The following is a 42,729-nucleotide window of genomic DNA, read 5'->3' as shown; positions in this document are numbered from 1 at the left end:
AGTACACGGAGCTGAAGACCATCTGGATCAACGCTTCGTGACCTGAGCAAGACCGGTGCTGTTCTGACGGAGTTCGGCACCTGGCCGCCCTGTGTTGTCCGGGCTGGCCTCTTCGCGGGCACGCCCGCTCCCACAGGCCATGCATAGCCTCGAAGACTGTGGCTGGCTTGCCGACGGAGAGGCCGGGCCTGCTCAGAACTTCGACAAGATCCAGTCCCGCATGCGGCAACACGCGCTGTCGTCCTTCTTCTGCTCGTTGAAGGTCAGGAAGTGCTGGCTGTCCTTGTGCACCAACTCCTGCGCCACCGGCCGTACCAGCACCCCCTCCTCGATCAGCGGCTCGATCAGGTAATGCCAGCCCAAGGCGACCCCCTGGCCCTTGATCGCCAACTGAACCAGCGAGCCGTAATCGTTGGAATGCAGCAATTGCGCACCTGCCGCCACCCGCGCACTCAAGTCGACATTGTGGTACTCGAACCACATGTACCAGTCGATGTGCTCGGCAATCTGCGAACGGCCGTAAGGGCTGAGGTTCAGCAGTGAGCCCTGGCTGATACCGTCCAGCGTGGCCACTTCCGGGTGCTGTGCCAGGTAGCCCGGGCTGCAGATCGGGTAGATCACGTCATAGGCCAAAGGGTGGCTGCTGTAGCCTTCCCTGATCTTCGACAGCTTGTTGATGAACATGTCAGGCTGGACCCCAGGTTCCATGTTCACGAAATTCTGGGTGATGACCAGGTTCAGGTCGATGTCCGGGTTCGCTGCCAGAAACTCCGGCAACCGCGGCGTCAACCACAAGCCGGAAAACGCCGGTGTACAGCACAGTGTCACCACCCGCTTGCCCTTGTTCTGCCGACGTATGCGGCTCGATACCTGGGCGATGTTGCTGAGCGACAACTGTACGGCATCGAAAAAGATCGCGCCTTCGGGCGTAAGCGCCACCGCCCGCCCGTTGCGGATGAACAGCTCGGCGCCCATGAAACCTTCCAGTTCACGTATCTGTTTGCTGATGGCCGCCTGGGTGACGCACAGCGACTCTGCCGCGCGGGTGAAATTGAGGTACTTCGCCGCCGCGACGAACGCCTTTACGGCGCGCAGCGAAGGCATTTGTATAAGCGCCTGATCGGGCTCTGTGTGCTTGACCATTGACCTCTACCAGTTATCAGGAAACGGGGGGCAGTCGCCGCTGGCCCATCATACAAAAAAAGGGCCTCGATCGAGGCCCTTCGGTACTTCATCGACACGACTGGCGCGCGCTATTCATCGCCTGCACGCAGCTCCTTGAACTTCATGTTGGCCTTGGCGCCGATGGTCAGGAACGGCTGTGGCGGCAACGGCTTGGGCTTGTCATAGGCGCTGAGTATCTGCACCAGTTCACTGTCGATGCCCACTGCCAGGTCCGCCGCAGCGATGCCTGCCGCACTCGACTTGGAAGCACCCAGCCCGTTGCAACCACAGGCAGCGATCACTCCGGTATCGACTTCACCGAACGCTGGCACGCTGTTCCAGGTCAGTGCCATGGGGCCGCCCCAGCGGTACTCCATGCGCAACCCCTTGAGCGTGGGGAAACGCGTCGCGAACTTGCCGTCATGCACACGGCCGGCACTGTTCACCTGGCCATCGCCAATGGTCAGGCTCGGGTTGTAGCTGTAGCGCCAGCGCACCAGAATCCGGTCACTGTCACCATCGCTGATCCGCCGCACCGTGGTGCCCATGGGCAACGCCGGGGTGGCGGCCCAGGTACGCTGGCCCGGTAGAAGTCTGGGGTCGAAGCGCTCGGTCAACGAAGCGTAGGTGAACACATGCAGCAGCTTGCCCTTGAAGAAGCCGAAGCTCTGCGCATGGCCGTTGTTGGCAAGGATGATCTTGCCCGCGGAGACCATGCCGTTTGGCGTCTTGATCACCCACGCGCCACCCACCTGCTTGAAGGAAATGGCCGGCGTCTGTTCATACACCTGCACCGGGTCAGCCAGAGCATCGGCAAAACGCCTGACGTAGGCCGCCGGCTGGATCATCACCGTGCCCGGCATGAACATGCCCGAGGTGTAGGCCGGGCTGCCCGTTACCTCGCCAATCTGCCGGGTGTCCAGCAGCTCATACCGCTCACCCAGCGCGTCGAGTTGCTTGCCGTAGGACAGGATGTGCTCGTCCCCCTGGGTGCCCCGGGCCACGCTGAAGCGCCCACAGGGGTCGAAGACTTCCTTGCCCCAGCCATGCAGGTCGGCCAGCTCCCTGCCCAGGTCGATGGCCGTGCGGTACAGCTTGATGTCACGCCGGGCGCGCTCGAGCGAACCACCACCCAAGCCCTCGGCGGACACTTCATGCGGCAGGTCGATGATGAAGCCGGAGTTGCGCCCGGAGGCCCCCTCGCCGACCAGCCCGGCCTCGAGCACCACGACCTTCAGCGTCGGGTCACGCCGGACCAGTTGGCGGGCCGCCGACAAACCGGCAAAGCCACCCCCGATGATGGCGACATCCGCCGTGACCGCACGGTTGAGCACGGCCTTGGCCTGGCGGCGTGGCAGCATCTCCACCCAACCCGAGCTGCCATTGTTGCTGGGCAATTTCGAAGCAGTGTACATAGTGAGCGCCCCTGCGAAATCAGGAAGCCGATGCTTCGCGTTCGATCAACGGAGCCAGTGCCTCACGCAACGCACCCAGCTTGCTTTCGGCCAGGCGGGCCAACGGACGGCGCGGGTTGCCTGCGTCATACCCCATGATCTGCGCGCCGGCGTACACCGACTGCACATAGTCACCCTGCCAGATCAGCGACATCACCGGGGCCAGGCTCTTCCAGATCTGCTGCACCTGGGCCCAATTGCCTTCGCTGGCAGCATTGGCCACGGCAACGCAGGTCTTCGGCGCCATGTTCGCGCCACCCCAGATCAGCCCTGCCGCGCCGGCGAACAGCGCGTAGGGTACCAGCGGGTCCGCGCCGTTCATGGTCGGCAGGCCGGTGCGCGACAACGACGCCTGGGCTGCCAGATCGCCGCTGCTGTCCTTGACCGAGACAAAGTTGGGGATCTGGCTCAGTTGCTTGAACAGCGACGGTGTCACTTCGACACCGACGGCCTGTGGCACGTTGTAGCCGATGATCGGCAGGCCGGCCTCGGACACGCTCGAGTAGAAGTCGACAATGCCCTGGTCGTCGGTGGGGCCTTCGAAGAAGGGCGGCAGCACCATCACACCGTCGGCACCGCAGTCCTTGGCGTGGCGGGTGCGCTCGACCACTTCCTCGACCAGCAGCGCCGAAGTCTGCGCGATGACGCGGGCGCGGCCGTTGATGACCTTGGCACCAAAGGCCACCAGCTCCTTCGATTCATCCTTGCTCAGGTAAACGTGCATCCCGGTTCCGGAGCTGAGTACGAAACCATGCACACCTGCAGCGATGTAGCGCTCGATCAGGCTCTCGAAACGCGCGTAGTCGATCTTGCCCTGTGCATCGAACGGGGTGGTGATGGCCAGGTTTACGCCGGAAAACTTGAATGCGGACATTGGGGTAACTCCTTATTGTTTTCAGCTGGACGGTCCAGCCAAGGCATTGAGCGTGCTGCGGCTCCATGCAAAAGGCTAAAGTCTCATCCACTGTGCATACAGCGACATTTCGGGCGACGACTTGATGAGAAAAGGTTATGCCGCACACTGCACGAACCCCCGCAGGCCTGAGTGATCTGTATGGTTAGCGCCAGGCAAAAGCTGATTTTCGGAGACAAGCATGCTGCGTATTTTTGAACGATGGCTCGACCCCTTCCCCCCTGACGAGATACCACCGCCACCGGTTGGCCTGTTGCGCTTCATGTGGGCCTGCACCCGGGGCGCGCGCGGCTACATCCTGGCGCTTGCGCTGTTCAGTGCCGGGGTATCGATCTACGAAGCCTGGCTGTTCGCCTTCCTCGGCCAGGTCGTGGACCTGCTTTCGGCCTGGCAGGCCGGCGGTGCCGTCGGCCCCGAAGAAACCCGGGTGCTGTGGGGTATCGGCATCGTCCTGCTGGTCAGCATCGGGTTGGTGGCGCTGCGCACCATGCTTCAGCACCAGGTACTGGCGATCAACTTGCCGCTGCGCCTGCGTTGGGACTTTCACCGGCTGATGCTGCGCCAGAGCCTGTCGTTCTTTTCTGACGAGTTTTCCGGCCGGGTCACCACCAAGGTGATGCAGACGGCGCTGGCGGTACGCGATGTGTTGTTCACCCTCATCGAGATCCTGCCCGGGATCGGTGTGTACTTCATCGCGATCATTGCCCTGGCCGGTGGCTTTGCCCTGAAGCTGATGCTGCCATTCATTGCCTGGGTCGTGCTGTTCGGCCTGGCCATGCTGTATTTCGTGCCACGCCTGGGCAAGGTCGGCCAGGAGCAGGCCAACGCCCGATCATCGATGACCGGGCGGGTTTCTGACGCCTACACCAACATCACCACGGTGAAACTGTTCTCGCACGCCAACCGCGAAGCGCACTTCGCGCGCGCAGCCATGGAGGACTTCAAGCAGACCGGTTTTCGCCAGATGCGTCTGGTCAGCCAGTTCGAAATCGTCAACCAGGCGCTGGTGGTGGGCTTGATCATTGCTGCCGGTGGCTATGCGCTGTGGCTGTGGCACCAGGGCCAGGTCGGCACCGGGGCGGTGGCGGCGATCACCGCCATGGCCTTGCGTATCAACGGCATGTCGCACTGGATCATGTGGGAGATAACCTCGCTGTTCGAAAACATCGGCACCGTGCAGGACGGCATGGCCACCCTCTCCCGCGGCCCCAAGGTAACGGATGCGCCCGGCGCTGCCGAGCTGGTAACCAAGGGGGGCGCGGTGAGTTTCGACAAGGTCGGCTTCAACTACAACGGCGAGCGCCAGGTACTCGACGACCTGAGCCTGCACATCCGCCCGGGCGAAAAAGTCGGTTTGGTCGGCCGCTCCGGCGCTGGCAAGTCCACCTTGATCAACCTGCTGCTGCGCTTCTACGACGTGGACCGTGGGGAAATCCGCATCGACGGGCAGAACGTGGCCAAGGTCACCCAGGACAGCCTGCGCAGCGCCATCGGCATGGTCACCCAGGACACCTCGCTGCTGCACCGCTCGATTCGCGACAACATCGCCTATGGCCGCCCCGATGCGACCGAAGCGCAGATCCGCGCCGCTGCGGCCAATGCCCAGGCCGATGCTTTCATCAGCCAGCTCAGCGACCGCCAGGGCAACACCGGTTACGACACCTTGGTGGGAGAGCGCGGCATCAAGCTGTCTGGTGGCCAGCGCCAGCGCATCGCCATTGCCCGGGTGATGCTGAAGAACGCGCCGATCCTGCTGCTGGACGAAGCCACCAGTGCGCTGGACTCGGAAGTGGAAGTGGCCATTCAGGAAAGCCTGGATGAAATGATGAAAGGCAAGACCGTCATCGCCATCGCCCACCGGTTGTCGACGATTGCCGCCATGGACCGGCTGATCGTGATGGATGAAGGGCGCATCATCGAGCAAGGCACCCATGCGCAACTGCTGGCGAAGAATGGTACTTATGCGCGGTTGTGGCAGCACCAGAGCGGCGGGTTCCTGGGTGAGGACCAGGGCGTGGCCGAGGCGATGGAGTAGGCGCAAGGAGGGATCAGGCACCGCGTCGCCTGCTTCGCGGGCACGCCCGCTCCCACAGGGATCGCGCCAGGGCAGGGACTTCTGCACTCCTGCAGAATCAACTGCCCTGGCGCGATCCCTGTGGGAGCGGGTTTACCCGCGAAGACGGCAGCACGATTCCCGGACCATACCGCCTCAATCCAGCACCGGCCGCAACAACGCCTGGGCCTCGTACAGGGTCGGCAGATACCGCAAGCGTATTTCATCCACACTCAACCGCGAAGCATGGGTGGTGATGGTCAACGTCGCTTTCAGCCGGCCAGCCCGGTCCAGCAGTGGCACACCCAGCACGCGCATGCCGATTTCATACTCCTGGTCCACGATACAGAACCCCTGCTCCTTCACCCGCAGCAACTCCGCCTCCAGCTGCAACCGGTCCGTCTGCGTATAAGGCGTCAACCCCCGCAGCGGGTTACGCGCAAAGTAGGCATCCTGCTCCCCCTCATCCAGCCAGGCCAGCCAGACGCGCCCGCCGGCGGTGCAATACATCGGTACCCGCGAACCCGGCCGGATCGACAACGAAGACACATGGCTGTAGCGGCTGCGTACCAGATGGATGATCTCGTCACCATCACGGGTACCCACCGACACATGCTCCTGCGTCTGCCGCGCCACCTGCTCGACGATCGGCCGCAGCATGCGCGGCAGTTGCGCCGAGTCCACATACGCCTGGCCAAGGCGCAGCGCCTTGGGCGTAAGCCAGTACTCACGGCTGTCGGTTTCGGCAAACCCTTCGTGCACCAAGGTCAACAGAAACCGCCGCGCGGCACTGGGGGTAAGGCCGGACAACCTGGCCGCCTGGGGCACGCTAAGGCGCGGCTGCTCGGCGCTGAACAGCTGCATGAGCGCCAGGCCCTTCTGCAAGCCGGCGATCAGGTCACGGGGGTGGATAGCGGGGGTGTTCATCTATTCGACTCGCAAGCAGGGCAAATACAGCCGATTACCGCGATAACCGGATCAGTGATGCGATTATCGCATTAAACGCCCGATCAGCGCATTGTTGCCCACGCCCCCTTGCCTCACCCTTGGCCTGCATAACAACGCCAATAAGGAGGTCAGCATGATTCGTGGTTCCACTGAACTGGTCGCCATCGTCGGTTCGCCCATTGCCCAGGTGAAGTCCCCCGAAAACTTCAACACCTGGTTCGCCAACAACAACTGCGACCTCGCCATGCTGCCCATCGACCTGCATGAGGCCGCACTGGATACCTTCGCCGGCACCCTGCGCGGCTGGCAGAACCTGCGCGGTTGCGTGGTCACCGTGCCGTACAAGCAGGCCCTGGCCAGCCGCCTGGACGGCCTGAGCGAGCGCGCAGCCGCGCTGGGCTCGGTCAATGTAGTGCGCCGTGAGCAAGACGGTCGCCTGCTGGGCGACAACGTGGACGGCGCCGGCTTCCTCGGTGCTGCGCGCAAACATGGCTTCGAGCCGGCGGGCAAGCGTGCGTTGGTGATCGGTTGTGGCGGGGTCGGCAGTGCCATTGCCTATGCGCTGGGCGAGGCCGGCATCGCCAGCATCACCCTCAGCGACCCCAGCACCGCGCGCATGGGCGCTGTGTGCGAGTTGCTCGGCAATGCCTTCCCCGCGGTCGAACTCGCCACCCGGGTCGACGGGCTGGAAGGCTTCGACCTGCTGGTCAACGCCTCCCCTGTCGGCATGGGCGGCAGCGCGGAACTGCCGCTGCCTGCCGCCCTGCTCGCCACCTTGCAAGCCGAAACCCTGGTCGCCGACGTGGTCACCTCGCCCGAGATCACCCCGCTGCTGAAGCGGGCACGCCAGGTTGGCTGCGCGGTCCAGACCGGCCCGGAAATGGCCTTCGCCCAGCTCGGCCACCTGGGCGCCTTCATGGGCGTCACGCCGCTGGAGATCTGAAGCCATGCCGACGCATGAACACGCGCAACACAACTTTGACCTAGTCGTGCTGGGCAGCGGCGCCGGTGGCTTTACCGCTGCCGCCACGGCCGCGCGCCATGGGTTGAAAGTGCTGGTGGTGGAAAAGGCCGAACACTTTGGCGGCACCTCGGCGATTTCCGGCGGGGCGGTGTGGCTCTACGGTACCGATCAAGCCCGCGCCGCTGGTGCGGTGGACTCCCCCGAGGCCATTCGCACCTACCTCAGGCAGGTCATCGGCGACGGCTATGACCCCGCCCTGGTCGACGCCTTCATCGAGCATGGCCACCAGGCACTGCGCTGGCTGGAGCAGAACACCGAACTGCGCTACGCCCTGCGCCCGCATTCGCCGGACTACTACCCGGACGCCCCCGGTGCCACCCAGTTTGGCCGGGCGCTGGAGATGGTCGAGTACGACGGCAGGCAGCTCGGCCCGCACTTCAAGGACCTGCAGATGCCGCCGCCCGGCATGCTGCTGTTCGGCGGCATGATGGTCAACCGCGTGGATATCCAGCATTTTCTCAGTATCCGCCGCTCGCCCCGGTCGCTGTGGCATTGCCTCAAGCTGATGGCGCGTTATGCGCGGGACCGTCTGCATCACCCGCGCGGCACGCGGCTTACCACCGGCAACGCCTTGATCGCCCGCCTGGCCAGCAGCGCCTTCGCCCATGGCACGCAGCTGTGGTTACGCAGCGAAGCCCTGGAGCTGATCGTCGAACGCGGCGTGGTCACCGGCGTGGTGGTGCAACGCGAAGGGCGCCGTGAACGGGTGCTGGCCCGGGGCGGCGTGGTGTGCGCCATGGGCGGGTTCGCTGCAGGCGCGCTGGCCGACAGCTACCGGCCGGCCCGGCAAGCGCCGCACCTGACCATGTCACCGCCTACCAATGACGGCGCTGCCCTGCGCCTTGGCCAAGCCGTGGCCGCAGCCCAGGGTGAGGGCCTGGTGGCCAACTTCTTCTGGGCACCGGTTTCTGAACTGCGCCATGCCAGTGGCGAGTATGAGCGCTTCCCGCACCTGGTCACCGACCGCGCCAAACCGGGCGTGATCGCGGTGAACCCGGACGGGCGACGCTTCGTCAACGAATCCGATTCCTACCACCACTTCGTGCAGACCATGTTCGCCAAAGGCATTGCCAGCTGCTGGCTGGTCTGCGATGCCGAGGCGATGAACCGCTACGGCCTGGGCCTGGCGCGGCCAAAGCCGGTGGACAACCAGGCATTGATCGACGCCGGCTACCTGCACCGCGCCGCAACAGCGCAGGCCCTGGCCAAAGCCATTGGCGTCGACCCACAGGTGTTCATGCAGACCCTGGAGCAGTTCAACGCCGACGCCCGCAACGGCATCGACCGCGCGTTCGGCAAAGGCGGCAACAGCTACAACCGCTACATGGGTGACCCGCAACACACGCCCAACCCATGCCTGGCGCCACTGACCAGCGGCCCGTTCTACGCCATCCGCATCCACACCGGCGACCTCGGCTCGGCCCGCGGCCTGGTGACCGACGCCCAGGCCAACGTGCTGAACCGCGATGGCCAGCCGATTGCCGGGCTGTATGCAGTCGGCAACGACATGAACTCGCTGATGAAAGGCACCTACCCCGGCCCCGGTATCACCCTGGGCCCTGCCCTCACCTTCGGCTGGCTCGCTGCCAACCACATCACCGCGCGCCTGCAGGCGCCAACCCCCCACATGGAGACTCCAGCATGTACTACGAACTGAGAACCTACACCCTCGACCCACTGAAAATGGCCGACTGGCTGAGCCTGTACCAAAGCCACGCGCTGGAGGTGCAAAGCGAGCATCTCGGTAACCTGGTCGGCTTTTTCACCAGCGAGTTCGGCGAGGTCAACCAGGTGGTGCATATCTGGGGTTATGCCAGCCTCGACGAGCGCATGGCACGCCGTGCTGCCATGGCAGCGGACCCGCGTTGGGCCGAGTTCTCACGGCGCAACCGCGAGCTGGGCGCGGTACTGCACTTGCAGTCGCGAATGCTGCGGCCCACCGGTTTTTCGCCGCTGCAGTAAAACCTTCCTCCAACGCCTGAGCGGAACCCCACGATGCAACCCCTCGAATGTGACGTACTCGTCATCGGCTCCGGTGCCTCTGGCCTGGCTGCCGCCGTTACTGCCGCCCATCACGGCCTGCAGGTGATCGTCGCGGAAAAAGCCAGCCAACTGGGCGGCACCAGCGCCTGGTCGGGGGGCTGGCTGTGGATACCGCGCCACCCGCTGGCCATTGCCGAAGGCATCGTCGAGACCGACGATGCCCCGGAGCGCTACCTGCGCGCGCAAACCCATGTCAGCGAACTGAACCCGCGCCAGCGCGCCTTCCTGCACCATGGCCCGGAGATGGTGGCGTTCTTCCAGCAACACACTGCCGTACAGTTCCAGTGCGGCAGCCGCATGCCCGACATGCGCGAAGGCGACGGCAGCGCGCGCGGTGGGCGTTCGCTGTGCGCGCTGCCATACGACGGGCGCCTGCTCGGGCCCTGGCTGCACAAGCTGCGCCCACCGCTGGACATCGTCAGCCTGGCCGGCATGGGCATTGCCGGCGGCGCCGACATGGCCGCCTTCTTCAACGCCACGCGCTCGCCCACGGCAGCGCTGCATGTGGGCAAACGCCTGCTGCGCCATGGCCGCGACCTGCTGCTGCACCGGCGCGGCCTGCAACTGGTCAATGGCAACGCCCTGGTGGCACGGCTGCTGCGCAGCGCCCTGGACCTGGGCGTGACGCTACTGACCGACAAGCCGGCCAGTCGCCTGCTGGGCGAAGGCCGGGTCAGCGGCGCGCAGTTTGCCGACGGCCAGATGATCCATGCCCGCCGCGGTGTGGTTTTGGCCTGCGGTGGCTTTGCGCATGATCGCCAGCGCATCGCGCAACTGATGCCGCATGCGCCGGACGGTGACCAGCACTACTCCGCCGCGCCATGTGAAAACAGCGGCGACGGCCTGCGCCTGGGCGAACAGGCCGGTGGCCTGGTCCAGACGACTGCGACCCATGCGGGGGCCTGGGCACCTGTGTCGCGGGTGCCGCGCAGCGATGGCAGTTTCGGCCATTTCCCGCACTTGATCGATCGCGCCAAGCCCGGTTTCATCGCCGCGCGCCGCGATGGCCGGCGCTTCGTCAACGAGGCCGATTGCTACCACGACTTCATGAACGCGCTGTTCGCCGCCACGCCGCAGGGTGAAGCGCCGGAAGCCTGGTTGATCTGCGACCATGCCGCGCAACGCCGCTATGGCATCGGCTGGGCCAAGCCCTTCCCTTTCCCCACCCGCCACTATCAACGCTGCGGTTACCTGCACAGCGGTCGCACGCTGGCGCAACTGGCACAGCGCTGCGGGATCGACGCCGCGCAGTTGCAGCGCACGGTGCACGACTTCAACCGCCATGCAGCCCAGGGTGAAGATCCGCTTTTCCGGCGCGGTGCATCGGCCTACAACCGGGCGCAGGGCGAGCCGTTGCAAGCCCCCAATCCGTCGCTGCGGCCACTGCTGCAGGGGCCGTTCCATGCAGTGAAACTGTTGCCGGGCAGCCTGGGTACATTCGCCGGCCTGGGCACGGATGCCTCGGCCCGGGTACTGGACCGCGAGGCGCGGCCGATCCCCGGGTTGTATGCGGTGGGCAACGACATGGACAGTGTGATGGGCGGGTATTACCCGAGTGGTGGTATTACCTTGGGGCCGGGGATGACATTCGGTTATCTGGCTGGTAGAGCATTGAGTAGCTTGACCACCTGAAATCACGTTGCCCCTTGCCTTGCCCGCAGGCCCAACGCAACCGTTCGGTAACCGAACACTAGCCCTTCCCTTCAATTGACGCTGCCGCCTTCACTGCTCACCATGCACCGGCCTTGCGTGCCCCCCTGCCTGGGAACCGGTCACGTACTCGTAGCACCGCAGCTGAATACAATTTCAAGAATCGAGCAGTTTATGAACCACTCCAAGATCACCCCCGCCGCCCCCCGGATGCCCCAGGGTTCGATCGGCGACAAGCTTCGCGGCGCCTTCGGCGTCGGCAAGACCCGTTGGGGCATGCTCGCCCTGGTGTTCTTCGCCACCACCCTGAACTACATCGACCGTGCCGCGCTCGGCATCATGCAGCCCGTCCTGGCCAAGGAAATGAGCTGGACGGCGATGGACTACGCCAACATCAACTTCTGGTTCCAGGTCGGCTATGCGGTCGGCTTCCTGCTGCAGGGCCGGCTGATCGACAAGGTCGGGGTAAAACGCGCGTTCTTCTTCGCCGTGCTGCTGTGGAGCCTGGCCACCGGCGCTCACGGCCTGGCCACCTCGGCCGCCGGCTTCATGGTCTGCCGCTTCATCCTCGGCCTGACCGAGGCCGCCAACTACCCGGCCTGCGTGAAGACCGTGCGCCTGTGGTTCCCGGCTGGCGAACGGGCCATCGCCACCGGCCTGTTCAACGCCGGCACCAACGTCGGCGCCATGGTCACGCCGGCCCTGCTGCCGCTGATTCTGGCCGTGTGGGGCTGGCAGGCCGCGTTCATCGCCATGGGCAGCCTGGGCCTGGTGTGGGTGGTGCTGTGGGTGCTGAAGTACTACAACCCTGAAGATCACCCGCGCGTGCGCCAGAGCGAAGTGGAGTACATCCAGCAGGATGACGAGCCCGAGCCGACCCGCGTGCCGTTCAGCCGCATCCTGCGCCTGCGTGGCACCTGGGCCTTCGCGGTGGCCTACGCGATTACCGCACCGGTGTTCTGGTTCTACCTGTACTGGCTGCCACCGTTCCTCAACCAGCAATACAGCCTGGGCATCAACGTGACCCAGATGGGTATCCCGCTGATCATCATCTGGCTGACGGCAGACTTCGGCAGCATCGGCGGCGGCATCCTGTCTTCCTGGCTGATCGGCCGTGGCGTGCGCGCTACCACGGCGCGGCTGGTGTCGATGCTGATCTTCGCCTGCACCATGGTCAGCGTCACCTTTGCCGCCAACGCCAGTGGCCTATGGGTCGCGGTGGCGGCCATCTCGCTGGCGGTGGGTGCACACCAGGCGTGGACGGCGAATATCTGGAGCCTGGTGATGGACTACACGCCCAAGCACCTGGTGAGCACGGTGTTCGGTTTCGGCAGCATGTGCGCTGCGATCGGCGGGATGTTCATGACGCAGATCGTCGGTAGCGTGCTGACCGCTACCAATAACAACTATGCCGTGTTGTTCACCATGATCCCGGCGATGTACTTCCTGGCGCTGGTGTGGATGTACTTCATGGCGCCACGCAAGATCGAGAGCGCCTGAACGCGCTAGCCACTTACCTCTACGGGGCCCTTGCGGGCCCTTTTTTTATCAATCTGATGAACGCACTGTGTGGGGTCGCGCCTGAGTCAAGACATGCGCTGTACCTGTGGGAGCGGCTTCAGCCGCGAAGAATCCAACGCGGTGCCTGGCACCGGCTGCGCCGGTGTTCGCGGCTAAAGCCGCTCCCACAAGGGCTCCACAGGGCTCAAGCCATGCGCTGTACCTGTAGGAGCGGGCGTGCCCGCGAACACGGGCGATAGCCCGTGCCATGCGCCGCGTACTATCAATCAGACTCTGGCCAGTACTGCCATGGCCTTCTCCAGCGCCATGCGCGCACGCTGTTCGCCGCTTATGCCCTGTTCCAGCAACTGCCGCGTGGGGATCTCCAGGCTCAACGGCACACTTGGCGGCAAGCCGCGCAGCAGGCCGACCAGATCGGCATCGCCCTCGCCCGGGAAGCGCCGCTCGTTGCGTGCCTGGCGCAGGATCTCGTCCATGTCGGCCGGCACCGGGCCGGCAACGTCGCACAGCTGGGCATAACGCATGCGCTGCGGCGCCAGTTGTGCCAGATCCTCCAGCGAAGAGCCGGAGCGGTTGAAGTGGAAGGCATCCACCAGCACACAGCCATTGGCGCGGTCGGCGTTGGCCACCACCCGCATGGCCTGGCGCAGGTCACGTACGTCAGTCCAGGGCATGAACTCCAGATGCGGATGAATGCCATACCCCGCCGCCAGGTCACACAACGCAGCAAAGCGCTCGGTCAGCCGCGCTTCATCCGGGTCGTTGCCAGCTACCAGCAGCTCCGTGCCGCCCAGCTCGGCGCCCACCGCCAGGATCGGCTCGAAATCGGCTACACAGGTTTCCGGCTTCAGCCTCAGGATCTCGAGGTCGAGCACCTTGATGCCCGTGTCGCGCAGGCGCGCCTGGGTCTGCCGGCGCAGGCCGGCGTCGGCCACCAGCGGGAAATGCTGTTCCTGCTCGGTGGCGGGCACCAGGCGCAGGCCAACGTGGCTGTAACCGGCACGGGCTGCTGCCTCGACCATGTCCGGCGGGGACAGCTCGAGTACCGTCAGGGCCGCCAGGGAGAAAATTCGTTCAGTCATTATCGTCACCAGACAAATCAAGCAATGTGCTCGGGCGCACAGGCCCGGCCAGTTTCCGCTGCCTGGCGGATCGCCTCGATCAGCGCCAGGGTACGGCCACCATCGGCGGCATCGATCAGCGGCGCCTGTTCACCCCGGGCAACCCGCACGAAGTGTTGCAGCTGCAAGGTCAATGCCTCGCCGGCGGGGATGCTTTCCTCGCTCTGCAACAACGGCGTGTGCCAGCCCGACCCGACCTCGGCGTAGTGCCAGCGCTTGAGTTGCGGAATGCTCAGCGCCCCCTGGGTGCCGGCCAGCAGGTAGCACGGCTGGCCATCCTGGCGCGGGTAGACCGGGCTTTCGCCGGAGTCCAGCTCCCAGCTCCATGGCGCGGCCACCGCGTCGGAGCCAGTCAGGCTACCCAATGCACCATTGGCGAACTGCAGTAGCACCGCGGCGCTGTCTTCGTTGGCAAAACCGCGCACATCGTTGCGGGTGAATGCCTGCACCTGTACCACCTCGCCACACAGGTGGCGCAGCAGGTCGAGGTCATGGATCAGGTTGGTCAGCAAGAAGCCAGCGCCCGGCTCGCGGCGCCAGGGGGTTTCGAAATAGCTGTCGGGCTTTTGCAATTGCCACAGTGCGGTGACGTTGATCAGCCGGCCCAGCTTGCCGTCGGCAATCACCTGGTGAGCCTTGGCGATCAGCGGGTTGTGCCGGCGGTGATGGCCGACCAGCACCGGCACATTGTGGCGGCGCGAGGCTTCCACCAGCGAGCGGACTTCATCCAGGTGCACGCCCACCGGCTTTTCGACCAGCACCGGTACACCGGCCTCGACGCAGTCCAGGGCAGTGGCGACATGCAGGTTGTTCGGGTTGGCGACGATCACTGCCTCGGGGCGCGCGTGCTCCAGCATCTGGCGGTGATCGGCAAAACAGGGCACGCCGCATTCGGCGGCAAAGGCCACGGCCTGCGGGCCCGGGTCGGCCACAGCGCACAGCTGGGCCTGCGGCACATTTAGCAAATGCTGGTAATGTTGGCGGCCCATGCTGCCGGCGCCGATCAAGGCAATACGAAGGGGTGCGTTCAACAGCCTGTCCTCTTGTCATTGTTGTCATGCAGATTCCGGAATCTGATTCCACAATCCACATTCAACAATTTAGAACCAGGTTCAGCTTTTCAGAAGAAGCCGCAGAACAGAGTGTGCGGTAATCGACCGGAAATGCACCTTCAGGCGAACAACTCACTGGCCCGGCTGGCCGCCGACAGTTCCTCTGCCGCCGCCAGCAACAGCGGCGCCAGGTCTGCCAGGCGGCTTTGCGCCAGGCGCGCACTGGGCCCGGCAATGCTGAGCACACCGATCACCTCGTCACTTTGCGGGCGGCGCACCACCGCAGCCAGGGCCGAGGTGCCGATGGCCGAGGTTTCCTCGACCCAGGCATAACCGCGCTCGCGGGCGCGGCGCAGGTAGGCGAGCAACTCGTCGGTGGAGCGCGGCGCATTCGGGCCGAACTGCGCCGGGTCGGCAATGCCCTGGCGCAACACCATCTGCAGCGCCTGCTCATCGTCCAGGCTGGCCAGCCAGGCATGCCCGGACGCGGTATAGAACAGCGGTGCGTCGCGGCCCATGTCCGGGTCGTAGCGCAGCCCGGAGCGGGCGCCCTGGGACTTGGCGATCCAGGTCTGGCGGGCACCGTCGATCACGCCAAGGCGCACCAGTTCGCCGCTGTCCTGGGCCAGGCGGTCAAGAATCGGCTGAATGATGTCGGCACCGCTGCTGGCAAGGTAACGGAAGCCCAGCGCCACCAGCTTGGCCGACAGCTGGTAGCGGCTGTTGTCCCGGTTCTGCCGCACATAGCCCAACCGCACCAGCTCGGTGAGCATGCGATGGGTGGCGCTCTTGGGGATGTCCAGGCGCTCGGCCAGGGTTTGCAACGGCAGCCCTTGCGGTTCACCGGTAAGGCTTTCTACAAGACTGAAGGCGCGTTCGATCTGACTACCAGCCATGACACAGGTCCCTGAAATTTTTGCGAATTCTAGAAGATGATTCCATACCGCCGATAGCCGCTGCAGCCAGAGCGACACGAACTGTCCGGTTATCGCCCATTACTTGCCCGGTAGGGCCGCCACACCCTTGCAGGCCGATTCGCTGCCAATAAGAATGTGGAACCTTGTTCCAATAACAATACAGGAATTCCGCAATGCCTTCCGCTCCCTACGAAACCGAATGCGATGTACTGGTCATAGGTTCTGGTGCCGCCGGGCTGGCTGCGGCCGTGACGGCTGCGTGGCATGGGCAGAAGGTGATCGTGGTGGAAAAGGAGCCAGTGTTCGGCGGCGCCACCGCCTGGTCCGGCGGCTGGGCCTGGGTGCCGCGCAACCCGCTGGCACGCCGGGCCGGTATCGAGGAAGACATCGAGCAGCCGCGTACCTACCTGCGCAATGAACTGGGGGCGTATTACAACGCCGAACGCGTCGACGCCTTCCTCGAAGCCTGCCCGCACATGGTGGCGTTTTTCGAAAAGCACACGGCGCTGCAGTTTGCCGACGGCAACGGCATCCCCGACATGCATGGCGACACACCGGGCGCGGCCCAGGGCGGGCACCAGGTGATTGCCGCGCCCTATGACGCCCGCGAGGTGGGTGCGCTGCTGCCACGCCTGCGCAAGACCATGCGCGAAACCTCGTTCATGGGCATGCCGATAATGGCGGGTGCCGACCTTGCCGCGTTCCTCAACATGACCCGCTCGCCCAAGGCCTTGCTGCACGTGTGCAAACGCTTTGGCCTCCACCTGTACCACCTGGCCCGGTATGGCCGGGCGATGCACCTGGTCAACGGCGTGGCGCTGGTGGCCCGCCTGGCCAGGTCGGCGCAGGACTTGGGCGTGCGCCTGCAGGAGTCGGCACCGGCCAAACGCCTGCTGGCCGAGGATGGCCAGGTGCGGGGGGCGCTGGTGGCTACACCGCAGGGCGAGCAACTGATCCGTGCCAAGGCCGTGGTGCTCGCGGCGGGTGGTTTCCCCAACGACAACGCCCGCCGCCGGCAACTGTTCCCGCGCGATGCCAGCGGCCACGACAACCTGGCCCTGCCCCCCAAGGGTTGTTCGGGCGACGGCCTGCGCCTGGGCGAATCGGCCGGCGGTGTGGTCGCCACCGACCTGAAGTCGCCGGTCGCCTGGGCGCCGGTTTCGCGAGTGCCGCACCGCGACGGCAGTGTCGGCCACTTCCCGCACATCATCGAACGCGGCAAACCGGGCATCATCGGCGTGCTGGCCGACGGCAAGCGTTTCGTCAACGAAGCGCATGGCTATTACGACTATGTGTCAGCGATGGTCGCGGCGGTGCCGCAGGGCGAAGAGGTGTGTTCGTGGCTGATCTGTGACCACCGCTTCCTGCGCCGCTACGGCCTGGGCCACGCCCGCCCGGCGCCGCTACCGGTGTGGCCGCACGTACGCAGCGGCTATCTCAAGCGGGCTGCCACCCTCGAACAGTTGGCCCAGGCATGCGGCATCGACCCGGTAGGGTTGCGCGCCACGGTCAGCGATTTCAACTACCATGCCCGCAACGGCCAGGACCCGGCGTTCGGCCGTGGTTCCACACCGTTCAACCGTAAGCAGGGTGACCCGCAGCACAAGGGGCCAAACCCTTGTGTGGCGCCCATCGAGCAGGGGCCGTTCTATGCGGTGAAGGTGCAGCCCGGCTGCTTTGGCACCTTCGCCGGGCTGCGCACCGACGGCAATGCCCGGGTGCTGGATGAGGCTGGGCAGCCGATTGCTGGCCTGTATGCGGCGGGTACGGACATGGCCAGCGTGTTTGGCGGCTGGTATCCGTCGGGTGGCATCAACCTGGGCCCGGCACTGACCTTTGGCTATGTGGCCGGGCGGCATATTGCCGGGGCGCAGGAGTATGAATGAGATGAGCGATCACTGATGGCCATGCCCTGTTCCTCATGGGCGGCGCGATTCCTGTAGGAGCGGCCTTGTGTCGCGAAAGGGCTGCAAAGCGGCCCCGGCGTTTTTGCGGTGATGCACAGATCGTTGGGGGCGCTTCGCACCCCTTTCGCGACACAAGGCCGCTCCTACAGGAAACCGCCCCTGAAATCTCTCGACTGCTTGCACTGGCCCTTTCGCGGGCACGCCCGCTCCCAGGTACTGTGCAACTCTTGAGTACGGTGAAGATCCTGTGGGAGCGGGCGTGCCCGCGAAGAGGCCAGAGCAGGCAACACATTACTTCTGCCCTGGTGCAAAGTGCTTCGCCCATTGAGCATCTGCACCTGGATCAAGGTGTCTTCGAAGGAATGGGGAAGGAAGGGGCTAAATCTGATTTTTCGTTCAGGCCGGGCAACGCATCTGCTCCAGCCAGTACACCACATCCACCTCGTCGATCTGCTCGGCGCGCAGAAACCGCTCGGCATACTGGCGGTACACCCCGCTGCTGAGGAACAGCTCCAGCAGTTGGCCGTCGATGTGCCCGCCGCGGGCCATGCCCACCAGGATCTTCACCGACTCGGACAAGGTCTTCGGCGCCTTGTAGGGCCGGTCGGCCGCGGTCAGCGCCTCGAAGATGTCGGCAATCGCCATCACCCGCTCGGCAATGCCCAGGTCCTGCTCGCCCAGCCGACGCGGGTAGCCGCTGCCGTCCATTTTCTCATGGTGGTTGCCGGCGATGTCCGGCACCCGCTTGAGCTGGCGGGGGAACGGCAAGGAACTGAGCATGATGATGGTCTGCACGATGTGTTCGTTGATCTTGAAGCGTTCCTCATCATTCAGCGTGCCTCGGCGGATCGCCAGGTTGTACAGCTCGCCATGATTGCTGGCGTAGGCCGGCAAGCGCATGTCGAAGCCCCAGCGGTTGCGCGGGTCGCCCTTGGCCACCGGGGGCTTGCGGGGCCCCCAGGGCACGCAATGCTCAGGGCGGTCGGCCAGCAGTGGTTCGTCAACCGGTAGCGCAGGGGCAGGCACATCGGCAAAGCGCTCCACCTCATCACGGGAGATGCCCAGGCGGTTGTCGAAGTGGCGCTGCCAGCGGCGCTGGCCAATCTGCTGCAGGCGCTCGATGTCGGCGTCCTGCATGAACTCGCCGCCGATGTTGGCCTGGGCGACGAAGGCGAAGTCGTCCTGCAGCTGGGCCTGGCTGCGCGCCAGGGTGGCTTGCAGCGCCTGCTGGTCGCCACCGCTGGCCAGGCCTTGCCAATAGGCCAGCTCGGCATCCCGCCAGAGCACCTCGAAACGCATGCGTACCTCGTGGATACGGTTGTACAAGGTTTCCAGCTTGGTCGCCTTGTCCACCACATACTCGGGGCTGGTGACCTTGCCGCAGTCGTGCAGCCAGGCCGCCACGTGGAATTCGTAGCGTTCAGCCGCGGTCATGCTGAAGCTGGCGTACGGGCCGGTTTCGGCCGCCACCGCCTGGTCCAGCAGCATCTGCGCCAGTTGTGGCACCCGCTCGCAATGGCCGCCGGTATAGGGGCTCTTGGCATCGATGGCATCGGCCAGCAGCTTGATCATGGCATCCAGCAGGCGTTGCTGGGCTTCGACCAGCCGGCGCGTCTCGATGGCCACCGCCACCACCCCGGACAGTTCGGCAACAAAGCTGCGGAACGGCTGGCCTGTCTGCTCGTGTACAGGCCCATCGCCCAGTTGCAGGACCAGGATGCCCAGCAACGCCTGGCTACGGTCATTCAACACCAAAGCCATGCTGCCCTCATGCAGGCCGAGGGCCTGGGTCACCGCCGTGGCGAGGTGCTGCTGGGCAGCCTCATCCACGGCCAGCTCGCCAGGGTACTGCTCGCCACGGCAGGCGGCGGCCAGGCGCAGCAAGGCGTGCTCGGCATCGAACAGGTACACCACGCCGGCATTGACCCCGGCGGCTTCCACCAGATGGGTCAACACACCGTCGAGCATGCGCTCCAGGTCGCGCTCGCGGCTGAGCGTGAGGGTAATCGCCTGGAAGCTGCGGATGGTGCCGGACATGCGGCTGAGCACGCGGCTCAGCTCACGTACCTCGGACACCCGCGAGCGCACCCCGACTTCGCGGTTGAAATCAAACCCGGCCAGGCCCTGTACCTGTTCAGTCAGCAGCCGCAACGGGCGGCCGATGCGCCGGCCGAGCACACCACCGAGCACCAGCAGCACGGTTATCAGGGCGGCGGTCCAGAGCAACTGTTCGAGCAGTACCTTGCGCGCACCGGCCAGCAACTCATGGCCTGGCACGGCAATCAGCACCTGCAGGTCCTGCCCGGCCAGGTTGGTCAGTTGCACGCGCATGCCATACCAGGTCTGGCCGTCCACCTGATAAGGCTGCGGGCGGGTGCCTTGCGGCATGTCGGCGTAAAGGTGCTGCAGGCTTGGGATGCCCAGTTCGCCGATGCGCGACAAGCGCACGGCCTGCCCTTCGTGCACGATTACCCGCTGCAGGTCCGGGTAGGCCACCACGCTGCCCTGGTCGTCGACCACGACGATCTCGGTGCCGGGGGTCATGCGCAGGCCTTGGGTCTCGCTGGCCAGGTCGTCGACCGAAACGTCCATGCCGATCACCGCCCCGCCGTCGACACTGCGCTGGGCCATGGTCAGGCCGATCTCGCGGGTGGTGAAGAACACATAGGGGTGGGTCAGCACCGTGGTGGGTTGGGCGCTGGCTTCGACAAACCACGGGCGCGTGCGCGGGTCGTAGCGGTATTCGGGCTTGGCCTGGGCTTGCAGCAGGTTCAGCGCGTGGTCGTAGAAGCGCCATTCACCCTGCACCGCCCCGCCCTCACGGCTGACGCTCTGCACCAGGAACACGGTGCCCGGCGGCGCGGCGAAACGCTGCAGCAACTGCGGGTCGCGCAAGCGGCGCACCAGCAGGAACTCACCACTGGGGTAACCCATGTAGGCAGCACTGAGCATGCGGTTGGCGTCCAACGTCTCGACCAGTTGCGGCAAGCGTTCCAGGCGCTGCGCCGGGGTTTGCGCGGCCGGGTTGTGGGCGAGCAGGCGGATACTGCTGTGCACCGGGTCTATCAGGCGACGGGCGCGCTCGTCGATGGTCTTGCCTATTTGCTGGGCAGAATCACCTGCTGCGGCCACCAAGGTCTGGCGAATGCCGTGATAGCCCTGCCAGGCCAGGGCGGCGCCGAGCAGCAACATGCCCAGCACGATGGCGAGTGCTACCAGCCACTGCAGTGAAATGCCACGTCCGGCGTTGCCAGCAGCACGACCATTCGACACGCAGCCCATCTCAGGTACTCCATGTATGGCGGTTTGACGGGGCAGCCAGGACGATCATGCAGGCCGAAGCCATTCGCAGGCAGCGAGACGGGGGCGTGGTGGCACATAGCCCAGCCCCATCTTGGCAGCAGTGTAGAGCGGAGCCGAGCTTTCTGCCGGGTTGGCAAGGAAAATTAACGGAACGCCATGAATGATCCGGATACCGCGTCGCCTGCTTCGCGGGCTTGCCCGCTCCCACAGGGACCGCGCAGCACCGGAGCCAGTGCAGTACCTGTGGGAGCGGGCGAGCCCGCGAAACAGGCGACGCGGTGCAAGACCGGATGTATCAGGCGCGCAACTGGTACCAGGTGGTCTTGAGCTGCGAATACTTGTCGAACGAATGCAGCGACAGGTCGCGGCCAAACCCGGACTGCCTGCCGCCGCCGAACGGCACCGTCACGTCCAGCGCATCGACCGTGTTCACCGACACGGTGCCGGCCTTCAACGCCCGCGCCACGCGGTGCACCTGGTTGAAGTCATCGCTCCACACCGACGCCGCCAGCCCATAGATGCTGTCGTTGGCCAGGCGCACGGCCTGCTCTTCACTGTCGAAGGCACTGACCGCCAGCACCGGCCCGAATACCTCTTCCCGCGCCAGGCTCATACGGCCATCGACACCGGCAAAAATGGTCGGCTCGATGTAATTGTCCGAGCCGTCGATGGTCAGGCGCCGGCCACCACACACCAACCGCGCCCCGTCCTGCCCGGCGCGGGCGATGGCGGCTTCGATCCGGCCAGTCTGCCCGGCATCCACAATGGCGCCGGCACGGCTCGCCGGGTCCAGCGGGTTGCCAGGCAGCCACTGGCGGGCCTTGGCCTGCAGGCGCTCGATGAACTCGTCATGGATGGAGCGCTGCACGTACAGCCGCGAGTTGGCCGAGCACACCTCGCCCTGGTTGAAGAAGATACCGAATGCCGCCTTTTCCGCAGCCAGGTCCAGGTCCTGGCAGTTTTCGAACACCAGGTTGGGGCTCTTGCCGCCGCACTCCAGCCATACCTGCTTGAGGTTGGACTGTGCCGAGTACTGCATGAAGTACTTGCCCACCTGGGTGGAGCCGGTAAACACCAGGCAATCCACATCCGGGTGCAGGCCCAGCGCCTGCCCGGCCTGCTCGCCCAGGCCCGGCACCACGTTCAGCACGCCTTCCGGCACACCGGCCTGCAGCGCCAGCTGGGCCAGGCGCAGGGCCGAGAACGGTGATTGCTCGGCGGGCTTGAGCACCACGCTGTTACCGGCAGCCAACGCCGGGGCGAGCTTCCAGGCGGCCATGTCGAGCGGGAAGTTCCACGGCACCACGGCGGCGACCACGCCGAGGGCTTCGCGGGTGATGGTGGCCAGCGCGTTGGGCGCAGTGGGTGCCACCTGGTCGTACAGCTTGTCCAGCGCCTCGCCGTACCAGGCGAACACCTGCGCCGAGCCCGGCACATCGATGTTGTAGGCGTCCATGACCGGCTTGCCCATGTTCAGCGAGTCGAGCAGGGCCAGTTCTTCGCGATGGGCCATGATCAGCTCGGCCAGGCGCAGCAGCACTTTCTTGCGCTCGCCCGGGGCCATGCGCGGCCATGGGCCTTGTTCGAAAGCCCTGCGGGCGCTGGCGACGGCCAGGTCGACCTCGGCCTGGCCGCAGGCGGTGACCTGGGCCAGCACCTTATTGGTGGCGGGGTTGATGGCGGCGAAGGTGGCGCCGTCCTGTGCGTTGACGGGCTTGCCGTCGATCAGTGCATTGGCCGGGAGGTAGAGGTCCGAGGCACGTTGTTGCCAGAATTCGAGGGTGTACATTTGTACTCCTGGTAGCTGTTGGAGCAATTTTCCTAGGGGCTACGCGGTTCCTGTGGGAGCGGGCGTGCCCGCGAATCAGGCGACACGGTGGATGGCACCGGCTTCGCCGGTGTTCGCGGGCTTGCCCGCTCCCACAGGGTCAGCGGTCTAGAGCTTGCCGACCAGGCGCGCCGTGCGGTCCACGGCAATGCGGGTCTTCTCCACCAGCTCATCCAGCTCGCTGTGGTTGGCGATCAGCGCCGGTGCCATGATCATCCGGCCCAGGGTGGAGCGAATGATCACCCCTTCCTCGAAACCGAAGGTACGGCACTGCCAGGCCAGGTCGTTCTCGTTGGCGAAGCGCTTGCGCGTCGGCTTGTGCTCGGCGAACTGCAGCGCCGCCACCAACCCGGCGCCCTGCACCTGGCCGATCAACGGGTGGTCGGCAAACACCTCGCGCAGGATGCGCTGCAGGTACGGCCCGGTGTCGTCCTTCACCTGGCGCACGATGCCTTCGTCACGCAGCGCCTTCAGGTTGGCGATGGCCACCGCCGCCGCCACCGGGTGGCCGGAATAGGTCAGGCCGTGGGCGAACACCCCGCCCCGCTCCACCAGCGCCTCGGCAATGCGCTTGCTCAGCACCAGGCCGCCCATGGGCACGTAGCCGCTGGTCAGGCCCTTGGCGATCGACAGGGTGTCGGGCTCGAAGCCGAAGTACTCGTGGGCGAACCATTCGCCAGTGCGGCCAAAGCCGCCGATCACTTCATCGGCGCACAGCAGCACGTCGTACTGGCGGCAGATACGCTGGATCTCGGGCCAGTAGCTTTCCGGCGGGAAGATCATGCCGCCCGCGCCCTGGAACGGCTCGGCGATAAAGCCGGCGACGTTCTCGGCACCCAGTTCGAGGATTTTCTCCTCCAGTTGCAGGGCGCAGCGGCGGCCGAACTCGGCCGGGGTCAGCTCGCCGCCCTCGGCGTACCAGTACGGTTCGTCGATGTGCGCCACATCCGGGATCAACCCGCCCATTTCGTGCATGAACTTCATGCCACCCAGCGCCGTGGCGGCCAGGGTCGAGCCGTGGTAACCGTTCCAGCGGCCGATCATGATCTTCTTGTTCGGCTGGCCGACCACCTGCCAGTAGCGGCGCACGGTACGGATCAGCACCTCGTTGGCCTCGGAGCCGGAGTTGGTGTAGATCGCGTGGCTGTAGTGCCCCGGCAACAGGCTGAACAGCAGCTCGGACAGTTCGATCACCGCCGGATGGGTGGTGTGGAAGAACATGTTGTAGTAGGCCAGCTGGTCCATCTGCGTGGCTGCGGCGGCGGTCAGGTCGCGGCGGCCGTAGCCGAGCTGGGTGCACCACAGGCCGGACATGCCGTCCAGGTAGCGCTTGCCCTCGCTGTCCCACAGGTGCAGGCGTTCGCCACCGACGATCACTCGCGGCCCTTCGGCGTTCAGCGCCTTCTGGTCGAGGAAGGCATGGATGTGGTGCGCGGCATCGGCTGCCTGGTAGTCACGGGTCTGGCGTTGCGGGGCGAAAGGCGCATTCATTGTTGGTTTTCCTTTGCGGTGGGGTTGCAGGGTGGCTTGCGCTCAGCGCAGCTTGCCCATGTAGCTTTCCAGCGGGTCCTTGCCCAGCACGCCCTGGGCATTGGCCAGCGCGTCGATGAACAGGGAGAACAGCTCGGACTGGGTACCGATGTCGAGCTTGGCGTAGACGTTCTTGCGGTGTGACTTGATGGTGTCCTCCGACACTCCCAGTCGCTCGGCCAGCGACTTGGTCGAGTGGCCACGCAGGATCAGCTGGGCGATACGGCACTCACGCTCGGTCAGCAGCGAGCTGCCGAAGTTGTTCAGCGCCGCGTGGATGCGCTGCTCGAGGATGTTCTCGAAGCGCCCGGTGCGGCTGTCCAGCCCGGCGAAGTGCTTGCCGAGCACCGCCAGCACCCAGGGCGTGATACGCGCGAACAGCGCGCGGGTTTGCCCATCGAGCTTGTCGGTGAACGCCAGCGATACCGCCAGGCTCTGCCCGGGCGCGACCTGCAGGATGTAGTTGAGCTCATCCTCCAGGTGCGAGTGCCGGTAGAACGACTGGTAGTACTCGCTGACCTCGAAGTGGTCGGGCGCCACTTCGAACAGGCCGTAGCAACCGGACTCGACCTGCTCCACACAGGCCCCGTAGAACGGGTCGAGCAGATAGAAGCCGGACAGGTAGCGGCTGACATTGCCCTCGGGCTGCCAGGGCGCCTTGTCGTCCTGCTCGAACAGCGCGCAGGGCATGCCGTCGTGCGGGTACAGGTACACCGTGGTCGCCTGGATCGGCCGAATCACGCCAAGCGCAGCAAACAGGGTGGCGGCAAAGCCCGGTCGGCCGATCGCCTCGGTGACCTTGGCCAGGTGCTCGAACCACTGTTGCGAAAGCAATTGATCAGTCACTTTGGGCCTGCCGTCTCAAGTAAAGGCACCGCCGCCAGTGCGGTGCGTCGTTGGCCAGATACTCCCATGGCACTGCAAACACCGAAATCACCCTTTGGGGTGAGCAGGCAAAGCCCTCTGCCGGCTCACCCCAAAGGGTGATTCCGGGTACCGGCGGGGTGTGGGAGCATCAACCCGCCCCAGCGCTGCGAGCCACCCGCTCGACCTCCTTGCACAACACCCACCGGTATCGAGCCCGCTCGCATACCGCGGCGTCCTGCATCCCTTTCCAGGAGTTAGCAATGCATACAACAACAAGTACAGCCCATAGCCCTGCACATAGCCCGTCGCAACCCACCGCCAGCAACGGCCGTTTCCGCAAGTCCATGGGGCTGCCCGCCCTGGTGCTGTTCGGCCTGGCCTACATGGTCCCCCTTGCAGTATTCACCACCTACGGGCTGGTCACCCAGATGACCAAGGGGCACCTGCCCACCGCCTACCTGCTGACCCTCGCCGCCATGCTGCTGACCGCCTACAGCTACGGCCGCATGGTCCAGGCCCACCCCTACTCCGGCTCGGTCTACACCTACACCCGCAAGGCCTTCGGCAGCCACATCGGCTTCATCGCCGGCTGGACCCTGCTGCTCGACTACATCTTCCTGCCGCTGCTCAGCTACCTGCTGATCGGCATCTACATGTCGGAGTACTTCCCGGCCATCCACGCCTGGGTGTGGGTGGCGGGCTCCATTGCCCTGGTCACCTTCCTCAACCTGATCGGCATCGAGTCGATCACCCGGGTGAACTGGATCCTGGTGGTGGTGCAACTGGTGTTCATCGTCGTGTTCGTCGCCCTGTCCATCCACAACCTCAGCGGGCAGGCGCAGCCGGTGTCGCTGCTGGCGCCGTTCCACCACGAAGGCTTCAGCGTGCCGTTGATCATGACCGGCGCCGCCGTGCTGTGCCTGTCGTTCCTGGGCTTCGATGCGGTCTCGACCATGGCCGAGGAAACCAGCAACCCCACCTACCGCATTCCCGTGGCGATCCTCGCCGTGTCGCTGATCGGCGGCATGTTGTTCCTGGTGGTGTCGTACTGCGCACAGATGGTGTTCCCTGACTGGGGCAGCTTCGCCGACCCGGACTCGGCGTCGGTGGACGTGATGCGCCGGGTCGGCGGCGAGCTGCTGGTGACCGCCTTCACCGCCACCTATGTGGCCGGCTGCTTCGCCTCGGCCATGGTGTCCCAGGCCAGCGTGTCGCGGGTGCTGTTCGCCATGGGCCGCGACGGTGCGTTGCCGCGTGCGTTCGGCCAGCTGGTGACGAAAAAGCGCGTACCGGCCACGGCGATCCTGCTGGTCAGCGTGCTGTCGCTGATTGCCTTGGTGATCAGCCTCGACACGGTGGCCAACATGATCAGCTTTGGCGCGCTGTTCGCCTTCTCGGCGGTGAACCTGGCCGTGGTCAAGCACTACCTGATCGACCACAAGCTGCGTGGTGGCCGCAACTACCTGCTGTATGGCGCCATTCCCGGCCTGGGCTTCCTCAGCACGCTGTGGCTGTGGAGCAGCCTGACCAGCCTGTCGTTCACCATCGGTTTGTGCTGGATGGGCATGGGCCTGGTGGTGCTGCTGGGGCTTACCCGGGCGTTCCGGGTGAAGCTGCCGGAGTTGCAGATGGCCGAGTGAAACAAACAGCGCCCCACCACCACCGCCTTGCCCAGACCTGGAAGCCTGCGCGGTCGTTGTGGGAGCGGGCGTGCCCGCGAACACCGGCAAAGCCGGTGCCATACACCGTGTCGGGCGCTTCGCGGGCGCGCCCGCTCCCACAGGGAATGGCACACGCTCGAACATTGTTCCTCAATAGCAGGCCACGCGATAACAGAACGTTATCACCTGATCCGCATTAATCATTATTCAGCACGCATTTCGCCCCCTACAGTCCCAGCCCAACGACTGTCATTGCCAACGGGAAACGAAATGTCCATCGAACATCGCCTGAACCACATCGCCGGCCAGCTCAGCGGCAACGGTGACGTGCTGCTGAACAGCGTCGACGCCCACACCGGCGAGCCACTGCCATACGCCTTCCACCAGGCGACCAGCGACGAAGTCGAAGCCGCCGTGCAGGCCGCCGAGGCTGCCTACCCGGCCTACCGCAGCACCAGCCCGGCACAGCGCGCCGCCTTCCTCGACGCCATCGCCAACGAGCTGGACGCACTGGGCGATGACTTCGTCCAGCATGTGATGCGCGAAACCGCGCTGCCCGAGGCACGCATCCGCGGTGAGCGCGCCCGCACCAGCAACCAGCTGCGCCTGTTCGCCGATGTGGTGCGCCGTGGCGATTTCCTCGGTGCGCGCATCGACCGTGCGCAGCCCGAGCGCACCCCGCTGCCACGCCCGGACCTGCGCCAATACCGCATCGGCGTCGGCCCGGTGGCTGTATTCGGTGCCAGCAACTTCCCGCTGGCCTTCTCCACCGCCGGCGGTGATACCGCCTCGGCGCTGGCGGCCGGCTGCCCGGTGGTGTTCAAGGCCCACAGCGGGCACATGCTCACCGCTGCCCACGTGGCCGCGGCCATTGACCGCGCGGTGGCCGGCTGCGCCATGCCTGCAGGCGTGTTCAACATGATCTATGGCGCCGGCGTGGGTGAAGCACTGGTCAAGCACCCGGCCATCCAGGCGGTCGGCTTCACCGGTTCGCTACGTGGCGGCCGCGCCCTGTGCGACATGGCGGCTGCGCGCCCGCAGCCGATCCCGGTGTTCGCCGAAATGAGCAGCATCAACCCGGTAATTGTCCTGCCCCAGGCCCTGCAGGCCCGTGGCGAGCAGGTAGCCGGCGAACTGGCCGCCTCGGTAGTGCTGGGTTGCGGGCAGTTCTGCACCAACCCGGGCCTGGTGGTGGGCATCAAGTCGCCGCAGTTCGAATGCTTCGTGCACACGCTGGTGGCGCGCATGGCCGACCAGGCGCCGCAGACCATGCTCAACGCCGGCACCCTGCGCAGCTACCAGAGCGGTGTGCAGCACCTGCTGGCGCACCCTGGCATCCAGCACCTGGCCGGGCAGCCACAAGCCGGCACCCAGGCCCAGCCGCAGCTGTTCAAGGCGGATGTGAGCCTGCTGCTGGACAGCGACCCGCTGCTGCAGGAAGAAGTGTTCGGCCCGACCACCGTGGTGGTGGAAGTGGCCGATGCCCAGCAACTGGCCGAAGCGCTGCGCCACCTGCAAGGCCAGCTGACGGCCACCCTGATTGCCGAACCGGACGACCTGCGTGCCTTTGCCACACTGGTGCCGCTGCTGGAGCGCAAGGCCGGGCGCCTGCTGCTGAACGGCTACCCGACCGGCGTAGAGGTATCGGACGCGATGGTGCATGGCGGGCCATACCCGGCCACCTCCGATGCCCGTGGTACTTCGGTCGGTACCTTGGCCATCGACCGCTTCCTGCGCCCAGTGTGCTTCCAGAACTACCCGGATGCGCTGCTGCCGGATGCGCTGAAAAGTGCCAACCCGCTGGGGATTGCACGGTTGGTGGATGGGGTCGCCAGCCGTGGCGCGGCGTGATCTGCTGTTGAGGTAACCTGCACCGGCCTCTTCGCGGGCTTGCCCGCTCCCACAGGTACGGCACAGGTCTGGAATTCTGTGCAGTACCTGTGGGAGCGGGCAAGCCCGCGAAGAGGCCGGCACAGGATTACCAGCCCTGTATACAATCCGCAAAAACCCTGCTTACAATGCCATGCGCCTATGACATCGGTAATCGCCGATGCGTATTGCGACAGGCTTAAGCCATGTCATCTACAAATGCTCCAAGAACGCTACTGGTCAAGAACGCCGAACTTCTGGTCACCATGGACGGCGAACGCCGCGAGATCAGGAACGGCGGAATGTTCATCGAAGGCAACCTGATCCGCCAGGTTGGCCCCAGCGATACCCTGCCACAGCACGCCGATGTGGTGCTGGACATGGCCGGCAAGGTGGTCATCCCTGGCCTGGTCAACACCCACCACCACATGTACCAGAGCCTCACCCGCGTGGTGCCGGCAGCCCAGGACGGCGAGCTGTTCAACTGGTTGACCAACCTCTACCCGATCTGGGCACGCCTGACCCCCGAGATGATCGCGGTGTCGACCCAGACCGCCATGGCCGAACTGATCCTGTCCGGCTGCACCACCTCCAGCGACCACCTGTACATCTACCCCAACGGCTGCAAGCTCGACGACAGCATCCATGCCGCCGACGAGATCGGCATGCGCTTCCACGCCGCGCGCGGCAGCATGAGCGTGGGCCGTAGCCAGGGCGGCCTGCCGCCTGATTCGGTGGTGGAGAAGGAAGCCGACATCCTCAAGGAATCCCAGCGCCTGATCGAGGATTATCACGACGCCAGCCACGGCTCGATGCGCCGCATCGTGGTGGCGCCCTGCTCGCCGTTCTCGGTCAGCCGCGACCTGATGCGCGAAGCAGCCGTGCTGGCGCGCCAGTACGGGGTGTCGTTGCACACCCACCTGGCCGAGAACGTCAACGACATCGCCTACAGCCGCGAGAAGTTCGGCATGACCCCCGCCGAATATGCCGAAGACCTCGGCTGGGTCGGCCACGACGTGTGGCACGCCCACTGTGTGCAACTCGACCAACATGGCATCGAGCTGTTCGCCCGCACCGGCACGGGTGTCGCCCACTGCCCATGCTCGAACATGCGCCTGGCCTCGGGCATCGCCCCGGTGCGCAAGATGCGCGACCACGGGGTGCCGGTAGGCCTGGGGGTCGACGGTTCGGCATCCAACGACGGCGCCAGCATGATCGGTGAAGTGCGCCAGGCCTTGCTGCTGCAACGGGTGGGCTTCGGCCCCGACGCGATGACTGCACGCGAGGCGCTGGAAATTGCAACGCTCGGCGGTGCCAAGGTGCTCAACCGCAACGACATCGGCGCCCTGGCCCCAGGCATGGTGGCCGACTTCGTCGCCTTCGACCTCGGCCACGTAGCCTATGCCGGCGGCCACCACGACCCGTTGGCGGCGCTGGTGTTCTGCACCCCGACCCAGGTGCACACCAGTGTCATCAATGGCCGTGTGGTGGTGAAGGATGGCCAGTTGGCCACGGTCGACTTGCCACGGGTGCTGGAGCGCCACAACCAGTTGGCACGCCAGCTGGTCAGCGGCGAATAAGCAGCCATTCGGGGCCGCCTTGGCGGCCCATCGCCGGCAACGCTGCCGTGTCTTGCGAAATCAGAGGACCATGAGCATCTCATGCCAGGCCATGCCGCCGTGGTCCGACGGCGACGGTTTCACGTACTGATACCCCAGCTTCTGGTACAACGCCACATGCTGTTCCTTGCACATCAGGTGAATGGTCAGCTTGCCCGCCGCCTTCATGCGAGCGATGAATTCATCCATCAACTGCTTGGCGTAGCCTTTGCCCTGATGCGCCGGGTCCACCACCACCGACATGATCACCACGTTTGGCGCCGCCGGGTCATGCCCGACCAGCTCCTTGAATGCCTCGTCGGACATCACCACTTCGTGGGCACAGCCGCTGTTGATGAAACCAACGATCTCGCCCGCGTTATCCAGCACCAGGAAGCCCTGCGGATACTGCGCGATGCGGGTGCGTATCTTCTCCAGCGTGGCCGCCTCATCGCCTTCATAGGCACCGATTTCGATGGCGTAGCAGCGTTCGGCGTCGGCGGCTGTGGGGGTGCGGAACTGAGGGGCGCTCATGGAGGGATTCCTTGGTAATGGCTAAAAACAGCCGCCATGGTAAATGAGCGCCGCTGCCACAGGTACAGCTTGTACCCGAAACCTGCGCAGTAACCGAACACATCCACCGCGTCGCCTGCTTCGCGGGCATGCCCGCTCCCACAGGTACTGCGTTGGCTTCGGGATCACGCTGTACCTGTGGGAGCGTCCGTGGCCGCGAACACCGGCGAAGCCGGTGCCATCCACCGCGTCGCCTGCTTCGCGGGCTTGCCCGCTCCCACAGGTACGGCGCCGGCTTTCGGGATCACGCTGTACCTGTGGGAGCGGCTTTAGCCGCGAACACCGGCGAAGCCGGTGCCATCCACTGCGTCGCCTGCTTCGCGAGCATGCACGGATGTTCAGCCCACCGATTTCAACGGCACACGCCCACTCAGCCGCTCGAGCATGGTCGCGCAGTACCAGTCATCGAACTGGCACACCCCGTTCTCGGCATTCTCCGAGAACGGCCCGGGTTCATAGCTGGGCGAAGAAACGCCCGCATGAGTCCCTTCCACCAAGCGGCGGTCCTGGTCGTTGGTCGCCAGCCATACCTTGGTCAACCGGTCGAGGTCATAGTCGACTCCTTCCACCGCCGACTCCGGCACCAGCCACTTGGTAGTCACCAAGGTTTCCCCCGGGCCAATCGGCAGCACGCGGAAACTCAGTGCGTGGTCGCCAAGGAAATGGTTCCAGGTAGAGGGATAGTTGAAGTACAGCAAAGCACCGATATCCGCCTCGCCACTGCTGTCCAACCGCCCGTTGACGGCGGGCTTGCCGTCCATGGTGTAGCTGACGGCGCCGGCCGAGAGCGGGATGCGGGTCATGCGGAAGCGCCCCAGCGGGTCCATGACCAGGCGGCTGGGCATGCCGGCCGTTTCACAGCGGGTCCAGTGGGCCACCAGCTCCGGATCATCGTCACCGCCCACACCGGCCACCGACAGGTTCTCGACGAACGAGTTGAGCAGCTCGGGGTGGGTGCCGTCGCAGTGGTAGCACTCGCGGTTGTTTTCGAACACCAGCTTCCAGTTGCCCTTCTCGATCAGGTTGGACTCGAAGGCGACCTTGCAGTTTTCCAGGCCGTGCGGGGCGATGAAGGGGCTGACCGCCGCGCGGAAGCTGCTGAAGTCCGGCGCCTGTTGCGCCACGCACACGTAGATGTAGGTGTGGACGACCTCCACATGCACCGGCTTGAGGTTGTATTGCGACTTGTCGAAATCCGCGCCCATGTTGCCGGCATAGATCAGGTTGCCATCCAGCTCGAATGTCCACTTGTGGTAAGGGCACACCAGCTTGGCGACTTTACCCGCAGCGTGTTCGCACACCTTGGCACCGCGGTGGCGGCAGGCATTGTGGAACGCGCGCACTTCGCCGTCCTTGCCACGCACGACAGCCACCGGGTAGTCGCCGATCTGCAGGGTGAAATACTGGCCGGCCTTGGGAATCTCGAATGTATGGCCGGCGAAGACCCAATCCTTGTGCCAGATTTGCTCAAGGTCCTGACGATACACTTCCGGGTCCAGATACAGTTCCCGGGGCAATACATGCCGCGGTTTGCGCTGTTTGATCAGGCCAATGACGGATTCATTGCTATTCATTATTATCCTCCAGCCACACGGTGTTCACGACAACCGCTGACAATTACCGAACCATTATTCTTGTAACCAGCCAACTGAAACTTTCTCGCAAGTTAAACTTCAGCCCTGCCCGCTTCAAACGACATTTTCAAAGCACAATTCATGATGTGTTGTTATGCATTGACGGTTTCAGACTTTCCACCAGGTAAACTTTGACAGCACCCAGTCACGTACCCGCCCGCAGGCGTCGTAATCGGTATTTTCCTTGCAGGCCAGGTAATGCAGGCTGTTGCGCAACGTGACTTGTTCACGCACCGGCCTGGTCAACCGGCCCTGCTCGACCAGGCTGGCCACCAGCTGGTTCCAGCCCAGGGCAACCCCCTGGTGGGCCAGCACCATGTTGATGATCAGGCTGTAGTCATTGGCATGGAACAGTGGTGGGCTGTCGGCGCCACGCTCATCGATGTCCACGTTGTGGAATGCCAGCCACACACTCCAGTCCACATGCTCGGCCACACCAGCCCGGCCGTACGGGCTCAAGTCCAGCAGCGCGCTGTTGCACAGGCCTTGCAGCGTGCCGATCTCGGGGTGACGCGCGAGGTACTGCGGCGTGCACACCGGGTAAATCACGTCATGGCACAGTGGGTAGATGGTGTAGGCATCACCCACATTGGCAAACTTGGAGATGATCACATCCGGCTCCACACCGGGCTCCCGCGTCAGAAAGTTTTGCGTGGTGATCAGGTTGAGCTCGATATCCGGGTTGTTGGCGCGAAACTCGTTGATGTGATGCGATAACCAGAACGCGGAAAACGCCGGGGAGCAACAAATCGTCAGCACGTGCTTTTCCAGCGGCGTGTGGCGTATCCGCTCCGCCGCCTGGGCAATATTGACGAATGACAACTGCGACGCCTCGAAAAACACCGAACCTGCCGGGGTAAGTTCAACCGCACGGCCCACACGCTCGAACAACTGGGCGCTCAGGTAAGTTTCCAACTCACGAATCTGCCGGCTGATCGCCGCCTGCGAAACACACAGCGCCTCTGCGGCCCGGGTGAAACTCTGGTACTTGGCTGCCGCGACAAACGCTTTGACAGCACGTAACGAAGGCATGCGAAGTAACAGGGTATCGGGATCAACTTGCCGCTGTGACATCCTGGTGTGTTCTCCTCATTCCGCGTACAGGACACTTGAATCGTACACAGCAGGTAAAAAAACACATCGGCACTTAAATTACTTTACGCATAACCTTGGGTTATGCGAAGAATCGCCGAATTCACCAATAACACTGGGTTATCAAAAAAACCGCACAAAATGTCGTTGGACTTCATCCTTGCTGCACCCATACATTAGTCGCCGACCTGTATGCCAGATCCACCCGCCTGGAATGGCTTTCACTCTATTAGTCAGCCGAACCTCGGGCCTCGGCATCTGGGTGACACATGACAATAACTACAAGAACATTCAGCCACACCTTCAAAGAGCGCAACCTGGGGTTCATGGCACAACCCATCACGCGCCCCAAGCCGTCGCGGGTCGGTTTTCTGCTGCTGGAGAACTTTTCCCTGCCCAGTTTCACCCAGGCGCTGGATGTGCTGGTCACCGCCAACCTGATCGCCCCTGGCTCGATCAGGGTGCATACCTTCAGCCACAACCACAACGAAGTGATGAGCGACCTGGCCATCCCCATTCGCCCAGACACGCCGCTGACCGATGTGCGCCTGTGCGACCTGGACATCATGGTGGTCTGCGGTGGCTTGCGGGCCGCGCGCACGGTACCCGGCTGGCTGACCGCCCTGCTGAAGCGGCTGGCCAGGTTCCCGGTGGCGCTGGGCGGCTTGTGGAACGGCGCCTGGTACCTGGGCAGCGCCGGCCTGCTCGACGGCTACCGCTGCGCCATCCACCCCGAGCAGCGCATTGCCCTGGCCGAGCGGGTGCCGCACGCATTGGTCACCCACGATGCCCTGGTGCTCGACCGCGACCGGCTGACCGCCGCCTCGCCGGCGGGCGCCTTCGAAATGATGCTGCAGTGGCTGAACATTGGCTGCTGCCGCGCGCTGGCCGATGCGGTGCTCGACACGCTGGACCACGACCAAAGCAAGTTCCGCAGCGTGCAAAAACCCCTGCAGCCCAAGGTCAGCCGGCCCATGCGCGAAATCATCAAGCTGATGGAGGCCAACCTCGAGGAGCCGCTGTCACCCGGGCAGTTGTCCCAGGCTGTCGGTTTGTCCGTACGCCAGGTGCAGCGCCTGTTCAAGGACCAGCTCGACACCACCCCGCAGAAATATTACTTCCAGTTGCGCATTACCGAAGCGCGGCGCCTGATCCAGAACTCCAATGCATCGATCTTCGATGTGTCCATCGCCTGCGGCTTTGTGTCGTGCACCCACTTCAGCAGGTCCTACAGTGCGTTCTTCGGCCACCCACCTTCAAAAGAAGTGCGCTATGAAATTTGAAATACAAGGAGCGCGCAAGGAAGGTTTCTGAACAGGCCGTCCCCGGCACTGACAATAAAAACAATCGTATAGCCATCGATCACTGAATTTTCGAGATGGCTTCACGGCCCCGCTTTGGAGGCCGCGCTGCCCTTTTACTCGAAAAACCATATCGGGAGACAAGAATGACAAGTCCAAATATCTCAGTCGAAGATGTACCGCTGAACAGGTTCCACAAACTTCTCACGCTGCGCTCTGGCGGTGGCTCGTTCGTCGATGGCTATGTCCTGAGCATTATCGGCGTCGCCCTGGCGCACATCAGCACTGCGTTGTCATTGAACAGCTTCTGGGAAGGCCTGATCGCCGCCTCGGCACTGATCGGCATTTTCTTTGGCGGCTTCCTCGGCGGCTGGCTGACCGACCGCCTTGGCCGCAAGCGCCTGTTCTTCGTCGGGCCAACCTTGTTCATCGTCGCCTCGCTCGGGCAGTTCTGGGCCGACTCGGCCTTGGCCATCTTCCTGCTGCGGCTGGTCATCGGCATTGCGGTCGGCATCGAATACCCGGTTGCCACCTCGCTGCTGGTCGAATTCATGCCCCGCAAGTACCGCGGCCCACGCCTGGCCATGCTCACCATCCTCTGGTTTGCCGGTGCGGCGGCTGCCTACATCGTCGGCGAACTGCTGCTGCGCACCGGTGCCGAGGACGCCTGGCGCCTGGTACTGGCCAGCTCCGCGACCATTGGCCTGGCCCTTTTCCTGGTCCGTATCGGCACCCCCGAATCACCGCGCTGGCTGCTGAGCAAAGGCCGCAGCGCCGAGGCAGAACAGGTGATCAAGGCGGTATATGGCAATGACTTTTCCCTGCGCAACCTGCCCGAGCAGGGCACCGCGCATAAAGTGAACATCTGGAGCCTGCTGTATGCCGGTTACGGCAAGCGCATGCTGTTCGTCATCGTGTTCTGGACCTGCTGCATCATCCCGCTGTTCTCGGTCTATGCGTTTGCGCCCAAGGTGCTGGCGGCGCTGAATGTGAAAGGTGACAGCGCCTCGATCGGTTCGGTACTGATCACGCTGTTCTTCGTGGTCGGCTGCATGGTCGCCACCCGCCTGATCAACGTCATCGGCCGCCGCAACCTGTTGCTGTACAGCTTCCTGGTGTCGGGCCTGGCCTTGCTGTGCCTGGGCGCGTTCCACAGCAGCGCGGGTATCTGGATCCTGGTGTTCTTCGCCCTGTATGCGTTGTTCATTGGTGGTGCCCAGGTGCTGACGCTGGTCTACCCGAACGAAATCTTCCCCACGGAGATCCGCGCCTTCGCGGTCGGCATGGGCACCTCCGTCTCGCGCATCGGCGCAGCAGTGGGTACCTACCTGGTGCCGGTTTCGTTAGACGTGCTGGGTATTGCGCAAACCATGTACGTGGCCGCTGCCATCACTTTCTTCGGGCTGCTGCTGTCCTGGGCCTTGGCCCCGGAAACCCGTTCGCTGAACCTGCAGCAGGCGGCCGCCCTGGGCTAACGGTGCATGGCACCGGCTGCGCCGGTGTTCGCGGCTGAAGCCGCTCCCACAGGGGGGCGCGCCAACCGACTATCTGTTTTGAAGCGCAGAAGTTCTACAAGTTGTTGCCGCTGCGAACTTTTTCCCGTTTGCCGGTCTATGTGGGAGGCACAGAAAGGTAGCGGAACGCGAGACGAGCTTCGCCGACCACCTGCTGGCCAGATGGCTCAATTGTTATCAGAGGTTGGCTTCGCTCATGAAAATACATGTCGCAAGGTTGATGCTGCTCGGCCTGTTCTCGTTCGCGGCGATGGGCACGGCATCGGCAACACAAATGAAGGCGCCCGTAGTGGCAGCCCCGGCGGTTCAATCACCGTTGCAGCCTGCCGGCAACCCCTGGTCCAGGGTGGCCAGTGTGGCCGATGAACAGCCAGCCACGCTGCTGGCCCACGATGACGACCGCTGGCATGACCACCGCAGCGACTGGCGCCGCGAACAATGGCGCCGCGAGCAGGCCCGCCGTGATTGGGAGCGCCGGCGAGACTGGGAACGCCGACGCGACTGGGAACGGCGCCGCGACTGGGAGCACCGCCATGAGCGGGCCATGCACCACCGCTACAACGATGACTACCGCTACTATCGCCGTTGACCGCAAGCAGCCAACGCGCCCCCTGTTGGAGCGGCCTTGTGTCGCGATCGGGCCGCAAAGCGGCCCCACGATTTCAGCATTGAAGCAGATATCGCCGGGGCCGCTCTGCGGCCCGATCGCGACACAAGGCCGCTCCTACAAGGTCCGCGCCAGTCAGTCAGGTGGGGGTATCCCCCGCCGCCTCGGCCTCCATCTTCAAACGGTCGGCCTTGCAAATGTACTTGGGCTTGCGCGGCGCCAGCTTGGCGCTGGCCTTCTTGGCATGCGCCTGCAGTAGCTGCTTGATCTTCTTGCGACGGTTCATTCTCACTCGACCTGTCAGTCCGGTTTGGCTGAACACATCATACCTTGCCTGGGCCAGCGTCTCGTTGACGTTATTTTCACGCTCGGCAGATTAGCGTCACGCCCTTTCCGGCCACGGGCACATCCGCTGGCCGCCAAGTACGACGAGGCATACGTGTCACACACTCCATCCCCCTCCTCGCCCAAGCGCCTGGACTGGGCCGGCCTGGGCTGGCTTTTGCTGTTCTTCTGGTACTTCTCGGGCGTGACCCAGGCGTTGCTGCTGTTCAGTGGTACCACCGGGTTCGCCGGTTTTCGCGATGCATTCTTCCTCAGCAGCCTGTGGCTGGCCCCGGTACTGCTGCTGCCGCGCTTCACTCGCGCCACGGCAGCGGTCATCGGCCTGGTATTGTGGGCTGCTTCGCTGGTGGGCCTGAGCTACTTCGGCATCTATCGCCAGGAGTTCTCGCAAAGCGTCATTTTCGTGATGTTCGAGTCCAACACCGCCGAGGCCGGTGAGTACTTCAGCCAGTACTTCAGCGCCTGGCTGGGCCTGGCACTGCTGCTGTACACGCTGGTGGCGGTGCTGCTGTGGAAGCGCGTACGCCCCGTCAGCCTGCCGCTGCGCAGCCGCCTGCCGGTGGTCGCCCTGTTGCTGCTGGCCAACCTGGTGTACCCGTTCTACAAGCAGATGGTCACCCAGGAACGCAGCTTCGCCGACGCGGCGGAAAAGGTGCAGCAGCGCATGGAACCCGCCGTGCCCTGGCAACTGCTGGTCGGCTACCGCCAGTACCGCCAGCAGCTGGACAACATGCAGGAGCTGCTGGCCAAGAACGCCGCGCTGCCGCCCCTGCAAAACCTGCGTGACAGCAGCGGTGCAGCGCCACGCACGCTGGTGCTGGTGCTGGGCGAATCCACCACCCGCGAGCACATGCACCTGTACGGCTACAACCGTGACACCACGCCCAACCTCGACGCGCTGGCCGCCAGCGACAAGAGCCTGACGGTGTTCCGCAACGTGGTGTCACCACGCCCGTACACCATCGAAGTGATGCAGCAGATCCTCACCTTCGGCGACGAGCAGAACCCGGACCGCTTCCTCACCGACCCGTCGCTGATCAACCTGATGAAACAGGCCGGCTACAAGACCTTCTGGATCACCAACCAGCAGACCATGACCAAGCGCAACACCATGCTGACCACCTTCTCGCAGCAGACGGACGCGCCGGTGTACCTGAACAACCAGCGCAACCAGAATGCCAGCCAGTACGACGACGTGGTGCTGACGCCATTCGAGAAGGCCCTGCAGGACCCGGCGCCGAACAAGTTCATCATCGTGCATCTGCTGGGTACGCACATGGACTATCGCTACCGCTACCCGAACGACTACGCGCACTTCAACGACCGCCAGGGGGTGCCCGGCAAGCTGACCGATGACCAGGTGGAAACCTACAACTTCTACGACAACGCGGTGCGCTACAACGACTACGTGGTGTCGAGCCTGATCAAGCGTTACTCGGCCAGTACCTCCAATGGCTTCCTGCTGTACCTGTCCGACCATGGGGAAGATGTGTACAGCTCTGGCAACCACGACCGCCTGGGGCGCAACGAAGGCGCGCCGACCCGGCCGATGTACACCATCCCGTTCTTGCTGTGGACTTCGCCCAGCTGGCAGGCCGAGCACCCGCGCGACCTGCAGGCGATGGCCGACCGCCCCTACAGCAGCTCGCACCTGATCCATACCCTGTCCGACCTGGCCGGGCTGAGCTATGACCGTTACGAACCGGCCAAGAGCCTGGTGAGCCCGCAGTTCGTGGTGGCACCACGCTGGATCGGCGACCCGTACCGCAAGGATGGCCTGCGCGAGTTCGACCACCTGCCGCAGGACAAGGCCGAGCGGGGGCAGGAGACGGTCAGTAGTGGCAAGACACAGAACGCTGGACGCCTGAACTGATTGCCTTGTAGGAGCGGCCTTGTGTCGCGATGGGCTGCAAAGCAGCCCCACTGGCCCTGCACCGCGAACAAAGGTTTACCGCCCCAGCGTAAAACGCCATGCTTGGCGCATCTTTGGAATGAGAGATGCCCATGCTCACGGTGCAGGACCTGATCGATATCGAACTGCTCAAGTTGCAGGCCGTGGCTGGCGCGGCCGGCACCGGCAGGCTGATCACCTGGGCCCACACCGTCGACTTGCCAGACCCCTGGCGCTGGGTATCGCCAGGCGACCTGGTGATGACCACCGGCGTCGGCCTGCCCAGCGCCCCGGCAGACCAGGTGAGCTGGCTGGAGCAACTGGTGCAGAGCAACCCCAGTGCCTTGGTAGTGGCGCCGCGGGCCGATGCGCCGGCGCTGTCCGGCGAACTGCTGGCCGCCGCCGACCGCCTGTTGTTCCCGGTGCTGCATGGCAGCTTCGAACTGGAGTTCGTCAAGCTGTCGCACTACGTGATCGAGAGCGTACTGCAGGCCCAGCGCGAGCGTTTCAACGCCAGCGAGCGGCTGTTCCAGACCTACGCCGACGCCTTGCGCAAAGCCCCCGACATGGCTGGGCGCCTGGCGATCCTGGCCGACACCCTCGGCCTCGACCTGGCCATCGAAGATGCCCCCAGCGGCACCACCGTGGTCGAAACCCGCCGGGCCGCGCAGGCTGCCGAGCGGGTGGAACGCATCCCGATCGGCGGCCGCGCCCGCGCCAACCTGCTGATGGCGCGCAAAGGCACCCGCACGCAGGATGACGCCATCCTGGTGCGCTCGCTGGTCGGCTTGCTGGGGGTGGAACTGGAACGCCTGATGATCCACCGCGACCAGCAGCGCGAAGAAGGCGCAGCGCTGCTGCGCAGCCTGCTCGACAGCGAGACGGAGTTCAGCCTGGCGCGGCCGATGCTGGAGCGTCGTGGCCTGGTCGGCACCTTGGTGAGCCTGGCGATCAGGCCGGGAAGCCACGGCCCGTGGAGCAGCGCCGACATCCACCAGGCCCCTGCCCTGCATCACTCCACGCCGCTACTGCTCGACGACAAAGGCCTGCTGCTGGCGATCAGCCGTGACGACGCGCCAAGCCTGACGGCGCTGTGCCACAACCTCGGCGAGGGTACGGTGATTGGTATCAGCGGGCCGATCGCGGCGGCCACCGGCTTTCGCGAGAGCGTGCGCCAAGCCCGCCTGGCGCTGACCCAGGCCGAGGAAAGTGGCGCGCAGCAACTGCGCTATGGCGAGGCGGAAACCGGCCTGATCATGGCGCCCAAGTCGCTGGCCGAGGCGCGGGCGCTGGTGGGGCGTTACCTGGGGCCGCTGATCGAGCATGACCGCACCCAGGGTGCGGCGCTGCTGCAGACGTTGGTCACCTTCCTGCACAACGACGGCAACTGGAAGGCCACGGCGTATGATTTGGGGATTCACCGGCAGACGCTGGTGTACCGGCTGAAGCTGGTGGAGCAGCTTACCGGGATCAAGCCGACCACTACCGGCGGGATTGCGCGGTTCTGGATTGCGATTCAGGCGGGGAAGAATACCGACCTGTTCGAGCATCTGGTCTAGGCCTTTGGGGGCGCTTTGCGCCCCTGTCGCGACACAAGGCCGCTCCTACAAGGAGATCGCATACAGGTCCGACCTGGTGCGATCCCCTTGTAGGAGCGGCCTTGTGTCGCGATGGGCCGCAAAGCGGCCCCAGATACACCTTAATTCAACCCAACCTCTGCACCAGGCTGCTGCCCCCGCGGCCCCCGCACCATCGCATACGAAACCGCAATCACCACAATCGCAACCACGCATTGCCCCAGGCTCACCCGCATGCTCGGGTCGAAGGCCATGCTCACCAGCACCGCCACGATCGACCCGGTCACCAGCAACGGCAACCACGGATGCCCCCACATGGCGAACTTCAGCGTACCTTCCGCCACCCATTTGCGCCGCAGCCTGAGCTGCGACAGGCAGATCACCAGGTAGACGAACAGGAACACCGTGCCGGACGAGTTGATCAGGAACTGGAACACGGTATCCGGCCACAGCGCCGCAATCACCACGCAGCCGTAGCCCACCAGGGTCGAGGCAATCACCCCGCGTACGGGTACGCCATTGCCGCTGACCTTGGCCACCCAGCGTGGCGCCTCACCGTTGGAGGCCAGCACATAGAGCAACCGCGACGAGGTATACAGCCCGGCATTGAGTACCGACAGCACCGCCACCAGGATGACCACGGTGAGCATGTCGCCTGCGCCGGGAATGCCGATATGCTCCAGGGTGGTCACAAACGGCGACTTGCCGGGGGTGATCGAGGTCCATGGCTGTGCCACCACGATGAAGAACGTCGCCAGCACGAAGAACACCAGGATGCGCAGCATCACCGTGTTCACTGCCTTGCGGATGTTGCGCGACGGGTCTTCCGATTCGGCCGCCGCCAGGGTGGCGACTTCCACACCGGTCATGGAGAAAATCACCACCACCACCCCGGTGAACAACGCGCCTACCCCATGGGGCAGGAAGCCGCCATGCTGGGTGAGGTTGGCAAAACTGGCGCTGGAGCCAGGCCACAGGTTGAACACGTACAACCCGGCCACGACCAGAAACACCACGATGGCCGCGACCTTGATGCCGGCGAACCAGTATTCGGCCTCGCCAAACGAGTGCACCGACATCAGGTTGAGCAAGGTCATGCCGACCATCAGGCCCAGGGCAATGGCCCACACCGGGATATCGGGCAGCCAGGCATTGATGATCTGCCCGCCGACCACGGCCTCGAAGCCGACCACGATCACCCAGAAGTACCAGTACAGCCAACCGGTCATGTACCCGGCCGGGCGCCCGAAGGCCAACCGGGCGTAGTCGACGAACGAACCTTTGGCCGGCTGTGCGGCGGCCATTTCGCCGAGCATGCGCATCACCAGCGCGACGATCAGGCCGGTGATGGCATAGGTGATGAAGGCACCCGGGCCGGTTGATGCGATAACCGCGCTGGACCCTACGAACAGACCGGCCCCGATCACACCGCCCAGGGCCAGCATGCTGATGTGCCGGGTCTTGAGGGCACGCTTGAGACGCGGGTCATGCTCCGACTGAATCGGCATTGGTTGTCTCCTTTTATTATTAGTAATCAACATTGCCGCTTCGCAAGGGTATGCAGGGGCCAGAGCATGGCCTATCGCAAAAAAACAGGTGCGCAGGCGCTGGCCTGTACAAATGTATGAATGGAGGGAAAGACAGGAAGTGTCAGGCGACCGCAGCCGCGAACTCTGTGGGAGATTCTATGGTTGTGGGCAATGCTTTTTGCCCCCTTTGCTCATGTATTCGCCTTGAGTCTTCATCAAGGCGAATGCAATTCTGGCCAGCTT

The 42,729-nt window shown here is 64.5% G+C and carries 31 protein-coding genes; 15 read left to right on the top strand and 16 right to left on the bottom strand.

The window, feature by feature from the left end; all coding sequences use genetic code 11:
* Positions 1 to 192: 192 nt before the first annotated feature.
* The 3 genes from CAG22_RS25300 to CAG22_RS25290 all read right to left on the bottom strand — a co-directional run bounded on the left by CAG22_RS25300 (position 193) and on the right by CAG22_RS25290 (position 3,492).
* On the bottom strand, positions 193 to 1,143 hold the full coding sequence (locus tag CAG22_RS25300) for a LysR family transcriptional regulator (RefSeq protein ID WP_025339615.1): 951 nt from the start codon (positions 1,141 to 1,143) through the stop codon (positions 193 to 195).
* Positions 1,144 to 1,253: 110 nt separating this feature from the next.
* Positions 1,254 to 2,579 (bottom strand): FAD-binding oxidoreductase, encoded by a 1,326-nt coding sequence (locus tag CAG22_RS25295; RefSeq protein WP_085693361.1) that lies wholly within the window; start codon positions 2,577 to 2,579, stop codon positions 1,254 to 1,256.
* A gap of 19 nt (positions 2,580 to 2,598) precedes the next feature.
* Positions 2,599 to 3,492 carry a dihydrodipicolinate synthase family protein gene (locus tag CAG22_RS25290; RefSeq protein ID WP_025339617.1) on the bottom strand — a complete coding sequence of 298 codons (894 nt, stop codon included), beginning with the start codon at positions 3,490 to 3,492 and terminating at the stop codon, positions 2,599 to 2,601.
* Positions 3,493 to 3,712: 220 nt separating this feature from the next.
* Here CAG22_RS25290 and CAG22_RS25285 point away from each other — a divergent pair, with 220 nt between their 5' ends.
* Positions 3,713 to 5,566, top strand: a complete 1,854-nt coding sequence (locus CAG22_RS25285) for an ABC transporter ATP-binding protein (protein WP_085706407.1) — start codon at positions 3,713 to 3,715, stop codon at positions 5,564 to 5,566.
* 174 nt (positions 5,567 to 5,740) lie between these two features.
* On the opposite strand, the gene CAG22_RS25280 is transcribed toward CAG22_RS25285, so the two are convergent.
* A complete protein-coding gene (locus tag CAG22_RS25280; protein WP_085706406.1) occupies positions 5,741 to 6,511 on the bottom strand; it encodes an IclR family transcriptional regulator in 771 nt (256 codons plus the stop codon).
* 154 nt (positions 6,512 to 6,665) lie between these two features.
* Between CAG22_RS25280 and CAG22_RS25275 the strand changes: the two genes are divergently transcribed.
* The 5 genes from CAG22_RS25275 to CAG22_RS25255 all read left to right on the top strand — a co-directional run bounded on the left by CAG22_RS25275 (position 6,666) and on the right by CAG22_RS25255 (position 12,749).
* The gene (locus tag CAG22_RS25275; RefSeq protein ID WP_085706405.1) at positions 6,666 to 7,475 is read left to right on the top strand and encodes a shikimate dehydrogenase; all 810 of its coding nucleotides are present in this window, start codon (positions 6,666 to 6,668) and stop codon (positions 7,473 to 7,475) included.
* Positions 7,476 to 7,479: 4 nt separating this feature from the next.
* Entirely contained in the window at positions 7,480 to 9,213 is a 1,734-nt protein-coding gene (locus CAG22_RS25270; protein ID WP_085706404.1) for an FAD-dependent oxidoreductase, read from the top strand.
* The gene (locus CAG22_RS25265) at positions 9,198 to 9,518 is read left to right on the top strand and encodes an NIPSNAP family protein (RefSeq protein WP_025339629.1); all 321 of its coding nucleotides are present in this window, start codon (positions 9,198 to 9,200) and stop codon (positions 9,516 to 9,518) included. Before CAG22_RS25270 ends, CAG22_RS25265 begins: the two co-directional genes overlap by 16 nt.
* A gap of 33 nt (positions 9,519 to 9,551) precedes the next feature.
* Entirely contained in the window at positions 9,552 to 11,231 is a 1,680-nt protein-coding gene (locus CAG22_RS25260; RefSeq protein WP_085706403.1) for an FAD-dependent oxidoreductase, read from the top strand.
* 192 nt (positions 11,232 to 11,423) lie between these two features.
* Positions 11,424 to 12,749 (top strand): MFS transporter, encoded by a 1,326-nt coding sequence (locus tag CAG22_RS25255; protein ID WP_025339631.1) that lies wholly within the window; start codon positions 11,424 to 11,426, stop codon positions 12,747 to 12,749.
* A gap of 287 nt (positions 12,750 to 13,036) precedes the next feature.
* Here the strand turns inward: CAG22_RS25255 and CAG22_RS25245 are convergent, their stop codons facing one another.
* The 3 genes from CAG22_RS25245 to CAG22_RS25235 all read right to left on the bottom strand — a co-directional run bounded on the left by CAG22_RS25245 (position 13,037) and on the right by CAG22_RS25235 (position 15,839).
* Positions 13,037 to 13,852, bottom strand: a complete 816-nt coding sequence (locus CAG22_RS25245) for a sugar phosphate isomerase/epimerase (protein ID WP_085706401.1) — start codon at positions 13,850 to 13,852, stop codon at positions 13,037 to 13,039.
* Between the two features lie 17 nt (positions 13,853 to 13,869).
* Complete coding sequence (locus tag CAG22_RS25240) at positions 13,870 to 14,922, bottom strand: Gfo/Idh/MocA family protein (RefSeq protein WP_085706400.1); 1,053 nt, start codon at positions 14,920 to 14,922, stop codon at positions 13,870 to 13,872.
* A gap of 140 nt (positions 14,923 to 15,062) precedes the next feature.
* Entirely contained in the window at positions 15,063 to 15,839 is a 777-nt protein-coding gene (locus CAG22_RS25235) for an IclR family transcriptional regulator (protein ID WP_085706399.1), read from the bottom strand.
* Between the two features lie 194 nt (positions 15,840 to 16,033).
* Between CAG22_RS25235 and CAG22_RS25230 the strand changes: the two genes are divergently transcribed.
* Positions 16,034 to 17,746: an FAD-dependent oxidoreductase gene (locus tag CAG22_RS25230; protein ID WP_085706398.1), complete on the top strand. Its 1,713-nt coding sequence runs from the start codon at positions 16,034 to 16,036 to the stop codon at positions 17,744 to 17,746.
* Positions 17,747 to 18,163: 417 nt separating this feature from the next.
* Here CAG22_RS25230 and CAG22_RS25220 read toward each other — a convergent pair whose 3' ends face one another.
* From CAG22_RS25220 to CAG22_RS25205, 4 genes are all read right to left on the bottom strand, one after another.
* Positions 18,164 to 21,049, bottom strand: coding sequence for an HD domain-containing phosphohydrolase (locus CAG22_RS25220; RefSeq protein ID WP_085706396.1), 2,886 nt, complete (start codon positions 21,047 to 21,049; stop codon positions 18,164 to 18,166).
* 316 nt (positions 21,050 to 21,365) lie between these two features.
* Complete coding sequence (locus CAG22_RS25215; RefSeq protein WP_075044860.1) at positions 21,366 to 22,859, bottom strand: aldehyde dehydrogenase; 1,494 nt, start codon at positions 22,857 to 22,859, stop codon at positions 21,366 to 21,368.
* A gap of 147 nt (positions 22,860 to 23,006) precedes the next feature.
* The gene (locus CAG22_RS25210) at positions 23,007 to 24,389 is read right to left on the bottom strand and encodes an aspartate aminotransferase family protein (RefSeq protein ID WP_025338659.1); all 1,383 of its coding nucleotides are present in this window, start codon (positions 24,387 to 24,389) and stop codon (positions 23,007 to 23,009) included.
* 42 nt (positions 24,390 to 24,431) lie between these two features.
* Positions 24,432 to 25,274 (bottom strand): helix-turn-helix transcriptional regulator, encoded by an 843-nt coding sequence (locus tag CAG22_RS25205; protein ID WP_075044859.1) that lies wholly within the window; start codon positions 25,272 to 25,274, stop codon positions 24,432 to 24,434.
* Positions 25,275 to 25,555: 281 nt separating this feature from the next.
* On the opposite strand from CAG22_RS25205, the gene CAG22_RS25200 reads away from it, so the two are divergent.
* From CAG22_RS25200 to CAG22_RS25185, 3 genes are all read left to right on the top strand, one after another.
* The gene (locus CAG22_RS25200) at positions 25,556 to 26,935 is read left to right on the top strand and encodes an APC family permease (protein ID WP_085706395.1); all 1,380 of its coding nucleotides are present in this window, start codon (positions 25,556 to 25,558) and stop codon (positions 26,933 to 26,935) included.
* 291 nt (positions 26,936 to 27,226) lie between these two features.
* Positions 27,227 to 28,807 (top strand): aldehyde dehydrogenase (NADP(+)), encoded by a 1,581-nt coding sequence (locus CAG22_RS25195; RefSeq protein ID WP_085706394.1) that lies wholly within the window; start codon positions 27,227 to 27,229, stop codon positions 28,805 to 28,807.
* A gap of 224 nt (positions 28,808 to 29,031) precedes the next feature.
* Positions 29,032 to 30,405: an 8-oxoguanine deaminase gene (locus CAG22_RS25185; RefSeq protein ID WP_025338655.1), complete on the top strand. Its 1,374-nt coding sequence runs from the start codon at positions 29,032 to 29,034 to the stop codon at positions 30,403 to 30,405.
* 60 nt (positions 30,406 to 30,465) lie between these two features.
* Here the strand turns inward: CAG22_RS25185 and CAG22_RS25180 are convergent, their stop codons facing one another.
* The 3 genes from CAG22_RS25180 to CAG22_RS25170 all read right to left on the bottom strand — a co-directional run bounded on the left by CAG22_RS25180 (position 30,466) and on the right by CAG22_RS25170 (position 33,662).
* Positions 30,466 to 30,957 carry a GNAT family N-acetyltransferase gene (locus tag CAG22_RS25180; protein ID WP_085693337.1) on the bottom strand — a complete coding sequence of 164 codons (492 nt, stop codon included), beginning with the start codon at positions 30,955 to 30,957 and terminating at the stop codon, positions 30,466 to 30,468.
* Positions 30,958 to 31,334: 377 nt separating this feature from the next.
* A complete protein-coding gene (locus tag CAG22_RS25175) occupies positions 31,335 to 32,570 on the bottom strand; it encodes an SRPBCC family protein (protein WP_025338653.1) in 1,236 nt (411 codons plus the stop codon).
* Between the two features lie 168 nt (positions 32,571 to 32,738).
* Positions 32,739 to 33,662, bottom strand: coding sequence for a LysR family transcriptional regulator (locus tag CAG22_RS25170; RefSeq protein WP_249352826.1), 924 nt, complete (start codon positions 33,660 to 33,662; stop codon positions 32,739 to 32,741).
* Between the two features lie 386 nt (positions 33,663 to 34,048).
* Here CAG22_RS25170 and CAG22_RS25165 point away from each other — a divergent pair, with 386 nt between their 5' ends.
* The 3 genes from CAG22_RS25165 to CAG22_RS25155 all read left to right on the top strand — a co-directional run bounded on the left by CAG22_RS25165 (position 34,049) and on the right by CAG22_RS25155 (position 37,126).
* Positions 34,049 to 35,005 (top strand): GlxA family transcriptional regulator, encoded by a 957-nt coding sequence (locus CAG22_RS25165; RefSeq protein WP_256582451.1) that lies wholly within the window; start codon positions 34,049 to 34,051, stop codon positions 35,003 to 35,005.
* A 164-nt stretch (positions 35,006 to 35,169) separates the two neighbouring features.
* Positions 35,170 to 36,498, top strand: coding sequence for an MFS transporter (locus CAG22_RS25160; RefSeq protein WP_085706392.1), 1,329 nt, complete (start codon positions 35,170 to 35,172; stop codon positions 36,496 to 36,498).
* Between the two features lie 259 nt (positions 36,499 to 36,757).
* Positions 36,758 to 37,126 carry a hypothetical protein gene (locus CAG22_RS25155; RefSeq protein WP_085706391.1) on the top strand — a complete coding sequence of 123 codons (369 nt, stop codon included), beginning with the start codon at positions 36,758 to 36,760 and terminating at the stop codon, positions 37,124 to 37,126.
* A gap of 157 nt (positions 37,127 to 37,283) precedes the next feature.
* Here the strand turns inward: CAG22_RS25155 and CAG22_RS25150 are convergent, their stop codons facing one another.
* On the bottom strand, positions 37,284 to 37,430 hold the full coding sequence (locus tag CAG22_RS25150) for a DUF2986 domain-containing protein (RefSeq protein ID WP_023662626.1): 147 nt from the start codon (positions 37,428 to 37,430) through the stop codon (positions 37,284 to 37,286).
* 153 nt (positions 37,431 to 37,583) lie between these two features.
* Here CAG22_RS25150 and CAG22_RS25145 point away from each other — a divergent pair, with 153 nt between their 5' ends.
* Both CAG22_RS25145 and CAG22_RS25140 read left to right on the top strand, forming a co-directional pair.
* Complete coding sequence (locus tag CAG22_RS25145; protein WP_085706390.1) at positions 37,584 to 39,362, top strand: phosphoethanolamine transferase CptA; 1,779 nt, start codon at positions 37,584 to 37,586, stop codon at positions 39,360 to 39,362.
* Between the two features lie 125 nt (positions 39,363 to 39,487).
* Positions 39,488 to 40,939: a PucR family transcriptional regulator gene (locus CAG22_RS25140; protein WP_238067708.1), complete on the top strand. Its 1,452-nt coding sequence runs from the start codon at positions 39,488 to 39,490 to the stop codon at positions 40,937 to 40,939.
* A gap of 140 nt (positions 40,940 to 41,079) precedes the next feature.
* On the opposite strand, the gene CAG22_RS25135 is transcribed toward CAG22_RS25140, so the two are convergent.
* Positions 41,080 to 42,465, bottom strand: coding sequence for an amino acid permease (locus CAG22_RS25135; protein ID WP_085706389.1), 1,386 nt, complete (start codon positions 42,463 to 42,465; stop codon positions 41,080 to 41,082).
* Positions 42,466 to 42,729 lie beyond the last annotated feature (264 nt).

This window comes from Pseudomonas sp. B8(2017) (assembly GCF_002113575.1).
GTDB classification, from domain to species: Bacteria; Pseudomonadota; Gammaproteobacteria; order Pseudomonadales; family Pseudomonadaceae; genus Aquipseudomonas; species Aquipseudomonas putida_Z.
This window is presented reverse-complemented; position numbering and strand designations above follow the sequence as displayed.

What these genes read in the sequence shown, in the direction of transcription:
- CAG22_RS25235 (WP_085706399.1), bottom strand. Translation starts at nt 15,839, where the DNA reads ATGGCTGGTAGTCAGATCGAACGCGCCTTCAGTCTTGTAGAAAGCCTT.
- CAG22_RS25290 (WP_025339617.1), bottom strand. Translation starts at nt 3,492, where the DNA reads ATGTCCGCATTCAAGTTTTCCGGCGTAAACCTGGCCATCACCACCCCG.
- CAG22_RS25200 (WP_085706395.1), top strand. Translation starts at nt 25,556, where the DNA reads ATGCATACAACAACAAGTACAGCCCATAGCCCTGCACATAGCCCGTCG.
- CAG22_RS25265 (WP_025339629.1), top strand. Translation starts at nt 9,198, where the DNA reads ATGTACTACGAACTGAGAACCTACACCCTCGACCCACTGAAAATGGCC.
- CAG22_RS25255 (WP_025339631.1), top strand. Translation starts at nt 11,424, where the DNA reads ATGAACCACTCCAAGATCACCCCCGCCGCCCCCCGGATGCCCCAGGGT.
- CAG22_RS25295 (WP_085693361.1), bottom strand. Translation starts at nt 2,579, where the DNA reads ATGTACACTGCTTCGAAATTGCCCAGCAACAATGGCAGCTCGGGTTGG.
- CAG22_RS25180 (WP_085693337.1), bottom strand. Translation starts at nt 30,957, where the DNA reads ATGAGCGCCCCTCAGTTCCGCACCCCCACAGCCGCCGACGCCGAACGC.
- CAG22_RS25135 (WP_085706389.1), bottom strand. Translation starts at nt 42,465, where the DNA reads ATGCCGATTCAGTCGGAGCATGACCCGCGTCTCAAGCGTGCCCTCAAG.
- CAG22_RS25185 (WP_025338655.1), top strand. Translation starts at nt 29,032, where the DNA reads ATGTCATCTACAAATGCTCCAAGAACGCTACTGGTCAAGAACGCCGAA.
- CAG22_RS25280 (WP_085706406.1), bottom strand. Translation starts at nt 6,511, where the DNA reads ATGAACACCCCCGCTATCCACCCCCGTGACCTGATCGCCGGCTTGCAG.
- CAG22_RS25210 (WP_025338659.1), bottom strand. Translation starts at nt 24,389, where the DNA reads ATGAATGCGCCTTTCGCCCCGCAACGCCAGACCCGTGACTACCAGGCA.
- CAG22_RS25260 (WP_085706403.1), top strand. Translation starts at nt 9,552, where the DNA reads ATGCAACCCCTCGAATGTGACGTACTCGTCATCGGCTCCGGTGCCTCT.
- CAG22_RS25175 (WP_025338653.1), bottom strand. Translation starts at nt 32,570, where the DNA reads ATGAATAGCAATGAATCCGTCATTGGCCTGATCAAACAGCGCAAACCG.
- CAG22_RS25220 (WP_085706396.1), bottom strand. Translation starts at nt 21,049, where the DNA reads ATGGGCTGCGTGTCGAATGGTCGTGCTGCTGGCAACGCCGGACGTGGC.
- CAG22_RS25140 (WP_238067708.1), top strand. Translation starts at nt 39,488, where the DNA reads ATGCCCATGCTCACGGTGCAGGACCTGATCGATATCGAACTGCTCAAG.
- CAG22_RS25270 (WP_085706404.1), top strand. Translation starts at nt 7,480, where the DNA reads ATGCCGACGCATGAACACGCGCAACACAACTTTGACCTAGTCGTGCTG.
- CAG22_RS25245 (WP_085706401.1), bottom strand. Translation starts at nt 13,852, where the DNA reads ATGACTGAACGAATTTTCTCCCTGGCGGCCCTGACGGTACTCGAGCTG.
- CAG22_RS25275 (WP_085706405.1), top strand. Translation starts at nt 6,666, where the DNA reads ATGATTCGTGGTTCCACTGAACTGGTCGCCATCGTCGGTTCGCCCATT.
- CAG22_RS25165 (WP_256582451.1), top strand. Translation starts at nt 34,049, where the DNA reads ATGGCACAACCCATCACGCGCCCCAAGCCGTCGCGGGTCGGTTTTCTG.
- CAG22_RS25160 (WP_085706392.1), top strand. Translation starts at nt 35,170, where the DNA reads ATGACAAGTCCAAATATCTCAGTCGAAGATGTACCGCTGAACAGGTTC.
- CAG22_RS25215 (WP_075044860.1), bottom strand. Translation starts at nt 22,859, where the DNA reads ATGTACACCCTCGAATTCTGGCAACAACGTGCCTCGGACCTCTACCTC.
- CAG22_RS25230 (WP_085706398.1), top strand. Translation starts at nt 16,034, where the DNA reads ATGCCTTCCGCTCCCTACGAAACCGAATGCGATGTACTGGTCATAGGT.
- CAG22_RS25170 (WP_249352826.1), bottom strand. Translation starts at nt 33,662, where the DNA reads ATGCCTTCGTTACGTGCTGTCAAAGCGTTTGTCGCGGCAGCCAAGTAC.
- CAG22_RS25285 (WP_085706407.1), top strand. Translation starts at nt 3,713, where the DNA reads ATGCTGCGTATTTTTGAACGATGGCTCGACCCCTTCCCCCCTGACGAG.
- CAG22_RS25195 (WP_085706394.1), top strand. Translation starts at nt 27,227, where the DNA reads ATGTCCATCGAACATCGCCTGAACCACATCGCCGGCCAGCTCAGCGGC.
- CAG22_RS25150 (WP_023662626.1), bottom strand. Translation starts at nt 37,430, where the DNA reads ATGAACCGTCGCAAGAAGATCAAGCAGCTACTGCAGGCGCATGCCAAG.
- CAG22_RS25300 (WP_025339615.1), bottom strand. Translation starts at nt 1,143, where the DNA reads ATGGTCAAGCACACAGAGCCCGATCAGGCGCTTATACAAATGCCTTCG.
- CAG22_RS25155 (WP_085706391.1), top strand. Translation starts at nt 36,758, where the DNA reads ATGCTGCTCGGCCTGTTCTCGTTCGCGGCGATGGGCACGGCATCGGCA.